This window comes from Thermodesulfovibrionales bacterium, from assembly GCA_035686305.1.
In the GTDB taxonomy this organism is placed as follows: domain Bacteria; phylum Nitrospirota; class Thermodesulfovibrionia; order Thermodesulfovibrionales; family UBA9159; genus DASRZP01.
In genome coordinates, this window is record DASRZP010000054.1 from 1 (window position 1) to 51,402 (window position 51,402).

Sequence of the window (51,402 nt, forward strand, 5' to 3'; positions counted from 1 at the left end):
GTCTCTCACCGCTTCATCCACCGGGAGGAGCATTTTCGACTTGATCTGGATGAGCGTTGCTGCCATGAGGAGAAACTCCCCGGCGATGTCGAGGTCAAGTTCCTTCATGATCTCGATATACTCGAGATACTGGTGGGTAATAAGGGCTATAGGGATGTCATAAATATCGATCTTGTTCTCCCTGATGAGATGGAGGAGGAGATCGAGGGGGCCTTCAAAGACAGGAAGTTTTATGCTGTAAACTTCTTCCATGGCACATTACTCCTGCTATGATAAACCAAGGCCTTTCCAAAAGTCATCAACAGAAAGGAGGTATGAGGTCCGCATCCCTCTCAGCGCTGCTCAATGCAAAGTTGCTCATAGTTGACCTGACGGACAATTTCTAAAGAAGTCGGTATGCAGTGCTCACCGACAAAGTGTGACTGGTACAATTTTTACACAGTAATATTTTCCGATAAAAACCCGCCTTCCATGGCCGAATCAAGGAACGAAGTGTATATCCAGAAAGTGACCCCGGAAGTCAAGAGCATTGAGGAGACGGCATACGGTGATAGGTTTTTCAACATAGTCTTGGATGGCTTGTTGTTCATTTGTTCAGCATCTGCCCTTCTTTAATCATCATTTCGCTCACTTCTCGCAGTGCAACCCCTTCCTTCATAAGCAAAACGCCCTCCTTGATCAGCAACTCGCCTTGTTGCACCAAAAAATTATTCTCCATCATCTTTAAACCCTCTCTAACCATTGCGTCTCCCTCTTTCCAGACTGTATCGGCTCTGTTTTTAATAAGCCTTCCCTCGTCTTCTAGATTCAGTTCTTCCCCCCACGATCCCCCCTTGCTAATCTTTCCCTCCATCATCTCCGTTCCAATCTTCATCAACTTGTCGCCTTCATCCATCAGAGCCTTGCCATGCTGCGTCATCCTTTTGGCTTTTTCCATCATTACCTTCGCTTGTTCCTCCATCATTCCCTTCCTTGTTAAATCTGTATCCGTTTGAGCATAGCTATAAGCAGACATAGCGTACGATAAAAGAAAAATCATAAATAATTTTAAAAGCATCGCAAACCTCCTTCCAGCCAGTTTTCTTTACTTCACGCCCATAGCATATCACAAAATTGGCGTCTTCAGAAGAGGGAGAATGCTCATAATATTTGTGAACATTTGCTTTTCAACTTGAAATAGTGTCCCTGGAAAAGAAGGAAAGAAGATTGCTTTTCACGGAGAAGTAATTCTCAAGGTGTCGGGATAAGCACTGTGTCAAAATAGTTGACCTGTCACAGGAGATTGTGGAATGCAATCCCGCGCTCCCTCACTGGTGAGTCGGAACTTCTCAGATAAGAATCTTGTCCGTCGTCAAGAGCAGCATGACGAGAAGCATGTAGACATTGATCCTCGTGAACGTCACGGCGGAGAGGGTACCTCCGCCTCTCCCCTTCAGGAGCCTTACCCCGTACCAGATGATCCATAACGATGCAGCGAAGAGCATACCTCGTATGTGCGGAATCTGAACCATACCGGGCATCGATATAAAGAGACAGCTCACTGCCGCTGCTGATATCCAGATAAAGATTATCCTCGTGAGCTGGGGCCTGCTGAAGATCCGTGTCATGGAGGGAAGCCCAGCCTTCTCATACTCTCCGCCAAAGTCCAGTATAAGCAGCCAGAAGTGCGGGACCTGCCACATAAAGAAGAAGAAACAGAGCACGAGAAGTCTTGGATCAGAGAGGCTCCCTCCTCCCGTCACCCAACCGATCGCAGGAGGCACGACCCCGATCAACGCCCCCGGCACCACAGCGAAGGCACTTCTTCTCTTGAGGTACGTATAGACGCCGTTATACCAGCAGACCGCAACCAACCCGAGGAGGGGAGCAGCAGCATTCGCGGTGAGGAGGAGCGCGGCAAAACCCGAAAAAAGAAGTACCGCCGAGAACAAGAGGGCGTGTAGGGGGATGATCCTGCCGGAGGGGATAGGCCTTCTCTCCGTCCTCGGCATGCGTGCATCGATCTCCCTCTCCTGATACTGATTGAGGGCAGAGGAGCCGCAGGCGAGGAGAAAGACCCCGAGAGAGAGGATTACGATCTCCGGCCTCAGTCCCGAAGCCGCAAGCACAAATCCCGTCGCAGCGGAAAAGGCCGAAAAAAGGGATATCCTTACCTTACAGAGTTCGAGATGGGCTCCTATCCGTTCCTTCAGTCTCGTCATCCTAAATTCGGCAGCTGGAAGAGAGAACGTATGCTCTTCCAACTGTATCTTCTCGGTTCATTTCAGATTCTTCATATACTCGATTATCACGTCAAGTTCTTCTTTCGTCACAGGGATAACAGGCATTATGGGAGGATACCCCTTGACGATATCAGCATGTGGCTCAAGGATAGACCTGCGGAGATAAGATTCGTCGACGACGATCTTCCTCTCTTTCCCGTCCGTCAGCACATCCTCTGCCCTTCCGTAAACTCCCTTGAATGTCGGGCCGATCTTCTTCGTTCCATCCGTTGTATGGCATCCGAGGCAGCCCTTGCCTTCGAGCAGTTTCAGCCCCTCGCTCACCTCTTCTCCCTCCCTTCCTCTGTACCAGTCATGAAAGTCCCTGTCCGACAGGACCACGACCTTCGAGAGCATCGCTGAATGGCCGAGACCGCAGTATTCGGTGCAGAAGATATCATAGGAGCCGGCCTCCTTCGCCGTGAACCAGAGATAGGTCTCCATACCGGGCACGCAGTCTTCCTTGATCCTGAAGGCAGGAACAGAGAAACTGTGGAGGACGTCCTGCGATTTCAGGATCAGTTTCACCGGCCTGTCAAGGGGGACCCTGAGAGTGTCACTCTGTTTCCCGTTGTCATATCTGAACTGCCACGACCACTGACGTGCCGTGACTCCGATCACAAGCGCATCTTCCGGCACCTTCCGTATCTGGACAAAACTCCTCCACCCGAGGTAAAACATGCCCAGGACAAGGAGCGTCGGGATCACGGTCCAGAGGATCTCGAGGAAAATCCCGCCCTCGACACTTTGGGGGTTCGCGTTCTTCCTCCGGTTATACTTGACCACGAAGAAGATCATGGCGAAGGTCACAAGGGCGAGGAGAATAACCTCTACACTGAGTATGTAATACAGGGTACTATCTACATTCTGTGCCGAGTTTGAGGCTTTGGGGATCAGCATTCCTTCAACCTACCGATACCACACGTCCGAGAATGTGAGCAAGAGGATAAGGGTGAAGGCGACGAGGGCGATCAAGAGCATCAGCTTCAAAATCCTGGGTTCATATCTCAGGTGCATGAAAAACGTAATGACAAGGGCAGCCTTTGCCGTGGCGATGAGGAGTGCCACGGGCACCGCATAGCCCGTCAGACGGAACTTCGAAACCGCTACGGTCGTGACCGTAAGGAGCAGCAGACCGAGCCACACAAAAATATAGGTTTTGTACTTCACGGACTGCCCTGTCTGTTCTTTCTCCGCCACCAGGACCTCCAGTCTACGTGATCAGATAAAAGAGGGGGAAAAGGTAAATCCATATGATATCCACAAAGTGCCAGTAGAGCCCGGTATTTTCAAGCTTCACAAAATTTGACGGACCGATTGTCCGCCTGAAGGTGAAAATGACCGTGGCAGAGATCAGCCCAACGCCGACGAGAACATGGAGACCATGAATCCCGGTCATCACATAGTAGAGGCTGTAAAAGATGATCTCTCCCCCGCTCATAGCCAGGACCACGGGTGAGTCCGGATAGATCCCCCGTTCGATGTGCGCACTCCACTCGATGAATTTGTTTACGAGAAAGAGGACCCCCGAAAGGATAGTGACTATCTGAAGAAGAAGGGACAGGTTCGTCTTTTCCTTTTTCATCGCTAAGAGCGAACAGACCATCGACAGGCTGCTCGTGAGAAGTATGACGGTGTTCGCTGTGCCGAGGAAAATGTCGAGTTCCGCTGCCGACCTGTGGAAATCCGCAGCGTACCTCAAGCGGTAAACGGAATAGAGGAGAAAGAGACCGCCGAAGAGGAGCAATTCCGTGAAGAGAAAGACCCACATCCCCATCTTCGCCCCGACGTAATCGACGTGATGTTCGGCTGCCGTATCAGAGATCTTTTCCATACTCAAGAAAAGTATCGTTCCTGTGTCCCTCAATCATACTTGTAGGCCCCGTGTTTGATGACCGGTATCTCTTCGAAGTTCTCCCGGGGAGGAGGCGATGGTATCTGCCACTCCAGGGTCTTGCCACCCCAGGGGTTGTCAGGCGCCTTTTCTCCTCTGAACATGGACCTGATGAGATTCCCGAACATCATAATGAGTCCAAGAGCGAGTATCCATGAACCCACGGTCGAGATCACGTGGTTCGTATGGAACTTCGGCAGATAGCTGAAGTATCTCCTCGGCATCCCCTGGAGACCGAGGATGAACATGGAGAAATAAAGGATATTAAAGCCGATGAAGAGAACAAGGAGGGAGAGCTTCGCCAGCCTCTCGTTGTACATCTTCCCGAACATCTTCGGAAACCAATAGTGAAGTCCCGCAAAGAAGCCGAACCCCGTTCCGCCGAACATGGTGTAATGGAAATGGCCGACAATGAAATAGGTACCGTGGATATAGAGATTCAAGGAGAGCGTGCCGTTTATCAGCCCTGTCAGCCCGCCGATCGAAAAGAGGAAGATGAAAGCAAGGCAGAAGAGGAGCGGGGAATCGGTCTCCACTGAGCCTTTGTACATGGTGGCGATCCAGTTGAAGACCTTGACACCGCTTGGCACCGCCACGAGGAACGTGATGAGGGAGAAGATGATCCTTGACGTGTCGCTCATTCCGCTCGTGAACATGTGGTGGCCCCAGACGAGATATCCGAAAAAAGCGATGCCGAGGCTCGAAAAGGCGATCGCCTTGTAGCCAAAGATGGTCCTCTTCGAGAAGACGGGAAAGATCTCCGACACAACGCCCATAGCAGGCAGTATCATGATATAGACTGCCGGGTGGGAGTAAATCCAGAAGAGGTGTTCAAAGAGTATCGGATCTCCACCTTTCACAGGATCAAAGAACCCTATTCCAAAAAACCGTTCGAGGACGAGGAGGAAGAGCGTGATCCCGAGAATCGGTGTAGCGAGGACCTGTGTCCATGCCGTCGCATAGAGGGACCAGACAAAAAGGGGCATGCGGAACCATTTCATGCCGGGCGCCCTGAGCCTATGGATGGTCGTGACGAAATTCAGGCCTGTAAGAATCGATGAGAACCCGAGGATGAAGACGCCGATAAGGGCAACGGAGACATTCGTCGGGGTCCGTATGCTGTAAGGCGCGTAGAACGTCCATCCCGTGTCAGGGGCCTTTCCGTCGGTAAAGATCGAGAGGACAACGAGGACCCCTCCGATCATATAGAGCCACCATGACATGAGATTGATACGGGGAAAGGCGACATCCTTCGCACCGATCAGGATCGGCAGGAAGAAGTTCCCGAGGGATGCAGGGATTCCCGGGATGATAAAGAGGAAGATCTGGATCACTCCGTGAACGGTAAAGAGCGAATTGTATATTCTCGCCGTGATGAACCTGCCGGGGTCGATGAGGTTGATCCTCATGAGGATACCGAGGGTAACGCCTATCGAAAAGAAGGTAAGGACACCGGCAAGATACATGAGACCGATCCTCTTGTGGTCCGTCGACAATATCCACGACAGAATGCCCCGGTACCTCCCAGGGGCTTCGTAAAAACTCTCTCTCTCCACAGAGCCTCCGAAGGCCATTACCTCTCCTCCCTTCTCCTTTTCCTGCCGGTCACTGCGAGGTACGCAAAAAATGAGATGAGGAGAATCAGCATCACCGTGCCGAAGACCTTGAGGAGATTGAAGACGTACCTCTTCTGTTCAGAGTCATAACTGTAGCAGAAGAGGAAGAGCCTGTTGGTGCTCAAGCCCACTTTACCCTTCGACGCCTCGGTGAGGGCCAGCGTCAGGTCGAAAGACGAGAAGGTCTTTCCATAGAGATATCTCGTGATCTTTCCGTCAGGAGAGAGAATGATCAGGGCGACGGCATGAGAGAACCCGTCCCTCTCCCGCCTGAAGGAGAAGCCTGCTGCATCGGTGACCTTCTTGATATTCTCCCGGTCTCCGGTTAGGAACCTCCACGATCCTTCGGGGAAAGGTCGACCCACGGCCCTGATAAAGTCTCTCTTCTTTTCGCGGGCGACGGCGGGCTTATCGAGCTCGTCGAAGCTGATCGTCACTACTGAGTAGTCCTTTTCCGGACTGAGTTTGAGCGTGGCGAGGGCTTCCGCGATGCCTCCCAGGAGGAGTGGGCAGGCGTGCGTACAACTCAGATAGACAAAGGAAAGGATCGTGGGTCTTCCGATGACCTCCCTAAAGGTAATCACGTTGCCCTCTTCATCATGAAACGTTGCGTCGGCAGGCATCTTCTCTCCCAGTCTCTCCTCTATGCCGATCGTCGTCTCCGACGTGTTCGCTTCGGCAGAAACAGTACCGATGAAGCTCGCGAGGAGAAAGAGGAGCGCAAAAGCATTCCGCCTCATAAAGAGTTTAGCAAAAAAATTTGAGAAATGCAGAAAATCTGAGGACCGACCCATCGCGTGCATGTCCTCACCCCCTGAGTTTCTTCAATCCCCGATAAAAGAAAAACATTCCCACAGCACTCAGGACAATGTCGAGGTAGGGATACAGCCGATAGGTGTACTGATAAAAGACCGGCACGTCGGAGAGAGGCCTCGCGCTCCCTATGGAACCCCAGTAGTATGCCGAGATGGCGGTCAGAATCGAGCCGATGATAAGTTCCTTACTGATCTTCATACGTTCCTCCCACTGGCCGTCTGCGATAACCGATCATGGACCGTATCATAAGGGGGTTTCATATTGCCGTCCCCTATGATAACCGCCGTCAACCTGCCTGACGCTACCATTATATCAGAGATTGTCGAAAGGAAAGGCAGCGTATGTCTCCCCATCGTTGCCCGGTTCTCTCTTGAAATAGTGTGACAATCCTTCTAAGATAAGAAAGCGCTGAAGATCATGAGGGAAAGGGGGTAGGTTCCGTGCCGGACAGACATTATGAGAGGATCCACGCAGATGATGAGAATCTCTGCAAGTTATGCATCAGTGAACTGGGAGGACTCTACACCGACCTTGGCCTTTCAGCAGACGAATTGGACTTGCTGGACATGCCGAGGCGGTCCTTCACCGTCCATTTCCCTGTCAGAATGGACTCAGGGAAGACAAGGATGTTCCTTGGCCACAGGATCCAGTACAACGATTCCCGGGGTCCCACGAAGGGGGGCATCAGGTTCCACCCGGACCTGACCATCGACCATGTCAGAGACCTCGCCTTCCTCATGGTGCTCAAGTGCGCAGTGGTAAACATCCCCTTCGGCGGATCAAAAGGCGGCGTTGTCGTGAACCCCAAAGAACTCAGCAGGAACGAGCTTGAGCAGGTGACGCGCGGATACATCCGTGCCATCGCCAACCACATAGGTCCTTCAAAAGACATTCCCGCCCCGGACGTCTACACCGATGAAAAGATCATGGTCTGGATCATGGACGAATATGAGCGCATCAAGGGAAAACATGTCCCGGCTGTGGTGACGGGAAAACCGGCTGAACTGGCAGGAATGAAGGCCAGGAGGTACTCAACGTCCCTGGGCGGGATCTATGTCCTTGAAGAAGCAATGGCAAAGATCGGAATGGACAGACACGAAACTCGTGTCGCTGTCCAGGGCTTTGGCAACGTGGGAGAGAACGCTGCCCGCATTCTTCATGAGGCAGGATACCGGGTGATAGCAGTCAGCGATTCACGGGGTGGCATCAGGGATGAGAGGGGCCTCGATATCCACGACGTGATGACCCACAAAGAAAAGACTGGAAGCGTCGTCGGCTTCAGGAACAGCTCATCCATGACGAATGCTGAGCTCCTCACCTGCGATTGTGATATCCTGATCCCTGCAGCCCTCTCCGACCAGCTCAACGGGAATAACGCCCATGATGTGCGGGCGAAGATTATCGTTGAACTCGCTAACGCTCCGACAACGCCTGAGGCCGACGAAATACTGTTCGCAAAGGACACGATGCTCATCCCCGATGTCCTTGCCAACGCCGGAGGCGTGGTGGTGAGTTACTTTGAGTGGATCCAGAACCTCAACAACGATTACTGGGAAGAGGAGAGGGTTCTCCAAAGACTGAAGACAACGATGATCAGCGCTTTCAACGATGTCCATACGCTCTGCTCTGAAATACACTGCAGGATGAGAAGGGCTGCGTACCAGCTTGCGGTGAAGAGGATACTCCATGCCGAAAGGCTGCGGGGGAACCTGTAGTACCTGTCAGCCTATATTATTCGTCCGTTCTCTCGCATGCGCGGACCGGCCAATAACCCCGTCTTTTGCCTTTGAATCGAAAGCCGGTCCCGAAGTTTATGAATGATCTCGTGATCTCGGTTTTTCCTTCACCGAGGGTCGGTCCGATTCCCGGAGAGCTCAAGAATCCTTCTTACGAGCACCGCCGGCAGTGCATCCCTATTATCGAGAGTCACCTCATGGATTTCGATATCTCCCCTCTTCTTTATCCCCATGATAAAATCATCACCGCCGAGGGTGATCGTGCCCATGACAATATTCGTTGAATTCAGTGCGTCGGTCGCAGCCTTCTTAAAGACTTCTGAAAAGCATTCCATCTTGCCGATCTCATCGAGAATAATGATATGCCTGTTCACGGGTGTGATTGAAGGTACGGCAACGCCCTCGATATTCTCGATACTCACCCCATATCGTCTTATATGAAATTCGGATTTTATGTCCTGATGAGCAAGGTAGCCTTTTCTACCATCGAGGGTCTTCATGAGAAAACCGACCCTCCTGCCGCCAACCCTCTCCTCCTCGGTATAGAATCCTCGGACAGGAAGAATGAGATCTCTTATCACCTTCTTGATGACCGTTGTCTTCCCCGACGATGGAGCACCTGTCAAAAAAATATTCTTCTTCATCCCGCTCCAAATTGCTCATTCATGCGAGAAAGCTTCTCATATCCAATTGCTGGTCAACGACGCTGTACTTTGTCTGAGCCTTTCTGTTCTCATTTCCCATCGCCACGATCTTATATCCGATGTCCCTGCCAAGGGGGGATGTGCAGCGCCGTACTTCACGCAACAGTCTGTCGGCATACCCCCGGTCTTTGTCTTTCGTCCATACGCGGAGTTCCACCTCACCGGCCTTCTCCTGATAGAGCTGAAACCTCTCGATATGCTCCAGCACCTCACGATCGATCGTGAGATGGGCCGAAACAACCCGTCCGTCGGCGGTGACGAGAAAATCACAGAGCCGACCATCGATGGCAGCAGCCGTATCATAGGGCCTTCCACAAGCCCCGCAGCCCTTCCGCAGACCCCTGCATATGTCGCCCGTTCGGTATCTGATGAGTGGCATGGTATAATTGATAAATCCTGTTCCGACGAGTTCATGGGATTCATTCCGTAACGGAGCGTATTCCGTGAGCCCATATTGGGGATAGAAGTGGTATGCGTCAGCATGCTCGCACCCTCCGCCGTGAATTGCCTTTTCCACCAAACCGTAATCTAAAAAGACCCTTGCCCCCGCGGCGGTCTCAATAAGCTCCTTTTGCCATGGATAGATCTGCTCGGCAACGGTGATAATACTTTTCAGGCTACCGCACATGGTCCGTTTCCTGTTCTTTACGTACGAAAAAAAAGCGGCAATTGTATGGGGAAACCCGACGGCATATTCTGGCCGGAATCTGTTGATCATTTCTATAAACCGGTCGATCCACGGCTCCACAAGGTGACTGCTCGATATGATGAGCCTGTTCCCGCTCTTCTGCCAGGGGAAGGGCTCTTTGCTGTTCTCTCTGGAAGTACTCTCAAAAAAGACCGTCCTTGCTCCGGGATGATACCCGGTCCTGCTCCAGAGATGAACGACCGTTGCCCAATGTTTCTCCTCGGTCTCCTTCGTCCCATACAGACAGAGGGGAATCCCTGTGGTGCCGCTCGTCTTTACCGTTATGAGTTTGCTCTCCGGTATGTTTTGCGCGATGAACTCGGAGCGCGCCGTCCTCACCGTCTCTTTGTCGAGATAGGGCAGGTCCTTGATATCATCGAGGTTCTGCACCCTCGCAGGCTCGAATCCATATTCTCTGAACAACTTCATATAATAGGGCACGTTCTTCGCTGTATGGACCAGGAGATCTTTCAGGTGCTCAACCTGATAGGTCTCGAGTCTTTCCCTGGACCACTGCTCTGATTCTCTAAGGAAGGCGAGCCAGTGCCTGAAGGTCTGACCATAGGAGATGCCATAGCGGAGTCCCAGGGGGAGCCTTTCCAAGGCCTCCCTCACAAGGCGCTCGATCGCGTGATTAGATTCTACGAACTTCCTGATGATCTCTATGGTCCCCATGGGCGCGGCTTCAGAAGACCATTATTTCAGAAAAAAAGTGGACGGTAGGGGATTCGAACCCCCGACTTCCACGTTGCGAACGTGGCGCTCTCCCAGCTGAGCTAACCGCCCTATCCTTGTAAAATCAGCACTTACAGCTCTTTGCCTCTTCGCCGACAGCTCTAATTGTAGTAGAATTGTAGTAGTTTTTCAACTTATGGACTGCTTCGGCAAGGGATATGGGTGGAGTCTGAAGAAGGAAAAGGAGCATCGCACCCTCAAAAAGATCTTGGCTGCAAGGCAGGGCTGGATAATATCCCTCACTTTTTTGAGAGTAAGCACGTTTGCAAATGCAATGTCTTTATCTGTGCGTTGCAGTATGGACCTTATTAGACAATCTTATGATCTGATTATATATTTAAAGTTGACTAAATCGGACCATTCCAGTACAGTTTAATCAAAAAAGGATGCAGACAAATCAAACCCTTTGTGGAAGGGCGTGGAAAACAGAGGATCTTATGATAAGGCATTAAGATGGATGAGCTGCCTGAGATGAGAGCTTCGGCGAGCTCGGCTTCTTATCTACTTATTTTTAAGGAGAAAGGCCTTGATACTTAAAAGAGATTTGGAATTTCTTCGTGACTGAAAAATGAGCAGCTTGATTGAGGCGACCATGATTCTTTTCATAGCGAAACGGCCTTCGCCGCAGGTTATGAGGTGAAGAAGGAAGTAGGCGGACACATTGTAGTAATGCATACCGACAGGAACCAACCACTTGCGGGTGACAACAATGCTTGCTAGTATAGAGGTGACTGACGCAAAAATCTCTGAGCATGTAAGGCGGATGTGGCAATTGAATATTCGGGACCCGCAATGCCAGAGGATTGAGGCATTACACTATACGGCCAAGACGGAGTTAAGAAGAGGTTAAGAAGAGGGCTGCATACGGGAAGGTTAAGCCTGTTAACGGCAGGTTCTAGGAATATCGCGGTGAAAATAACAACGGACAATAAGACGTGGACGACAAACTTCGTCGTGGATGTCGAATAACGACGCATTATTCCCTAAGCAGTCTCATCTTAATCATCGAGGCATTGCGAGCCTTCGGAAAGGAGGTATTCGTCGAGAAACACATAACAGCGCCGTTTTAGGGCAGTAATAAGAGGAAAAATTTTGCCGTAATGTCGTGGTGCATTCAATGAATAGGATGAACAGGAGGTATCGCAATGAGAGTTAAAGTTACGCTGTGTTCTTTTCTGGCATTGGTAGTCTCTCTCGTTTTGGCGGTTTCCGGTCTTGTGTATGCTGAAGAGATGAAACATATGCACGGAGGGGGGGCTGACATGGGCATGCACCATTTCCATATGCTTATGGATCATGGCCTCACGATGGTTGTTGAGGGTTCCAACATGGTGATGCTGGCGGACATGAAAATGGCTCCCGCAGTCGACAAGAAGACTCTTGAGCACGGGCAGCACATGATGAAGGAAGGAAAGGACCTCATTACCCGTGCCCTGAACGGACCTGAGATGGCGGCCATGATGAAGAAGCATGCCAAGGATCCTCTGATGGACTATACGCATCAACTCGGCGAAGCTATGCTCAAATTTACGGATATCCTTGAGAAGATGTCAACGGAAGACATGTCATCTCCCGATATGATGACAATGCATCACATGCACATGATGATCAACCATGCAGTTCAAATGGCGGCTGATGGCGCCAATCTGATTATGCTCGGCCAGATGGGCATGGCTGCAGACATTGATAAACTCACGACGGACCATGGGAAGACGATGTTGAGTGATGGCAGGTCTATGGTCAATGAGATGATGGAGAGCAAGGGAATGAAGGAGATGCATGCAAAAGGGACAACACCTGAGAAATCACCAATGATGGGCATGTCCCACAAGCAGGCTGAAGCTGCAATGAAAGTCATCGATTTGCTTTCCAAAATGCCCCCGGCGAGTTCTAAATAACATGAATGAATCAGGGTGGGGCTTCCGGGCCCTGCCCTGATGATTAATGAGGAACTCAAACATCAACAGAATAATGAACGGGAGATAATGATATCTCTTTTTTCTCTTGAATCGAGGTTGTAACCATGAGAGCTGTAACGGTCTTTTTCCTTGCGTTGCTTATCCCTTCTCCTGGACTTGCCTATCACACAGACCCGTCTGATGCCGGGTCCTATACAAAGCACTATGAGCAAAGCCTCTTTAAGGTCACAGGAAAAGGTTTGTTCTCTGTAGAAATGATAATCAAGGACAAAGAACTTAAAGTCGGGGTAAACGCTCTCGATATAATCGTGCACGACAAGAACGATAAGGATGTGCCTGATGCGATGGTGATAGTGACACCATGGATGCCCGAGATGGGTCATGGCGTTTTTGAAAAACCCGTTGTCAGAGAAAGGGGCGGAGGGCTCTATAGTATAGACAATATCATACTCATTATGGGCGGGCGCTGGGAGCTGCGAATAAATATTAGAAAGGGTGACCTGGAAGACAGCGTAGCCTTTGATTTTCCTGATGTCAAAATAATCTCCGAAACACCATCATCTGACGAACGTAAGACGATGTATTCTTTAGCTCCTGCCGATGTTGATACCTCTGCTGTCCGGATGTCGGCAAAGAAACTCTTCAAGCTCTCTTATGCGAGCGAAAATGTGCCGATTCCTATTGGCAGAATCATCACCTGGAAATTACGTCTCGAGGCAGCGGATGGGCGCCCTGTGAAAGACGCCGTAATTACTGTTAACGGCGGCATGCCCGAGCATGGCCATGGCCTTCCGACTCAACCTGAGGTTACCAAAGGGGCAGGGGACGGAGATTATATTGTGCAGGGCCTTAAATTCAGCATGCCCGGATGGTGGGTGATGACGTTTACAATCAAGGCTCAGGACACGGATGACACCGTCACGTTCAATCTTGTGGTCCAATAGCAGGAAGATTCACATGAAAAATTATCTGGATTCGATAATCTTGAGGAGTGCGGTGATCTTGTCTGCTATAGCTTTTATAGCCTTATGGCCTCATACTGGTGGGTGTGCAGTGGCCGCGGAGACTGCGAACCTCGCGTGGAGCAAAGAGGAAATAGCGGTTATCCGCTCGCTCTGGATAGGGTCTCTTCCCCCTCTGCCGAAAGACCCATCCAATGCCTTCGCCGATGATCCCAGGGCAAGAGCCCTCGGCAAAAGACTCTTCTTCGATCCTCGGTTCAGTGGAAACCTGAAAGTTTCCTGTGCCACCTGTCATAGACCCGATATGAATTTTACCGACGACCTCCCCATCGCACATGGTATGGGCTCAACAGCGAGGAGATCAATGCCTCTTATTGGCGTTGCCTACAACTCGTGGTTTTTCTGGGACGGAAGAAAGGATAGTCTCTGGTCACAAGCTCTGGGGCCTATCGAAAGCACCGTAGAGCATGGATTTACCAGAACGGCATGCGCTTTTTTGATCAGTAAGAATTATCGGAGCGAATATGAAGAAATTTTCGGTAAATTGCCGGACATTACCAATGCAGTAGCAACTCCCGCAACTGAGGACGTTGCTGTTCTGAAGACATGGGTATCAATGCCCCAGGACAAAAGGGATGAGGTGAATCGCATCTATGCAAACATGGGTAAGGCGATCGCCGCTTACGTGCGGACAATTGTGCCGGGGCCTTCACGCTTTGACAGATATGCTGAGGCCCTTCTCAAGAAAGATACCGCTGCAATGGCAATATCTCTAAGCCCTCAGGAAGTGAATGGTCTCAGGCTTTTTATCGGTAAAGCAAAATGCACCAATTGTCATAGCGGACCTCTCTTTACCAACGGCGACTTTCACAATACTGGTGTGCCCACGCCTGCAAAAATGTCTTACGATAAGGGACGCGCAGATTGCATAAGAAAGGTTCTTTCTGATGAGTTCAATTGTCTTGGCAGGTATAGTGATGCCGGCCCTCGGGATTGCGCCGAATTGCGGTTCTCGGATACCAAGACAGAAAAATATGACGGGGCCTTCAAAACGCCAACGCTAAGAAATGTTGCTGAAAGGGCCCCCTACATGCATGCGGGGCAATTCGCGACTCTGAGGGAAGTCCTGGAGTTTTATCGTCGCTCGAAAAGCCATGAACTTGATCACAGCACGCTGAGTGACGAAGAATTGAGGCAGCTTGAGGCATTTCTTCGTTCCTTGAGCGGCCCCATAGTAACGATATATTAATGAACAAGCACTTGATTTCCATTTAATCCAACGTGTCAAAGTGTATTGAATATTAGGAGCAAGCGACGGTGGCTAAGGCTTAAATGCCAAAGAGGGCTATATATGCATCTTTCTCAGCCTGGCATACCTCGTAAACAGACCATGACGGCTGACCTCTCTCACAAAACCCAGGGCCTCAAAAGCCGCGATGGTCTTTTCCATCGCTCTCCTGTCCACCTCGACCGTAGGTTCGTAGATCGATAGGAGCCCTTTCGTCTTCACCGCCCTGCTGATATTCCACGCCGCGTCATCCTTACTGCTCACCTCATGGAAACTGTAATACATGAGGCAGACATCAGCGACCTCTTCCCCCATGTCATACGTTGCCATGTCAGCGGCAATGATATCGATCTTGTCTCCAAAGCGCCGAACCCTCTCTACCAGTCTGTCCACCATGCCTTTCTGCAATTCCACCGCATAGACCTTTTTCGCACGTGCAGCAAGGACCTCGGTAAAGAAGCCGTTTCCCGACCCCACCTCAAGGACCACAGAGTCAGGGGTAACCCCGGACTCCTCGAGGATCTTCATCCGGTCTGTCAACACCTTCCTGAGAGGATTGTAGAGGATAAACGAAAGCGATGGGGGACAAACATGTGACATGCTAACCTGCGGGGATGCCGGATCTGTCTTCGCTCCAGATCGTAACAGCTTCTGACTCAGGGGCTGCCGGTCTCCCGGGACAGACCTTTTTCACTTCGGCCCTTGTGCTTCTACCTTTGCCTCGGACTGCTTCGCAACAACAACGAGCACGTAGTTTTCGGGATCGAGATATTTTCTGGCAGCCCTGAGCACGTCATCCTTCGTGACCGCCTTTATATACCGGGGATATTTCTCAACATAGTCGTCGCCGAGGCCGTAAAATTCGACGCCGGCCACAAAATCGGCAATCTTCCTGTTCGTCTCGAGCCTCCTCGGAAAGCTCCCGGTCATGTACGCCTTTGCGTCATCGAGTTCCTGATCCGAAACCGGTTCGGACCGAATCCTTCCGATCTGCTTCAACGCTTCGGAAATGACCATATTCGCCGAGGCATTCTTTGTCTGGACGCCCACTTCAAAGAGACCGGCGTATTTGTCGGGCTGGAAGAGACTGTGGATATCATAGGCAAGTCCAAGTTCGTCTCGGACAGTCTCCATCAGTCTCGATGAAAACCCTCCACCCCCGAGGATATAGTTCATGACCGAGACGGCATAGTAGTCAGGATTGTTCCTGCTTATCCCCTCATGCCCGAGGAGGATATTTGCCTGGGTCAGGTCCCTGTCAATGAGGACCGTCTTCTTTTCGTGCTTCCCTTTCTGGACCGTCACCCCCTGTGGAATTTCGGCAGGCTTCCATTCAGAGAGAAAGCGGTCGATAAGGCCCGTTAACTCGGCATCGCTGATATCCCCGACGACAGCGAGGATGGCGTTGTTCGGCCTGTAGAAAAGTCCGTAGAACTTCTCGATATCCCCTTTCCTGATGGCGTCGACGGTTTCAATGCTCCCTCGCACGAGCCTTCCGTAAGGGAGGTCGCCGAAGACCGCCTTCTTGAAGGCCCGCGACGCGAGGAAGGACGGGTCTTCTTCGCTCTGTCTCAGGGAGCCCTTCAGGACTTCCTTACTCCGTTTGATCTCTTCTTCAGGGAACGTGGGGTTGAGGAGGACGTCGGACAGGAGTTCGAACCCCTTTTCCACGTCTTTCTTCAGGACAGAGAGGGTGATGGTGGTAAAATCATCGTCCGTTGACATCCCAAGGGACGCGCCGATGAATTCTATCTCCTCGCTGATTTCATTCGACGTGCGCTTTTTCGTGCCCTCCGTAAGAAGCTCAGCCGTCAGGTTTGCGAGGCCCGCCTTGTCAGGAGTCTCGTGGAGAGGACTTGCCTTCACGAGAAGCGTGGCCATCACGATGGGCAGATTGTGCCGCTCCACATGGAGGACCAACAAGCCGTTCGGAAGCGTCGTCCTCTTCACATCGAGGCCGAAGGCATCGCTCAGAAGGAGCAGATGAGCAGTGATGAGCAGCGCCACGAAGATGAAGAGTGCGCCCTGCTTCTTTTTCACCTTTTCACTTTTCACTTTCCCCTTCCTTAAGCGGCACGAGCACCCCGACGGTCCTGTTGTCTTCAGTCAGATATTTCTGAGCTACCCTCTGCACGTCAGCAGGCTTCACCTTCCTGATCCCTTCGAGATAGGAATCAATCAGCTTCCAGCCGCCCAAGACCTCGAACATGCCCAGCTGCATGGCCTGCCGGTAGAGGGAGTCCTGCCCGAAGATAAAGGACGCCTCGATCTGGTTCTTGGCCTTCTGCACCTCTTTTTCGGAAGGAGGGTTATTCTTGATCTTCTCGATCTCAGCAGTGAGGGCCTGCTCGAGATCCGATATCTCCCTCCCCGGCGCAGCAGTCCCCCACAACAGAAAAAGGAAGGGGTCTCTGTCCATCCCGCTGTAGTCAGCACCGGCGTTCAGGGCCAGCTTCTTTTCATAGATCAGTTCTCTGTAGATCCTTGAACTCTTGCCTCCTGAAAGAATCGTACTCAAGACCTCCAGTCCCGAGCTGTCTCCGTGAGGAAAACTCGGCGTATGATACCCAAGGAGAACATAGGGCAGTTCCGCCTCTTTCTTGAGATTGATCCTTTTTTCACCCCTCTGGACCGGCTCCTGGGAGACTGTCGGTTCCTGGACACCGCTCTTCTTCATATCTCCAAAAGCTGCCTTGATCTTCCTCATGATCTCGTCGGCCCTTACATCTCCCGCTACCACGATGAAGGCATTGTCCGGGGCATAGTATTTCTTGTAATGGCTGTAAAGGTCGTCCCTTTGGAACGACCGGATGTCGGACATCCAGCCGATGACCGGTCTGCGGTAAGGATGGCTCATGAACGCAGTGGCAACGAATTCTTCATAGAGGGCGTTCTGGGGATCATCGTCATAGCGGAGCCTCCGCTCTTCCATCACAACATCCCTTTCCGCCAGGGTCTCCTTTGGGTCCAGAATGAGGTTGATCATCCTGTCCGATTCAAGGTCGATGGAGAGACCGATCCTGTCCGAGGCGAGGGTCTGGAAATACATGGTGTAATCTTTGGAGGTCATGGCGTTGTCAACACCGCCGTTTCTCTGGACGAGCTTGGAAAAGACCTTTGAACCGTACTTTGGAGTCCCCTTGAACATCATGTGTTCGAGGAAGTGGCTTAATCCTGATTTCCCCGATACTTCATCTCTCGAACCGACCCGGTACCAGATCTGGAAGGTCGCCAGCGGCACCTTATGGTCCTCGCTGACGAGTACCTTCAGGCCGTTATCGAGGTGATATTCTTCTACGCCGGCAGAGAGGACAGGAGACACCGGGAGAAGGATCGCCACCGTTAAGAGAAGAATCATCATGAATCTTTTCATGAATAACTATACCAAAAACCGGGGAGTGCTGACAAACATACGAACCCGAAAAAGGGCAGGTCCTTCACCACAGAGAGACTCGGAGATACCAACTATCTGTCGAACACGTCTCTATTACCACCTGGGTGAATCACACGCTCTGAGCTTTTCTCTTGTTTGTCAGCTCAGTGCCTCTGCGTCTCGGTGGTTAATACTCCCTTACGATCAATCATCGCCTGAGATCACCACCAATAGGGGTAATAGGGATAGCGATAAAAGGGGTCTCCGTAGTACGGGTAGTAAGGAGCGTAATAATAGTATGGCGGCCAGGGATAGGAGTACCATTGCGCCCAGAGGTAGAGGTCCTTTATTGCAAAGAAGGGGAAAAGATATGCTGCCTCATCGATTGTGCCCTCTCGCGTTCCGATGAACTCCGCTGCGAGGGTAACCTCTCTTCCCTGACTGTAGATCAGGGGATCGAGGAATCCCTGTTCCTTTGGATAGAGGGCCAGAAACCTCCCGTCTGAGGGCCCGAACCCCTTCAGATAGCCCCGTGGATCTACACGAACAGAGAGCGCCTCGATGAGCGACCCTTCAGAAGTGATCTTTGTCTGAGCGATTATTCCGCCGAAGACAAAAAGCTTCCCCTGATATGGGCCGGGATTCTTCCTCAGCTCGTTCATGGAGAAGTCCCGGATGGCGCTTTCCATAAGGTCCTTTCTCAGGACAGGGGCACAGGAGAGAAGAGACGCCGAGAGGACGAAGACAATGATGATTAACGGCTTCCTCATGATTTCAGTTTACTTCATTGAGGGAAGATGTCAAGGCAATTTCCTCTGCAGAGAAGAGATCAGAGACCCTGTCAGGTCTCCCTTGGGATTGAGGCGACGGGCTTGTCCGTGTTATAGTACATTCGCTCTAACCTGATCCGGCTGCGCAGCAAAAACGAATTTATTCGGCACCGCTAAGGAGGTTCCGGTTCTATGCTGATTGTCCAGAAATACGGCGGCACATCTGTTGCCAATGTGGAGAGGATAAAAGCCGTTGCGGAACGTGTCGTGGGGACCGCACGGGAGGGGCACAGGATTGTGGTCGTGGTCTCTGCCATGGCCGGCGAGACAGACAAATTAATCAGCCTTGCCCACCAGGTCTCCTCCAATCCCCCGGAGCGGGAGATGGATCTCCTCCTTTCATCGGGGGAAAGGATCACGAGCGCCCTCACGGCTATGGCCATTGAGGAACTCGGTCAGAAGGCCATGGCCTTCACCGGCAGACAGGTGGGGATCATAACCGATGCCGTTCATACGAAGGCAAAGATCGAGAAGATAACGGGAGAGCGGGTAAAGCAGGCCCTTGACGGAGGATATGTCATTGTTATCGCAGGCTTCCAGGGGATCACCGAGAATGAGGACGTCACGACACTCGGAAGAGGCGGCTCCGACCTCTCTGCTGTTGCCGTGGCTGCGGCCTTGGATGCGGACGCCTGCGAAATCTATACCGATGTCGACGGAGTCTATACCACAGACCCCAATATCGTCCCCGAGGCGAGGAAACTGGAGAAGATCTCCTATGAGGAGATGCTCGAACTGGCGAGTCTTGGCGCAAAGGTGCTCCAGACAAGGTCTGTGGAGTTCGCCATGAAATATGAGGTGCCTGTGGTTGTGAGGTCAAGCTTTAATAATAATCCCGGAACCCTCGTTACCAAGGAGGATGCTGATATGGAAGAGGTTGTGGTATCAGGAGTTGCATACGACAAAAACCAGGCCAAGATCACGGTGGCAGGGGTTCCCGACAAGCCCGGGATCGCAGCTCAACTCTTCAAGGGGATCGCCGATGCCGGCATCGTCGTTGATATGATCGTCCAGAATGTGGGCAGCGACGGAAAGGCGACGGACATCTCCTTTACCGTGCCGAAGACGGACAGCAAGAAGGCGGTAAAACTCAGCGAGGAGATCGGAAAGGGTTTCGGCGCAAAGGGCGTCACCCTGAGAGAAGATATCGCGAAGATATCGATCGTGGGTGTCGGCATGAGGACCCATTCCGGTGTCGCCGCAAAGATGTTCGAAACCCTCGCCAGGCACGGAGTGAACATCATGATGATAAGCACCTCTGAGGTCAAGGTGTCGTGCATCATAGAGGCGAAATATACCGAGCTTGCCGTAAGGGTCCTGCATGATGCCTTCGGCCTTTCGGCAAAGGGATAAGGAAGGCGATGCGTCGTATCGAGATCTATGATACAACCCTGAGGGACGGCTCACAGGCAGAGGAGATATCCCTCTCCCTGGAGGACAAGCTGCGGATCACCGAGAAGCTCGACGAGCTCGGAGTGCACTATATCGAAGGGGGATGGCCCGGCGCCAACCCCAAGGACCTGGAGTATTTCAAGAGGGTCGACAGGTTACGGTTGCGAAATGCGAAGATCGTCGCCTTTGGTGCAACTCATAAACCGAAAAAGAGACCCGAGAACGATGAGACGCTGAGAGGCCTCATCGACGCCAACACCTCCATAATAACCATATATGGGAAGACCTGGGACTTTCATGTCAGAGAGGCGCTGAAGATAGAACTCGAAGAGAACATCGAGATCATACACGACTCTGTAACCTACCTGAAGAGACACGCGGAAAAGGTCTTCTTTGACGCAGAACATTTCTTTGACGGGTACATAAGAAATCCCGAATACGCCGTCAAGTGTCTTGCCGCTGCCCTCCACGCTGGGGCAGATTGTCTCGTCCTTTGCGACACGAATGGAGGGATGATGACATCGAGCATCAAGAAGGTCGTAAGAACGGTAACGAAGAAATTCAGCGCGCCCATCGGGATCCACGTGCATAATGATGGTGATTGCGCTGTGGCAAACTCCGTTGTGGCTGTTGAGGAAGGCGCATCCCAGGTCCAGGGGACGATCAATGGCTTTGGAGAGCGGTGCGGCAACGCAAATCTCGTCTCAATCATACCGAACCTCCAGCTGAAGTTCGGGATGCAGTGCATCAGCCCTGAACAGTTGAAAAAGCTCAGGGACATCTCGAGATTTGTTTACGAGATCGCGAACCTGAGGCACTTCAAGCATCAGCCGTACACCGGAGACAGTGCCTTTGCCCACAAGGCAGGGATGCATGTGAGCGCCATCAGGAAGCGACCTGAGACATACGAACATATCGTACCCGAACTCGTGGGGAATACCCAGCGGGTCCTTTTATCGGACCAGGCCGGCAAGAGCAATATCCTGAGGAAGGCTGAGGAATTCGGGATAAAACTGTCGAGCGATTCTCCGCAGCTCCAGGAAATAGTCACGAAGCTGAAGGACCTGGAGAATCAGGGGTATCAGTTTGAGGGGGCAGAGGCGTCTTTCGAGCTCATCATGAAAAAGGCCCTCGGCCTTCACAGGAGGTTTTTTGACCTTATCGAGTTCAGGGTGATCGTTGAGAAGAGGACGAAGAAAGAAGAACCGATCAGCGAGGCTACGATAAAACTCAAGATCGCAAATGATATCGAACATACCGTTGCCGAGAGTAAGAAGGGCCCTGTCAATGCCATTGACAAGGCCCTGAGAAAGGCCCTCGATAAATCGTATTCCCGGCAGCTCAAGGATGTCCGGCTCCTCGATTATAAGGTCCGGGTGTTGACCGCGGGGAAAGGCACGAGCGCCAAGGTTCGCGTTCTTGTCGAGTCCGGTGACAGAGAGAACCGGTGGGGGACGGTAGGCGTTTCAGAAAATATCATTGAAGCATCGTACCAGGCACTCGTTGACAGCATTGAATATAAGCTTCTGAAAGAAGGACTGTAACCAGTTGCATTGAGAAAGGAAGGCAGGCACGCCTCAAAGTCTTTTATAATGCGGTCCCATATTATTACCTGCCTTCCCCGGAGCTCGTGTTTTAGGCAAGTTAAAGTAAAGACCGACCTGATATTATCAAAAGAAGGAGGAACGAATGATTACTGTTTACTATGACAAGGATGCCCAGCTCGACATTCTTAAGGGAAGGAAGATATGTATCATGGGATACGGAAGCCAGGGTCATGCCCATGCGAACAACCTCAGGGACAGCGGAATGGATGTCATGATCGGTCTCAGAAAGGGATCGAGCTGGGACAAGGCGGCGGCTGCTGGCTTTACGGTTATGACACCTTCGGAGGCGGCAAAGGTCGCCGACATCATCATGATCCTCCTCCCCGACGAATTCCAGGGTGACGTGTTTAAGACGGAGATAGGGCCGAACATGAAGAGAGGCGCATACCTTGCCTTTGCCCACGGGTTCAACATCCACTTCGGGCAGATCGTCCCGCCCGCCGAGACAAATGTCTTCATGGCTGCTCCGAAAGGACCGGGACACCTTGTGAGGTCCGAATATACGAAGGGCAGCGGTGTGCCCTGTTTGATTGCGATACACCAGGACCCCTCCCGGAATACCAAGGATATCGCCCTTGCCTACGCATCCGCCATAGGCGGAGGGAGAGCGGGCATCATAGAAACGACCTTCAGGGAAGAGACAGAGACCGATCTTTTCGGAGAACAGGCAGTGCTCTGCGGCGGGATCACCTCGCTCATCCAGGCCGGGTTCGAGACCCTTGTTGAAGCCGGTTATGCTCCGGAGATGGCGTATTTTGAATGCCTCCATGAGGTGAAGCTCATTGTCGACCTCATCTACGAAGGCGGCATCTCGAACATGAGATATTCCATAAGCAACACGGCCCAGTACGGCGATCTCACGAGAGGTCCCCGGATCGTCACGGAAGAGACGAAGCGGGAGATGAAGAAGATCCTCGGGGAGATACAGGATGGCGTCTTTGCCAGGGAGTGGATTCTGGAGTGCAAGGCGAACAAGCCGGTTTTCAATGCGTTGACGCGAAAGGGCGAGGCCCATCCCATTGAAGAGGTCGGAGGCAGGTTGAGGGCGATGATGCCGTGGCTCAAGAAGGGAAAGCTCGTAGACAAGTCAAAGGCATGAAACAGGAGGTTGCGTTTGAGGTAAAGGCCAATGATGGGGTTAAGACCGGACTGATTTCTTTTCAGCCTTCACCATAGCCTTTGCCCTGAGCTCTTATCGGCATATGCTTAAATTCGCTCCCGAAGGCTATCCCTTTATTCTGGGGTTCCTCGTTATTACGGTCCTCGTCGCCCTCTTTGCGCCGTGGGCTGCTGTGCTGCCCCTTCTCCTGACCTTTTTCATGGCCTATTTTTTCAGAGACCCTGAGAGGGCAATTCCTGAAAAGGAGAACGCCCTGGTATCTCCTGCAGACGGTAAGGTGATCCTGATTCAGCAGGTGCGTGAAGACCAGTTTCTCAGGGGCGAGGCAGTCGAGATCAGCATCTTTATGTCACCGTTGAATGTCCACGTCAACAGGGCGCCATGCGACGGCGTCGTCGAATCCGTGGTGCATACGAGCGGAAGATTCCTTTCTGCCTTCAAGCACGAGGCATCCCTTCAGAACGAGAATATTGCGATGGTCCTCAGGACGGCCTACGGCGGAATCCTCGTTCGTCAGGTCGCGGGATTCCTTGCCAGACGCGCGGTCTGCAGGGTAAGAGAAGGGGCCCCCCTCCGGAGGGGTGAACGTTACGGGATCATAAAGTTCAGTTCAAGGCTCGATGTCTACGTTCCGAAGGAGACACGGATCATGGTCACATTGGGAGACAGGGTGAAGGCTGGAGAGACGATCTTGGGGGAGATTCCGCAGCGGACCTTCTGAGGAGCAGGGAGACTGGAGAAACCGCCTCCTCCCCCCAGGCTTATCAACTTCAAGAATATTACCGGTCCGGACATTGAGGTGACTGTGGTACGGAGTTGTCTGTTTCTACTATAATGATGGTAAGGTACGATGGCACCTGAACAGAGAAAGGATATGACCGAGCGGCCGAAGAAGGGTATTTACCTTCTGCCCAATACCCTCACCCTCTGCGGGATGTTCTGCGGATTCTTTGCCATCATGTCTGCCATAAACGGCAACTTCCTCAATGCGGCCTGGGCAGTGCTTCTCGCAAACATCTTTGACGGCCTTGACGGATGGATCGCCCGTTTGACGAACACATCGACAAGATTCGGTATAGAACTCGACTCACTCTCCGATCTCGTAGCCTTCGGTGTGGCTCCTGCTGTCATGATGTACAAATGGGCACTGACCCCTTTCGGGAGGCTCGGCTGGGGGGCGGCCTTCCTCTTCGTTGCATGCGGCGCACTGAGACTTGCGCGGTTCAATATCCAGACAGGGGCCCCAGGACCGAAGTCTTTCAAAGGAATGCCGATACCCGCAGCCGCGACAATCCTCTCGACGATCGTCATTTTCTATTACGAGTTCAGGACTGGATTGCCTGAGACGAACATCTTCTACCCGATCATTACCATCATCCTCTCGTTGCTCATGGTGAGCACGCTCAGATATCACGGGCTGAAGGAGATCGACTTCAGGGAGAAAAAACCCTTCTGGTTCCTTATCGTCTTCGTGCTGATCCTCTTCATTATGCTCATTCATCCCTCGACGGCGATCTTCATCTTTGCAATGTCATACCTCCTTTGGGGTATAATCGAAAATAGTGTGTTGTTCATGAGGAAGAGAAGGTTGAAGAAGAAAGAACAACTCGAAGGAGCCGAGATCAATGAGACTCGTCAGGATATTTGATACCACCCTCCGTGACGGCGAACAGTCGCCGGGCGCATCCATGAATGTGGATGAAAAACTTCAGGTGGCAAAGCAGCTCGTGAAATTAGGCGTGGATATCATCGAGGCCGGCTTTCCCATAGCGTCACCCGGCGATTTTGACGCAGTGAAACGGATTGCCGCAGAGATACGGGGAGCGACCATTGCCGGACTTGCGAGGGCAAAGGAAGAAGACATCAGGACAGCCTGGGAGGCGATAAAAGATGCCCCTCAGAAGCGCATCCATACGTTTCACTCGACATCGGATATCCACCTGAAATATCAATTCAGGGTAAGCCGAGAAGAGGCCCTGAAGAGATCCGTCGAGATGGTGAAGCTTGCACGGAGTCTTGCAGAGGATGTCGAGTTTTCTCCCATGGATGCGACGAGAACGGAAATACCCTACCTCCTCGATGTTGTCGAGGCAGTAATCGAGGCCGGCGCTTCCACGGTCAATATCCCTGACACCGTCGGATATACCACTCCCGCTGAATTCGGCGACATGATCAGGAAGGTTAAGGAACGGATCGGGGACAGGGCGGTAATCTCCGTCCATTGTCATAACGACCTCGGTCTCGCTGTTGCGAATTCACTCTCGGCCATCAAGAACGGGGCAGGACAGGTTGAATGTACCATAAACGGCATAGGAGAGCGGGCCGGGAACTGTTCCATGGAAGAGGTCGTGATGAACCTCGCAACGCGAAAGGACTTTTACCAGGCCAGAACGAATATCAATACGCGAGAGATCATCCGCACGAGCAGGCTTCTCACCAGGATTACGGGGATCACGGTGCAGCCGAACAAGGCGATTGTGGGAGCAAACGCCTTTTCCCATGAATCAGGCATCCATCAGGACGGGCTTTTGAAGGAGAAGATGACTTACGAGATCATGCGGCCCGAAGATGTCGGACTGAAACAGACGGAGCTCGTGCTCGGAAAGCATTCAGGCAGGCATGCATTCAAGGAACGGCTCCATGAACTCGGATACGAACTCAGCACCGAAGAGATAGAGACGGCCTTCAAGAAGTTCAAACACCTTGCGGACCAGAAGAAGGATATCTTTGACGAGGATGTCGCAGCCCTCGTCTCTGAGGAGGTTTCGAAGATCCCTGAGATCTATGGTCTCGTTGAGCTTTCAATAACAAGCGGTACGACTATAAAGCCGACGGCCTCTCTGAGACTGAAAGTAAACGGTGAAGTCATAGACAGGATTGAACACGGAGACGGCCCTGTGGATGCGGTGTACAAGGCGATTGCCGCCATCACGAAGACAAAGAGCAGTCTCTTGAAGTTTGAGGTCAAGGGCATTACCGGCGGGACCGACGCCCTCGGCGAGGTCATGGTCTCTCTCGAGGAAGACGGTGTGAAGGTGAGGGGGCAAGGGGCTGATACCGATATCCTCGTAGCTTCTGCAAAGGCTTACATCAACGCTTTGAACAAACTGGCCGCTCGGAAGAAATAGACCGACACCTTCGTCGAATCCGGGATCTGATGCCTATTTACCCGTTATGAGGCAAAATATAAACTTCGGTACCTAACAGACGCAGAAATCTCGTAAGTAAGAGAACGCGACTTTTTCCTGTATCGCGCAACAGTTTCGATGTCCTGAATCTGTTGCTTTCCGGTCGTAGACCCTCAGAATCTGGGAATCAAATCATTCAAAATATTTTTGAAAAATTTCGAACGGCACCAACTGGGGCACAATTATTCTGTTGAGGATAGTCAGTGCAGCTTGTTAGTGTCAGACTGGCACTGGTGGGTGATGTCAGGGTGAATGTCCCAGTAAACGACTTTGCTATATTACCGTTTGCTTCACTAGTGAGTATCAAAGATAACTGAGCAGTCGTGCCATCAAACGGTCCGAAAAGGGGCCACCAATCAGCCATATACCCTCCCCATAAATCCAACATCGTAAAAAGTATAGCCCCTCCGTTCACTCTTGACATGGCAACCACCGGGCAATTTTGATCCGAACATATCCAGACTCCGTCAGCATCGGCAGCATGTACGGTGGTAACTACTGACAGCAAACCAAACAGCACTAAGACCAATAATACTTTTTTCATAACGATTGTGCCCTCCTGAGATATTTTTTCTTTTACTCCCTAGTCTGCTTGTAAAATAAGCGATAGCCATTTCTGATAAATAAGTTATTCCTACTTTCCCTCCCTTCTCTTAGCAACTATTCAGTGGTTCCGAGCTTTACACTTACAGGCGGTTTGTTCCTGTCCGAATATCTATCCTTCGGCAGTTATTTTTGGCTTTGTCGGAAACGCCTCTAATTGATCAAGTTGTACCAGAAAAACATGCCTTTGTCAACTTGAAACTATACCCATCAAAGCTATTTATGATTGTAGTTTTAGCTTAATGAAATGTAAGGAACTCTTATGATGTTCATCTCGGAAATCGGAAAGAAAGGCTCTACAATCGCAAAGTTATGAGCGCGAAACGAACAATTACATCAACAGTATTCTAAATCTATGAGGATGAGTGTTTGCGAATATAGCCTTTCTCAGGAGACTTTTTTTCCCGGAACTACTTCGACTAGATTCAGGCAAAGCTACCCGTGCCATGTGTGAGGCAGTCCTTAACGTCTTTCCCGATTCTCCGAAAGTGTTCAGTTTCGGTGGAAGGAAAGGCTCAATTATTGGAATCTTCTATAATATTCAGAAAGGAGGGTTACGGAGGCCCAACTTTTCTTGGGAAGACTTCCGCACCGTAGTACTCACACCTCTTTTAATGTGCATACCAACTGCCCCCACCGCCATGCTTTCAGACCGTCAAGGTTACCGGTAACAAGATTCCGCAGTGCGGCTACAAATGAGGCTACCCTATTATGTGTCGATGAAGAATCCAATGACACCGTTCCGTAGCAGCCAAGCAGCCATACACATAATTGACAAAGAGGAAAAAGAGGACTAGAATATCGCCAAGGGGGAGGTTACATGCGCCTTCATGATGCATTTGCCAATCGCATCTTATTATTGCTTTATCACCATCCATTCAGTGCTTACAGACGATTTCTCGTAGCTGTTCTGTTACTTTTTGCTGCTTGGTCTCTCCTCCTGTTCTGTCCTCGGTTGTTGTTAGCCGAGCCTCTTTCAGGGTCACATGATTCTTCGTCGGAAAGATTGATGATGCAGGGCATGAGGTCTTTCGAACGAGGCGCATTTGAAGAGGCTGTTCACTTTTGGAAAGAAGCTGAAGAATTATACGAAAAGAGAGAGGAGATCGGCAGACAGAGCGAAGCGCTTGTCTTTCTGTCCCAGGCATATCAGTCCCTTGGCCTGACCCGTGAGGCGCTCAGGTGCCTCGAATCTGCTGAAATCCTTGCACAGAAGTCCGGTGATGCCGTGAGGATAGCCTCTGCCCTCGCCAGCCTCGGTAACGTGTATATCGCCACAGGGCCAGAGGACAAGGCCAATGAATATTTGAATAGAAGCCTTGCTATGGCGAAGGAATTGCAGGATTTCAGACTGTCGGCTACAATCCTGAATAACCTGGGAAACCTTTTTATGACTCAGAAAAAGTATCGTGAAGCCGGCGACGCCTATCAAGAAAGCATAACCTATGCGACGAAGTTCGATAAACGTTCATTGACTGCCATAGCTGCCACCAATGCCGCAATGGCATTGGTTCAAGAAAGACGGTATTCGGAAGCAAAAACACTTCTCGATGGGACAGCAGACATTATCGGGGGGCTCGATGATTCTCATGAGAAGGTATACGCATTGATCAATGCCGGTCTTACCTATGCTGATCTTCGGTCACATCTTCCCGGTGAGAAGGACGTCCTCTTGCAACGCTCTTCTCAGATGTTTCACTTAGCGGTGAGTTCGGCAGAGGCGATTGGTGATCTCCGTGGGGAGTCGTATGCTTTGGGTTATCTTGGAAAACTTTACGAGGACGAACGCCAATATGAGGAAGCCCTTGGGCTGACCCATCGGGCAGTATTTACGGCCCAGTTGGTGAACGTACCTGAATCGCTTTATCTTTGGCAGTGGCAAGCCGGACGTCTGCTCAAGGCGATGGGGAAGATTGATGATGCAATTCCAGCGTATAGAAATGCGCTGCAGACTCTTCAGGCTATTCGCCAGGAGATGTCACAATGCTATGGAAGGACAAAACTATCATTCCGTGAGTCTGTGGGACCGCTCTATTTTGAGTTCGTTGATCTCCTCCTTCAGCGGGCGGCCGCGATGCAGGGAAAAGAGGAATATGAGCCTTATCTCCTTGAAGCCAGAGAGACGGTGGAGTCGCTCAAGATTGCAGAATTGCGGGATTATTTTCAAGATGATTGCTTCGATGTCGCAAGAACAAGAATTACAAGGCTTGACCTCGTCTCAAAGACGGCGGTCGTGGTCTATCCAATAGTCCTTCAAGACCGGACCGAGTTGTTGGTGAGCCTTCCGAGCGGCCTGAAGAGGATTTCTGTGGGTGTTGGAGAACGTGCCCTTGCCCAGGAAGTCAGGCAGTTTCGCTCGACACTTGAGAAGCGTACTACCAGGGAATATCTCCCCCATGCCCAAAGACTTTACGACTTGCTTATCCGGCCTCTCGAGCCAGACCTGCGACAGGTCACTACCGATACCCTTGTGTTTGTGCCTGATGGTCCACTCCGGACGATTCCGATGGCAGCACTTCATGACGGCAAGGAATTCCTGGTGGAGAAGTATGCGATAGCGGTCACACCCGGTCTCAATCTCACTGATCCCCGCGCCCTTAATCGTGAGCAGATTAAGATGCTGGCAGCGGGTCTTACGGATGCTGTGCAGGGATTCCCGCCCTTGCCGGATGTATCTTCGGAACTGCAGGCCCTTCGAGGCATCTACCCGGGTGACATCCTCCTCAATCAGAATTTTCTTATCGCTTCCATGGAGAAGGAACTGAAGGATAAGCAGTTCTCGATCGTGCATATCGCCTCCCATGGGCAATTTGAAAGCGAGATCAGTAAGACTTTTCTGCTCACCTTCGACGACAAACTGACTATGGACCAACTTGACCGATTTATTGGGTTTTTCCGTTTTCGTAATGAACCGTTGGAATTGTTGACGTTGAGCGCCTGTGAAACGGCCGTAGGCGATGACCGCGCGGCCCTTGGCCTCGCCGGTGTTGCAGTCAAAGCCGGTGCAAGAAGCGCCCTTGCGACACTCTGGCACATCAATGACCGGGCCGCCTCACTTCTCGTTGATGAGTTTTATCGACAACTCCAGGATCCATCGGTCTCGAGAACCTCAGCTCTCCGAAATGCGCAGAGAAAACTCCTCGGTCATGCATGGTATCAGCATCCCGGCTATTGGTCTCCGTTCCTTCTCATCAATAACTGGTTATAGTCGTGGCCATAGGAAATGAACGCACTGCGTAACGTGACCAAATCTCCACTCCTTGTGAGTCTGATAATCGGGGTAATCATTTCTCTCGGTATTATCGCTTTACGGAATAGCGGTGCCCTGGAATCTATTGAACTCATAGCGTACGACTGGACCCTGAGGTCGCTGCCGCAGATATCTTCTCAAGAATCCCCTGTTGTCCTCATCAAGGTCACTGAGGATGACATATCTGATCTCGGGCAATGGCCGCTCACCGACGCATCTGTTGCTCGGGCTCTGGAGATGCTTCTCCGGTGCCGGCCGCGCGTGATAGGGCTGGACATCTACCGGGACATGCCCATTCCACCGGGGACTTCCGAACTGGAGAGGATCCTGCTCGGGAATGAGAATATCATAACGGTAATGAAATTCGGCGATAAAGAAGAGCATGGGATATTACCCATCGCCGCGCTCAGGGAGACGGAACGGGTCGGCTTCAATGACATCCTTGTGGACCCCGGAGGCATAGTCCGCCGGGGGCTCCTTTTCCTGGACGATGGTGAGAATACCTTTTACTCCTTCGCGCTGCGCGTTGCCCTTCTCTATCTCAAGGAAGAAGGGATTCGTCCACAGCCTGACGCATCGAACCCACAGTTTCTCCGGCTCGGGAAAACAACGATTCCACCTTTCGGACATGATGAAGGCGCCTATGTGGAATCTGACGCGCGAGGTTATCAGTTTTTGCTCGATTTCCGGGGTGCTCGGTTACCTTTCCGTTCGTTTGCACTGGCTTCCCTCATCTCAGATAGAGTTCCTGCAGAGGCTCTCAAGGACAAGGTCGTTCTTATCGGAACCGCAACGGAGAGCGTTAAGGATTTCTTCTACACACCATACAGCAGGGGACTTCACTTCAGTCAGCAGATCACAGGGATAGAGTTACATGGTTATATCATAAGCCAATTGCTCAGGTTTGCACTGAAGGGGAGTCGGCCTATCTCGGCGCAGGGGAATTGGTGCGAAGGACTTTGGATCGTCATATGGGGCATCATGGGTGGAGTAATTGGCTCAAGGGTCCGCTCTCCCTGGAGCTTCTCGATTCTTGCATCGGCGGGCATATTAATTCTCGTGCTTTCAGGGTATCTGGCATTAATGAACAGCTGGTGGATCCCTTTGATACCTCCGGTCATGGCATGGTTATTCTCCTCCACAGTCGTGACCGCTTATATGTCGAACAAGGAAAAGAGGGAGCGGATTTTCTTGATGCAACTTTTTTCGAAACATGTGTCACGGGAGGTTGCTGAGACCATCTGGAATGAACGGGAACAATTTCTCGACGGCGGACGGCTCCGTTCTCAAAAGCTGATCGTAACAGTGATATTTACCGATCTGAAAGGGTTTACTGCCGTCTCTGAAAAGCTTGACCCTCAGACGCTCATCAATTGGCTCAATACCTATCTGGAGGCTATGGCCCGGTTGGTCATCGAACATGGAGGTGTCGTCGATGATTACATCGGAGACGGTCTCAAGGCCGATTTCGGCGTGCCCTTGCCCCGCACTTCTGAGGCTGAAATAGCCAAGGACGCCCTGAGCGCGGTAAATTGTGCCCTTGCTATGGAAAGAGAGATGAGTCGACTGAATTCTGTCTGGCACCGGGAGAACCTTCCGACGGCGTGCATGCGCATAGGGATATTTACCGGTCCCGTGGTTGCGGGAAGTTTAGGCAGTTCGGAACGACTGAAATTCACGACCATTGGCGACACGATTAATGTAGCATCTCGGCTTGAGAATTTCGATAAGGACCATTGCGATTCTGATCCCATAGAGAACCCTTGCCGGATTCTCATCGGAGATTCAACATTACACTATCTCGACAACCGATTCAGAACCGAAAAGGTCGGTGACGTGAGTCTTCGGGGCAAGGAACAGAGGATAGCGGTCTTCCGCTTGTTCGGTCGGCCAAACGGGTACCCAGACAGTAACGGTCAGGAGGGAAGACTATGAGAAAAGGATGTTTCGTGATCTGGACATTGATTGCGGTATTCGTCGTGCTCTTTCCCTTGACGGTATTTGCGACGAACGGTCAGGAAGAAAAAGATGACGCAGGCACTGCGTCAACGAAGAGAAAAACGGACGACAAGCATGAAAAGACATTCAGGGGAGATTCGGCTCTGCAAGACAAGAAACAGCTCGTCTCCGCAAACATGCCGGTATATAAGCCTCCTCTGCGAGGCGCACCGAAAGGGCGTGTCGGAGGAGGAACGCGCGGTATCGGTGATCAATTGGTCACTCTGTCGGTTTTGGTCCCAGACCATGTAGCACTGACGTCTCAGGAACAGCCGACCCTTTATTGGTATTTGTCAACACTTACTGCCTATCCCGTTGAGCTGACCGTTATCGAGGAGGAGGCGATATATCCGCTCGCAGAAAAACGCCTGAGCCCTCCCGTCGGGCCTGGCATCCAGCAGATTCGACTGAAGGATTACGACGTATATATTGATCCGGGGAAACAATACCGCTGGTTCGTGGCGGTGATCCCTGACGCTGACCGCCGTTCCAAAGACGTTCTCTCCGGAGGCATGATCGAGCGTGTTGAGCTTTCTGATGCAGTTCGTGTGAAATTGAGACAGGCAAAGAAGGAAGCGGTCCCTTTCATTTATGCCGAGGAAGGGATTTGGTACGATGCGCTGACAGCGCTTTCAGAACTGATTGACGACAGACCCGATGACCCTGACCTCAGGAATCAGAGGGCTTCCTTACTGGAGCAGGCGGGATTGACGGAAGTCACCGAAGATTTGATGAAACAGAGGGTCCAGCCCAAATAATGCCTTGAAGGGGAGACGACGGACTAATCCTGTTGGCTAAAACACGGCAATGACAAACCGGAAATGGATCCCGTCATCCTGGATATTGTGATCGGGGTTATGGATCTTCTTCAGGGCGAGGCCCCAATAGAATTCAAATTGGGGCTTCCACGTGAAGGGATATTTGACGGTCGATTCCCATCGAAGCCCTAAGCCGACACTGCCGATGGTGCTTGGACTGGGCGTCGGAAAGTCGGTGTTCCACACCCTGCCAAAATCGGCAAATTGGGCAAACTCAAGGGAGTTTGCCCAGGGTCTGTTTCGAATTATGGGTATGCGGGTTTCCAGGGAGGCGATGAGAGCGTTGTCCGTGACGAGTTGATTCTCTCTGTACCCTCTGACGCTGTACCTGCCTCCCACAGCGATCTCTTCAACGGGCAACAGTGACTTGTTGGCCAGTTGCCAGTCAATGCTGACTATCGATTGCATATCGAGTATCGGAAGACGTCGTGCCCATTGAAACTGGCCAAGCCATGAAAAAAACTGGGTGTCAGGCAGGTTTGAGGGGCTAGTCGTTGCCCCGAAGGCATCGATCCCGAGGCTGAACCGGGAACGAAGTGCAATGACTTGAGCCGGTGTGCGGTATATCCACTCCTGGGAAAACCTGAGAGCCGTGACCGTCGATTTTCCGTTTTGTGCCCCAAGGTTGAAGGAGAACGGCTCGCCATCTAAGTATGTCTTGTTGCGAATGTATTCACCGGTCAGAGCTAAGGCGATCTCATGATTGACCGTTCGGTACACCGGCTGCCTGAGAGTAATTCCGTAAATGTCGGATTTGCTCACGATGTCGAGAGATTTAAAGGGCTCCTGCACTTCGCTAAAATTGTTCTTCTTGTAATGCAAGGTCAGGGTCGAATCGTATTCTGTGAAGGGCAGTGTATAACTCGCCTCGATCTGTGGTTCGATCCCGCTTGATCCGCCGTACATGAAGCTCAGGATGTCGCCATGGCCGGTCAAATTCTGATGGACAACAGTCGTAAGCCACTGTTCTGCTCCGACGGTGGGGGACTGGTAGTTGTTGTATTCGGGAAAGACCTTGAAGGGAGTTTCTTCCTGAATCTCGACCTTGAGCACAGCCTCACCACGCTGAACACCCGGCTTGAGCTCTGCCTTCACATTCTTAATGCGGTCATCCTGCTGTAAGATCTGGAGTCCCTCCTGGATATCTGAAATATTGAGAGGCGCTCCGATCCCCAAGAGGAGACGGTTCCTCAGGTAATCGGAACGAAACCATCTGTTCCCTTCAATCACGACATCCGTCAATTTCCCTTCAACGATCTGCAGAGTGATTATCCCGGCAGTCACGGTTTGATCAGGAATTACCGCACCCGAATTGATATAGCCACTGTTGATATATAAGACTGTAAGGGCAAGTCTCAGCGATTCCAGGTCGGTATCGGTCAGTTCCCGATTCAGGTAGGGTGAGGTGACTTCAGCCAGTCTTTCCTGAGAAAAAACCGTGCTTCCGACTACCCTGATTTCCCGCACAAAGACCCGGGGCAGCATCGACAGCGGCTCTTTTTCTTGCCCTGGAGTGGAAAGGGGGACCTGAATCTCGGGTGGAAGGGGAGGAAGTTCTTTTGGCAACGGTAAAGGTTTTTCACTCGATCGACCAGTGCGGTCGACTCCGGGGATCCCCTCTGCGAAACTGGAAGTGGTCGCTACACAAGCGATGAGATAGATAAGACAGTGAAACAAGACAGAATGGTATCGATAGCCCTTAGCGTGAGAAATCGTCATAGACTCGTCCGGCCGTCCATTACTTCCGGTCTCACAAACCTCCTCCTTCTTGTCAGGGAACCGGCTGCACCCCCGTGGGAAGCTGGTAGAGAGTGCTCGGTAAGACGCTTCCCGGCGATATGGGCATACCGTCGCGGCCGCTCACGATAAGACTGCTCCTTCTCTCTCCGCGGATACGCTCCGCACACCGGTCACGAAGGAGCGCCTCGTCCCTCAAAAAGCCACTCTGTATAGGTACCAGCGTTCCGCTGATACTCGCAATGGCTGCTTTAATGTCGACTGTGCCGTTAATCCCCAGGGCCGAGGAAGCATCCACGAGGCTTTCAGGAGAAGCAAGGAACACATCTGCATTGATCCGGATGTTCCCTCCCTTTCCTTCAAAGGCATTGGCGATGATGCGGCTGTCGTTGAGCACGACGTGGTGTGAGTCGACTACCACATTACCACCGATGGTCTGAGGCCCTCCGCCCACACTCGATGAGATTGTACTGTTCACCAGCTCGATCATAGTACCTGCCTCGACCTTAATGTTGCCTCCGTCTGACTTTGCCGCTTCTGTCGTTACGACGCTCTCGATCACCCTCACCGAGTCGGAAGCCCTGAACGTTATGTCTCCGGCATTGGCTGTGCCAGTGCTTTCTGATGAAATCGTAGATTTTCCGGAAATGGTCACCAGTCCTCCCTGTAACGTTATATTGCCACCATTGCCGGAAGCCGCTGCTGTCGAAAGAATGCCCGAATTGGCCGAGACATTGACGGTACTGGCACTAACGTCTATATTCCCACCCTTTCCCGATCCGATCGATGAAGCGCTTATGAGTCCATGGTCCTCAAGGAGAAGACTGCCGGTTTTCAGTCGGATATCTCCACCGGCTCCTGCGTTGGTAAGAGCGGACAATCCGGTAAAATCCTTTTGGAGGGGGTCAGAGGTCTCTTTCAGACCCGTGATCTTTATGGTTGACGCCGTTATTTCGATGTTCCCGGCATTCCCTGTGCCGAGGAATCCCGCAGCAGAGATGAAGCCCCTGTTACTGATATCGATGCTGTCTGATGAGATGCGGACATCACCAGCGTTTCCCGGCGCATTATTCTGGAGGAAACTGCCGATGAATCCGCTGTCCTTTACCTCCAGATTGTGGGAAGTAATCGATACGTCTCCCCCCTTTCCTGATGCCTGCGTGCCGTCCAGTACGGTGTTAATGTTTGCCCGGTTTCCGTCCGGACTCATCCCTCCAACGACGATCGTATCAGCAGTCACATTGACCGGTAAGCCCTGGCCCGGGCCCCCCAGAACTGCAGCAGATATCTCCGCGCCATCCAAGACCTGAACTGTCTTTGCCGAGACGCTGAGCGATCCCGCGTTTCCTGCTCCCTGTGTCTGCGTCGTGAGCCCGGTAAAGCCAACCTGGGCATTCTTGCCCGAGAGAAGAACATCGTCCGCGACTACGGTTAGTTTTCCAGCGTTTCCCTTGAGTTCGTTCCCCTGGACCTGAAGCGCTGAGGCATCGATGTATCCGCTGTTGAGCACCTCTACGGTATGTGCATGCACCGTGACATCTCCACCATTTCCGGTGCTGACCGTCCGCGAGCCTATAAAGAAGCCGCTTTGAACAAGGAATTTATCCGTTGCCGTAATCTCTACGTTCGCGGCGTTGCCTGATGCAAAGGCCCGCGAACCAATGTCGCCGTAAAAATCGTTGCTCGCATAGGGACTCATGGAAGGGTCCTCATCACCGAGGAGCACATTCTTGGCAGTTATTCTGACGCTGCCCGCACGACCACCGGCAAAGCTTGAAGAGGCTATCTCTGATCCCCTCGTAAAAAGCACGTCGCCTGTCATGGATATGTCAACAGATCTGCCGGGGTGATCAACCGGACCACGAGTGGCTGCATTTATAAAAGAATCGTCAACCTGGAGCTGCTCCCCGATGATGCTCAGAACTCCTCCCGGGTTTCCCCTCAGGGCGACAGAACTGTCCTTGATGAGTATGCTGCCCCCCCTTATCAGGATGGTCCCTGCCTGATCAGTGTCAATGTTGTTCCCCTGAACGTTAAGCCCTTGTATGTTGATCATCGTTATGTTCCCGAGTTTTGAAAAAGATTCGGTATTCAGATCATTGAGGCTCACTTCTCCGGGAGACGCTACACTCACAAGGTTTATCCTTCCGCTCGGGACCCAGAGATAGCCTGGCTTGGGGTCACCCAAATAGGTAAAATCACCTCCTACAAATGACAAGGTCTTACCCGTCGGGATTTGAAGGCCGCTTTGCTGTATTTCGATCGACGCCGGCTTTGTGCTGAGAAACCCAAAGGCAGAAGGCGGCGCAGTCGTCAGGACGCTGTTATTTGAGAGGTTTGCATAATAAATCCCCCCGTCCGAAAGTCGCAAGAGGTCGGCTGTACTAACATGAAATGATCCGCCAACATCGAGGCTCGCCTTGGGACCGAACAAAATGCCGTTCGGGTTTAGCAAAAAGAGGTTTGCGTCAGGAATGGTTGACCTGATAAGTCCATCAATAGAAGAAAGGCTCCCTCCGGTGACCCGGCTGATGACATTCTTGACTGTCTGGGGACCGCTGAAGGTCGCACTCTCCCCCGTAAGCACATTGAACTGGCTGAAGCTGTGAAACAGATTATTCCCGTGGATCTGTCCAAGGTCAGAGCCAATGAGATAGTTTGGCCCGGCAAGAGGGCCCTTCGTTCCTAAGCTTCCGTCGAGGATGATCTCGGCAAAGATCGACGAGCAAAGAGCAGCCACCGACAAGGAGGCAAGAAAGCCCCTGAGAAACACTACGAACAGAGGACGCTTCGAAAAAATGATTTTCTTATGCATGACATTTCCCCCCCTTGCATGACAGAAGAATAGGAAAGACGAGTATACGAAAGCCTGGATTTCTTGTTTTGAAGATCCGCTGCCTCCACCTCCCCGCGAAGGTGTTCAACTGTCTTTTCACATAGCCTTTTATTGAATTGTTATCACATTACCGTTCATTTGTCAACTTTTTCCAGCATTCTTTCACGGTGGTATTGAAGTTCTGACCAGTCCCTAACCCGGAAGATTCATCCGTGTTTTCTCCCGGGAGCAACATCCGCTGGGCCTGTCATTGCAGCGTTTGTTTGTGGCTGAAACAAGCTCCGGCAGGCCTTGTTGAAGCTGTCCTATTCTGGTCGCACTCTTCATAGGGGCGCATTTTGACTGTACACCGCCTTTTTAAATTGATCCAGTCTGTCAATGCCGATTTCTTTCTTGATCTGCATTGCAAATAACCCTATAATCTAATAACATCTCGAAGGAGAAATACCCTGATGGAACAAAGAGGCCCTCGTCTGTTCTTCATAATATTCACTGCATCAGGCTTTGCCGGCCTCATCTATGAATCCATTTGGACCCACTATTTAAAGTTGTTTTTGGGCCATGCCGCCTATGCTCAAGCTCTTGTCCTCGCTGTCTTCATGGGAGGTATGGCAATAGGTTCTCTGCTCTGTTCAAAATATTCTGCTCGTCTGGACAATTTGTTGGTTGGCTATGCCGTTGTTGAGGTGGTTATAGGCATCTGCGCGGTTTTCTTCCATCCCCTCTATGTCCACTTTATCGATTGCGCGTATACAACGCTTATTCCGGAGATGGGCTCCCCTCTCCTGGTAGCAATTTTCAAATGGACCGCGGCAAGCATATTGATTTTACCCCAGTGCATCATGCTCGGCATGACGTTCCCGCTTATGACCGCCGGTCTTATACGGAGAATGCCGCAGCTTCCCGGTTCCATCGTTGCAATGCTTTATTTTACCAATAGCATTGGCGCAGCAGTCGGCGTTTTGGCAACAGGGTTTCTCTTCATAGCATGGGTTGGTCTGCCTGGAACGCTGGTCATAGCAGGATGTATCAACATCGTTGTGGCAGCTATCGTTTGGCTTGAGGATAGGAAGAGCCGAACCTATCGAACCGAAGCCCGTCCTGCCACAGGCATCTCTCCATCAAGCGCCATGTCCGTGGTAATGTATACTATTTTTCTTCTGATCGCTTTGTCGACGGGGCTCTCCTCGTTTCTTTATGAAATCGGATGGATCAGAATGCTCAGCCTCGTGTTGGGCTCTTCTACCCATGCCTTCGAGCTCATGCTGAGCGCATTCATCGCGGGCATTGCCTTCGGCGGTTTATGGATTAAACGACGGATAGATTTACTCGATGACCCGCGAAGCTTTCTGGCGCTTGTGCAAATTGCGATGGGCATACTGGCGCTTGCAACCCTTCCTGTCTATGGCAGCACCTTCACCGTGATGGCATGGTTGATGAGAAACCTGCCGAAGTCAGATGTGGGGTATATGCTATTCAATATCTCGAGCCACGCCATTGCGCTGGTCGTCATGCTGCCGGCTGCTTTCTGTGCAGGCATGACCCTTCCCCTTATTACCACGACACTCCTTCGCAACGGCGCAGGTGAACGAAGTATCGGCTCAGTTTATGGATTTAACACGATCGGATCCATTCTGGGCGTCTTTATTGCCATCCACCTGGCGATGCCTCTCCTTGGCCTCAAAGGCATGATTATCCTTGGAGCAGGTGTGGATATTGCACTTGGAGTTGGGCTGGCATGGTGGGTGTCTCCCTCGTGGCGTACCCCCGGAGCATATACGACCGTGGGTGTCGTTGCCCTACTGCTCCCTATGTTCCTTGTGAAGCTCGATCCCAGAAAAATGGCTTCAGGCGTGTATCAATTTGGGTTGTTGCCCGAACAGACAAAAGAGGAGACCCTCTTCCACCGTGATGGGAAAACAGCCACGGTATCAGTCACAAAGGACAACAAATACATGGCGATCAAAACCAACGGGAAAACTGATGCGGGCATCCAGGTAATCGGCAGCGGCCATTCGAGGGATGAAGAAACCATGGCAATGCTGGGTGCTGTCGGTATTATTCTTAGACCTGAAGCTAGAACAGCGGCCATTATCGGATGGGGCTCAGGACTAACAACCCACACTCTTTTGGCGGCTCCGTACATCGAAAGCGTCGATACCATTGAGATCGAACCTGAGATGATTAAGGGAGCGACTCTCTTCGGCTCGCGTGTGCGTTTTGCTTATGAGGACCCCCGCAGCCACGTGAAGATCGAAGATGCAAAGTCCTATTTCTCTTTCTATAACAAGAAATATGACCTTATTATCTCTGAGCCTTCCAATCCCTGGGTCAGCGGTATAGCAAGCCTTTTTACAAAAGAATTTTACTCTCGCGTACGGGCATACTTAAATGAAAACGGTCTGTTCATTCAGTGGCTTCACCTCTACGATATTGACATGCCCCTTGTTGCTTCTATAATGAAGGCTCTTTCGCCTTATTTTTCCGATTATGTAATCTATGCGACAAATTCTACCGATGTCCTTATTGCTGCATGTCCCTCCGGGAATATCCAAGGGCCGATGACTTCGTTCTTAGCCATGAAAGACCTCATGAATGAACTCAATAAACTCGATATAATGGGACTCCCGGATATTAACGTTCGTGTGATAGGGAATAAGGCGACGCTCTCGCCGTTTTTTGAGAGTTACAATATACCGCCCAATTCCGATTACGCGCCTATCGTCGACCTTTACGCAGTAAAGAGTCGATTTTTTGGCTCAAGAGCCTATGATCCGTTTCACAGTATTCAGTTTGATCGACTTCCGATTTTAGAAATGATCGGGAAGCAACATGTAAATCTCATTACAGCTAATGTGACGTATTCAACCTATCCAAAAGCACTCAGGATTCATTTTGCAGACATGCTTTATCAGTACCTATTGAAGGATCAGTTGCAATGGAACCATCCTGAAGCGCCGCTGCATGAGGAGAGCCGGATGGCAATTATACATGCCAAACAGGTCCTCTTAGGAGAGTGTTCGGAAGATGTCTTGAAATTAGAATGGTGGCAGGCAATGCTTCATATCATTGCCGATTTCGTCCCCTGCTGGTCACCTGGACAGCTTGCTGAGCTTTTGCATAGCATCGAAACTTCAGCATGCGCAAAGCACTTTTCTGTTTCTCAACGTGACTTCATTGACCTGATTAAAGCAGTGGGGGAAAAAGACTCCGCACGTATGGCTGGATATTCAAAAAAACTGTTGGAACAGAGGGAGAATAATCTGACAGACGCCGATCTTTTAGAATATATACTATCTGCAGGCATCTTGGGAGATTTAGCGGCAGGCAATATACAGGGAGCCGATCTTCTGTGGCAAAAATACGGCTCTCTCTTGCCCGTTAAAAATGCACAATCTATATCCGTGAGACTCTTAGTGACCCGCCTCTCTTCCCATAAATCACTTCCCTGACTACGACAGCATTGTTGTGCTCCGTGTCTCGCGCCGCGAAGAGAAGAGTCACTCTTCCCTTTCTTGCCTCGGCCCTCAGCCTGTCTATTATGTCCTGCTTCTCTCCGAGTTCTTTCGTGTACCTCCTCCTGAACTCCTGCCACCGTGAAGGATCATGGGAAAACCACGTTCGCAGCTCGTCACTGGGCGCTATCTCCTTCAGCCACTCATCGATGCGCGCACCTTCTTTTTTCACCCCTCGCGGCCAGAGCCGGTCAACAAGGATCCTTTTGCCGTCCTCCTGAGAAGGAGGATCGTATATCCGCTTTATTCCTATGAGGGGCATGGGCCGTGCATATCCTCAGCCTTCTTCAGGTTGTTCGCTCCACGTCCTTCGGTTCATGAACGATGACCGCTAATTCCCTGTCCCGTAGTTTGCGACAAGATAGTTGATGATCTCTTTTGCATCGTCCTCGCCTATCGGTGCTCCCATGACCTTTATCATCTTGTTCGTTGTGGCGGTCCATTGAGCCCTCGTGAGCTTCGGCTGCATGGTTATGTAATCAACGCTGTGGCAGATAGCACAGAGAGTCTTGACTTTTTCCCTGCCCGGGCCTGCTGTAAGCTCTGTCGGGACCACAGGCATCGTGATGGAACGAACCGTGGTTTGAGAGACACCATAAGCAAATCCTGCAACAAGACTTAAGGCCAGAATCACTGCCGTTATGATCACGACGATCCTTTTCATTGCATCCTCCTAGGCGACCACGACTCCCGTCTTTTCGATCTTATTCCACAGATAGCCCGACGGGTTCCAGAGGGTTTCAAAAGGCTGGGACTCGCCGATACTGTTCGTGGCCTTTACCATGATCGTATATTTCCCCGCCTTCTCAGGTTTCCATTCGTAAAACCACTGTATCCAGGAGTATCGGCCTTTATCCTGACCAAGCCGAGCCTCTCCCCAGCGTTTACCGCTGTCCGTGGATACGATCACATCCCTGATGCTGTACCCGCCGGAAAAGGCGATCCCCATGATCTCGAGGGGCTTCCCCAGCCTCAGCGTTGTGCCATCAGCAGGCTCAATGACGAGAGACCTCGTATTCATCCTGTTGAGGGGGACCGTCTTCTTTGGAGGGGTGCCGGCAGGTGTACAGGCACAGGGATTATCAGGGATCCTGTAGGCGGACTTCATCCAGAATTCCTCAAAGGGTCTCGGAAGTACCGTAATCTCACTCAATGACTTCACCCAGTACGTCGCGTACCACCCGGGCACAACGATTCTCGCAGGAAAACCATTGAGCATCGTGAGAGGTTCGCCGTTCATTTCATAGGCGACAATGATGTCATCCTCCAGGGCCATGTCAACGGGAAGGCTCTTCACGAAATCAGGCACGGTCTGAAGTGGAGGGGTATCAAGACCGTTGAAGGAGACGTCCACTGACCCTGCCTTCATGCCCGCATCATTGAGAATATCCCTGAGGCGGGCGCCGGACCAGACAACGTTTCCCATAGCGCCATTCTTCCACTGTCCTCCGGCCACACGGGGCTCGAAGAGGCTCCTGCCGTTCCCGGAACACTGGATCACAGCCGCATAGGTGATCTTCTCGTATTTCTTCAGATCTTCCATCGAGAGCCGGAGTTCTTTATCCGCATTACCGCCGACCTTGAGCCTCCATTGGCCCAGATCGACGGATGTCGGGACATTCGAAATATGCCACCTCACAAAGAGCGCGTTATTCGGCGTAACCAGTTCCTTGAAATATGAGAGAGGGGTTTCGAGCTGGGGCGGTCTCGAGGTGAGGAGTATGAGATCAGTCTTTTCAGGGAACCTGACCAACCTTCTTTCGTCGGCAAAAAGTGGGGCCGGGACTACTCCGACGGCTGCTACGGCAGACAGGACTCCGGTGGTCTTCAAAAAATCCCTTCGGGTATATCTCCTCTGTGTCATGCCATACCTCCCTTCATGTTACATACTTACCTAATATCACAAAGGAGAACGACATGCAACATATGCAACCAATGAATGTCGGTCACCGGGAAGACGACGGATAATTACCGCTGCTCTCTCTCAGCCTTTCTTGAAGAAGGCATAGATCGCTGAAAAATCCTGTTCACCGATTCCCCGATCAAAGGTCTTCGCATAGAGTTCCTTGACAACAGCTCCGGTAAACAGGGGACTCCTGAGTTCATACGCCAGGTCCTGAAGACAGTGAAGGTCTTTATAGATGAGGGCATTTGAGAAATGAGGCGAGAAATCTTCTTCAAGGAGTTTCGCCTTTTTTGCGTTCAGGACCATGGAGTTGCCTGCGCCTGCGGATAATATTTCCACGACATCCCTTCTGTCGATGCCGGCCTTTTCGCCAAGGGCAAGGGCCTCGGCAAGAGTAGCCATAAAGCTTCCCAGCGTAAGGTTGTTGATGAGTTTCATCTTTGTTGCGAGGGCCGGTTCTCCAAGAAAGAAGAGGTTCTTCCCGATATTTTCGAGAACCGGTTTGACCTTCTCATACCCTCCCTTACTCCCGCTGATAAGAATGGTGAGAGCTCCCTGGGAAGCAGGGACAACGCTTCCCAAAACCGGTGTCTCAAGATAGATACCGCCCCGGCTGGAACAGAGCTCATGAAAAGTCTTCACATCTCTGAAGTGGTTTGTCGAGAGATCGACGATAATCTTTCCCGTGATATCGCCGGCAAGAAGTCCGTCCTCCCGGGTAAAGACTGTATGTACGGCATTGCTGTCAAAAAGGCATAAAAAAATGATTTCCGCTGCTTCCGTCACCGCCTTGGGCGATAGAGCTCTTTCAACAGATATGTCTTCGGTCTTCCCGGAGGTACGGTTCCAGACCGTCAGAGAGTATCCACATTCCAGGAGTCTCTTCGCAATCGCTTTTCCAAGGTGACCGAGTCCGATAAAGCCTATGTTCATCTTTTCCTCCCTAGTGTAATGATTCAGAAGTCCCTTTACATAAGAAACGTCGTAAAGTTCCTTGCCCGTCATTCCCGAGGTAGTAATCGGGAATCCATTTTCTTTGGAAAACAAGGGCGCCTGGATTCCCGCCTACGCGGGAATGACACCAAATGCAGTCAAACATATGTAAAGAAGCGTTAGACTCACTACACTAGATTCTTCAGCCTGAAAAAATTGAGGTGACCCTTGACGGAAGAGTACCAGAAAAGAGTGTTCTCACGCAACCCATCGGGTTCATCCAGACTTCCTCAGAAACTTTCCCTGCTACCTCGGCGAAGAGATTTCCCCACCGTGGACCGCAACAACGCTTCTCTAAGCATTTGGTAAAATAACCATCACCCATGGGACGGCAAATGTTCATAGGAAAGGGATTTGTTGCGATCCTTCTTGTAATATTTCTATGGTGGTGCGTTCAGGACGCTTCTTCAGAGGGAACGTCAACCTCCAGGGCATCTGATTCAGGACTTGACCTCTCCATTAAGAAGAGGCTAACCGAAGGGAAGACCCCTTCAAGGACTGTTGTCGGAGGAGAGCAGATCTACTCAACGGTTCTTGTGGAAAGCTTCTATAAGAGAAGAAACTACCAGCCCGCATGGAGCGAGAACGGCCGTTTGCAACAGGTTGACACACTCTTAAAGGCGATCGGGGAAGCCTACGGCGACGGGCTGACACCTGATTACTATCACTACGGCCCGATACGATCTCTTGTGGCTTCCATAGAAAAGGCATCCTCTCCTGACCCACCGCGTCTGGCTGACCTCGACATACTCCTCACCGATGCCTTTCTCACGCTCGGTTGTCATCTTTCGGGCGGATGTGTGAACCCGGTGACACTTGAAACAGAGTGGTTTGCAAAGCGCCGGGATGTGGATGTGGCCTCTGTCCTTGAGCAGGCGTTGAAGAAGAGACAGCTCAAAGAGGCCCTGGAGAGGTTCAGGCCGGAAGAGGGATCCTACCTCGGACTCAGACAGGCCCTCGCCCACTACCGTGAGCTGTCGTCAAAGGGTGAATGGTCGCTGGTTCCAGGCGGTCCCCTCTTGAAAAAGACCTCTCGCTCCGAAAGGGTTGCAGCACTGAGAAGAAGGCTTGCCTCTTCAGGCGACCTTGAACGTAATGATCGAGGAGGAGATTTCTTTGATGAGACGCTGAGAAAATCGGTAATATCCTTTCAGAAGCGGCATGGGCTCAAGGCCGACGGCATTGTGGGCGTGGAAACACTCGATGCCCTTAACGTTCCCCTGAAGCAACGGATACGCCAAATGGAGTTGAACATGGAACGGTTGCGCTGGATCCTCAGTAACCGGGAGCAGCGGTCCGTCGTCGTCAATATCGCCAATTTCCGGCTGGACGTAATCGAAAACGGTCAATCAATCCTCTCAATGAAAGCAGTTGTAGGCAAGCCTTATTGGGACACCCCTGTCTTCACGGCAAAGATGACCCACGTCATAATAAATCCTTGTTGGAACGTTCCCGAGAGCATCGCGAGGAAAGAGATTCTGAAGAAGGCCAGGAAGAATCCCCATTATCTCTCAGAACAGAATATAAAGGTCTTGAAAGGCTGGGGTCCACGGGAAGAGGAAAGAGACCCGGAAACGATTGATTGGTCGAAGATCACTCCGAGCAAGCTCTCGTATAGGTTTCGCCAGGAGCCAGGTCCTCTCAATCCCCTTGGCCGTCTCAAGTTTATGTTTCCCAATGCCTTCGACGTCTATCTCCATGACACCCCCGCTAAAGGTCTCTTTCTGGAGAACGTGAGGACCTTCAGCCATGGTTGCATCCGCATCGAAAGACCCATCGAGTTGGCAGAATACCTCCTGCGGGATGACCCATGGTGGACGAAGGTAAGATTACTCGCTGCGATAGAGAACGGCGCCGAGCAGAAGGTCTCTATCCCTCATCCGCTCAATGTCCACTTCCATTATCTCACCGCCTGGGTCGACGAGGCCGGCACCCTTCAGTTCAGAAACGACATCTACGGAAGGGACGTACGCCTCGATGAGGCACTCCGGAAGAAAGCCTCTCTTCCCTGACTCTGAAGAATTGTGTTCCCGCTTTCATGATTTCCATCCTCCCGGCATACCATATTCTCATGTCGTTCCGATTTCTCCTTGACTCCTGAGACATCCTGTGATAAAAGAAAATTAGAGGAAACGTTCTTTCCGATAAAGGGGACGGTCGTTCGGGACGGCCGTCAGGGTGTCAAAGAAACAGGACCGGATTCAGCGCTTTTTCTCCAGCAGAATCCGGCCAAGAGAGAAAGGAGGATATCATGCCTTATTACGTAATTCTCAGTACGCTGACCGATGAAGGACGGAAGACGATCAAGCAGAACCCCGAAAGGATCCTCGAGGTTGTCAAGGAACTCGGAGGCATGGGAGTGAAAGTCCATGAACAGTATGCTGTCCTCGGTCCCTATGATTTTGTGAACATTGTGGAGGCCCCTGACAACGAGACGATCATGAAGGTCTCCATGCATGTCGGTTCGAGAGGGTCGGTCCAGCTCTTAACCCTTGCCGCGTTGCCGGTGGAGGAATTCATTAAGAAGATAAAATAGGGCTCCGGGGCTTGCTCATGGGCGATGGAAGGCGGTCACCTTCACATTCGCATAAAGAGGGAGGCGGGCGCGCTTCAAAACCTTTCCCGCCTCCCTACGAATCGAATTTTATGCAACATTAACGGCCCCGAATGAAATAGTCCATAAGCCTATGTCCCTCTTCAACGACCATGGCGTCCTTCCTCTCCATGAGGGACTCATCGTATGCGGCGCCTTCATTCTTCCTCATCCTTCTGCTGTCATATATCACAAAGGGCACGGGTTCTTCGGTATGAGTTCTCACCTCTGTCGGCGTCGCGTGGTCCGGCATAAGCAATATCCGGTATTCATCAAAGGCCTTTGCCCCGCTGAGAACCGTGCCGACGACCAGGGCATCAAAGTCTTCGACGGCCCTTACCTTGTCCCGGCAATTCCCTGAATGCCCCGCCTCATCAGGGGCCTCGACATGGATATAGACAAAATCGACTTCCTCGAGGGCCTTCAGAGAATACTCGGCCTTTCCGATATAGTTCGTATCGATATAGCCTGTTACGCCAGGGACCCTGAGGATCTCAAACCCTGCGTATACGCCGAGCCCCTTTGTCAGGTCCACTGCTGAGACGAGTGCGCCGGAAAGGGCATACTTTTCCCTGAAGGTCGGCATCTTCGGTTTTCTCCCCTGTCCCCAGAGCCAGATGCTGTTGGCGGGCCTCTTTCCTTTGCTTATGCGCTCCTTGTTTATCTGATTGCCTTCGAGGACCCCCACCGACCTTCTCATGAGATCCCGTATGACCTCTTCACCTTCTCCACAGGGAAGATAGTCCGAGATCTCTTTCCCGGTTATATCGTGAGGAGGAACACATTCAATGTCCGATGTGCCATGACGCCAGACCATGAGATGGCGATAACTGACACCGGGATAGAAAGAGATTGTCTCTGTCCCGAGTTCCCGGTCGATCTCCTTTATCATGGCCCCGGCCTCTTCCGTAGATATATGCCCTCCGCTGTAATCCTCCATCACCGCATGGTTCTTTTGCCTATCGAATTTCAGGGTGACAAGATTGCACCGGTAAGCCACATCATCTTCTTTCAACTCTATGCCCATGCTGGCTGCCTCGAGAGGCGCACGGCCGCTGTAGAAGACCTTGGGGTCATACCCGAGGATGCTGAGGTTCGCGACGTCAGATCCCGGATGGAAACCAGCAGGAATGGTTCTGACAGAGCCGATAACCCCTTCTCTCGCGAGGCGGTCCATATTCGGGGTGAAGGCAGCCTGAAGGGGTGTCTTGCCGCCCAGTTCCTTCAATGGCCTGTCGGCCATCCCGTCTCCGATTATGACAATGTATTTCATCGTTATAAGATCTCTTCAATCACCTTCGAAACAGCCCCGATCTCTGATCCGACTCTCAAAGGCTCTTTGACGGCCTTAAAGACCGTGTCAGGGTCTTTTAAACCATGCCCCGTCAAGGTGCAGACAACGGTCTCTCCCTTCCTGAAATATCCCTCGTTATATAACTTTCTAACACCGGCCACAGAGGCGGCAGACGCCGGTTCGCAGAATATACCTTCTGAGCCGGCGATAAGGCCGTAAGCCTGGAGGATCTCTTCGTCGGTGACAGCCTCTATCCTGCCGCCCGATTCGTCCCGTGCTGCCACTGCGCCTCTCCAACTGGCAGGGTTTCCGATCCTGATCGCCGTCGCAATGGTCTCAGGGTTTTTGACGGGGTGTCCGAGAACGATTGGAGCAGCCCCCTTCGCCTGGAACCCGAGCATCCTGGGGAGACTGCCGATCTTGTTGTTATCCCGGTATTCCCGGTAACCCTTCCAGTATGCCGTTATGTTGCCGGCGTTTCCCACGGGAAGGGCATGGAAGGCCGGGGCTGAACCGAGCTGGTCGCAGACCTCGAAAGCAGCCGTCTTCTGGCCTTCGATGCGATAGGGGTTAATGGAGTTCACGAGGGTTATGGGATACCGCTCAACGACTGTCTTCACGATGTTCAGAGCCTCATCGAAGTTCCCTTCGATCTGCAGGACCTGCGCTCCGTGGATCAGCGCCTGAGCGAGCTTGCCCATGGCGATCTTTCCCTCAGGGATTATGACGATTGCCTTCATTCCCGCACGTGCGGCGTATGCCGCTGCAGAAGCCGAGGTATTTCCCGTTGACGCGCAGATGACCGCCCTGGAGCCAGTTTCAGCAGCCTTTGAAATCGCCATGGTCATCCCCCTGTCCTTGAAAGAACCCGTAGGATTTGCGCCATCGAATTTCAGGTAGAGATCGAGATCTGCGCCGATCTTCTCCTGCAGGTTTGCAGCCCTGATAAGGGGTGTATTTCCCTCCTGCAGGCTCACAACAGGTGTCTTTTGCGAAACGGGCAGGAACGCCCGGTACTCTTCAATGAGGCCTCTCCACAACATGCCAATGCCTGTGCTGTATGATCCTTCTAAACCCATACCATCTCCTGCGATCTTAAATCAACGTCTGTCATAGCTCAATTTCGGGGACCGGCGAATAGCTCTTGAGGGGTGCCGTCTCTTGATCTCAGGATCGAGAATGCTATTCTATGATGTCTCCTTCAACAAGTTCTACGTCCACACCCTGGTCTTTAAGATACTGGATGCCCTTTCCGAGATTCTCATTGGTCCCTTCCAGTTCAAGGACCATCTCGCCGACGGTCTCGGTGACCCTCGCCCTCCTGATGTTGGGCATCACGTCGAATTTCTTTGCCATCGTGAAGATAACTGGCTCCTTGATGAGATGCTGTGGGAAGGTCAATCTCACACGTTCTTTCATATCGCCTCCGTTTTGAGCAGTCAGCGGTCCCCCGTTGGCTGGTAACCGCTCACAAGAGACTGCCGGCTAATTTCGTCCTCCCGCAATCGCAGGGACGATCGAGACCTCATCGCCGTCCTTGACGGACGTGCCCTCTGCCTTGAGAAACCTGATATCTTCTTCATTCACGTAGATATTCACAAATCTCCGTATCTTCCCCCCCTCGGAGATCCTTTCTCCGATCCCGGGGAATCTCTTGTCGAGGTCCTGTATGAGGTCAATGACCGTTCCCGGAACTCCTTCAACCTCTTCCTTGCCCTGTGTCAATCTCTGCAGCGGTGTCGGTATTCTTACCTTTACTGCCATCATCTACCTCCTCTTCAAAAAAGATCCCTATCTCCTCAGCAGCTGGCGACCGTAGGGAGACTAGTGACCGATAATATTCAGCACCTCTTCGAATGCAGCGAGGTTCGGTTTTATGTAATGGGGCGACAGCGTCTGTCCGGCGAGGGCCTCCTGGGTCTTGAGCCCATTGCCGGTGATACAGATGACCGTTGTTTCGTCCTTATGAATCCTGCCGGTTTCGATGAGCTTCTTCGCACAGGCGAGGGTGACGCCTCCTGCGGTTTCGGCGAATATGCCCTCCGTCCTCGCAAGGAGCTTTATACCCTCAATGACCTCGGCGTCGGAGACGTGCTCTCCGTATCCGCCGCTCTCGTTCACCACATGGAGAGCATAGTACCCGTCCGCAGGATTACCGATGGCAAGTGATTTCGCGATCGTATCGGGCTTGACAGGCCTGATCATGTCGGTCCCCTGCTTGATCGCCGTCGCTATGGGAGAGCAACCCGTCGCCTGCGCGGCGAAGGCCTTTGTCTGAAGTTCCTTTATGATCCCGATCTCTTTGAATTCCTTGAAGGACTTCCATATCTTCGTAAGCAGGGAGCCGCTCGCGCAGGGTACAACGACGTTGTCGGGCGCCCTCCAGCCCAGCTGTTCAATGATCTCGAAGCCCTGGGTCTTCGATCCTTCGGCATAGAAAGGCCTGATATTGATGTTCACAAAGGCCCACCTATACTTGTTCGCCACCTCACTGCAGAGCCTGTTGACCTCATCATAGTTGCCATCAACAGCCACGACATAGGGCTCATAGACAAGGGACGCGACGATCTTGCTCGCTTCGAGGGTTGCAGGGATGAAGACAAACCTCCGGAAACCAGCTTTTGCCCCATGGGCTGCCACGGAATGGGCAAGGTTGCCCGTAGAGGCACAGGCGACCGTGTCAAAGCCGAATTCCTTTGCCTTCGTGAGGGCAACGGCAACGACCCTGTCCTTAAAAGAGAGCGTGGGGTGGACCACCGTGTCGTCCTTTACGAACAACTCCCTGACACCGAGTTCCTTCGCAAGGTTGTCGGCCCTGATAAGAGGAGTAAAGCCTGACTGCAAGCCGACCTGGGGCTCGCCATCGATGGGCAGAAGTTCCTTGTACCGCCAGAGGTTCTCCTCTCTTTTCTCGATACTCTTTCTTGTCAAGACCTTCTTTATCTTCTTATAGTCATAGACGACCTCGAGGGGACCAAAACAGAACTCACAGACATATATGGGATCAACAGGGTACTCCCTGCCGCATTCTCTGCACTTAAGACCGTTTACATATCCCATAGGCACCTCCTGTCCTGCTTCCTGAAATCGACGGCACAAAAAGACCGAGAGGACGTTAAGTTACTATTTTACTCCAAAGAGTGCATAAAATAAACCCTAACAATGCAAACTATGGCAAGGCAGGCATGGATCGAAGCCCTGTGCATGAGATGGGATTCCGGCAATGAGGTACTTCGATGACTTCATCGTAAGTGGCCTCCCGCATTGAGCGTACAGCGGCAGTCGGCAACCATCAAAGGTATCGCGATACAAGGCTTCTCACCATACCTGCCTTCCCGAACAGGATAGTTTTGTGCAACTGGAAGGTTAACAGTCCCGAATTGCCTCATCGAAAATCGAAACGAGAGTGAATCATCCCGCTGACCTGCCGGGGGAGACTTTATTCATCAGGTCGGCCCGGCAAAGCCGGAGTGAAAGCTAAAAGTAGAAGGTGAAGGGGTTAACGAGAGCCCGAGCCGATCATCTTGCTCAGCATCGCCCGTATCTCCTGGCACTTCTTCTCTCTGTTCTCAAAGATCGTGTCCTCAATATACAGCTTTTTTCATAAGCCCCTCGATGATGGTATAGCCGCCGCAGGGCGGAACATCAAGCCCTTCCCTGAAATCACAGCCATCAACGAGGAAATCACATTTCGTGCAGACGGTCTCTCGAATCTCACGGTCACAAGAAA

General features: G+C 51.7%; 43 protein-coding genes and 1 tRNA gene. 16 read left to right on the forward strand and 28 right to left on the reverse strand.

From position 1 onward, the window contains the following. The 9 genes from VFG09_06715 to VFG09_06755 all read right to left on the reverse strand — a co-directional run. On the reverse strand, nucleotides 1-252 hold a 252-nt coding region (locus tag VFG09_06715), incomplete at its 3' end, for a segregation/condensation protein A (protein HET6514838.1). Between the two features lie 334 nt (nucleotides 253-586). Continuing rightward, nucleotides 587-1,057, reverse strand: a complete 471-nt coding sequence (locus tag VFG09_06720; protein ID HET6514839.1) for a hypothetical protein — start codon at nucleotides 1,055-1,057, stop codon at nucleotides 587-589. A 271-nt stretch (nucleotides 1,058-1,328) separates the two neighbouring features. Continuing rightward, nucleotides 1,329-2,243, reverse strand: a complete 915-nt coding sequence (locus VFG09_06725; protein ID HET6514840.1) for a protoheme IX farnesyltransferase — start codon at nucleotides 2,241-2,243, stop codon at nucleotides 1,329-1,331. 15 nt (nucleotides 2,244-2,258) lie between these two features. Beyond that, nucleotides 2,259-3,161 carry a cytochrome c oxidase subunit II gene (gene coxB / locus VFG09_06730; GenBank protein HET6514841.1) on the reverse strand — a complete coding sequence of 301 codons (903 nt, stop codon included), beginning with the start codon at nucleotides 3,159-3,161 and terminating at the stop codon, nucleotides 2,259-2,261. Nucleotides 3,162-3,170: 9 nt separating this feature from the next. After that, nucleotides 3,171-3,461: a cytochrome C oxidase subunit IV family protein gene (locus VFG09_06735; protein HET6514842.1), complete on the reverse strand. Its 291-nt coding sequence runs from the start codon at nucleotides 3,459-3,461 to the stop codon at nucleotides 3,171-3,173. Nucleotides 3,462-3,474: 13 nt separating this feature from the next. Next, nucleotides 3,475-4,095 (reverse strand): cytochrome c oxidase subunit 3, encoded by a 621-nt coding sequence (locus VFG09_06740; GenBank protein ID HET6514843.1) that lies wholly within the window; start codon nucleotides 4,093-4,095, stop codon nucleotides 3,475-3,477. 29 nt (nucleotides 4,096-4,124) lie between these two features. Next, entirely contained in the window at nucleotides 4,125-5,729 is a 1,605-nt protein-coding gene (locus VFG09_06745; protein HET6514844.1) for a cbb3-type cytochrome c oxidase subunit I, read from the reverse strand. Next, nucleotides 5,729-6,565, reverse strand: a complete 837-nt coding sequence (locus VFG09_06750) for an SCO family protein (protein ID HET6514845.1) — start codon at nucleotides 6,563-6,565, stop codon at nucleotides 5,729-5,731. The genes VFG09_06745 and VFG09_06750 overlap by 1 nt, the downstream gene beginning before the upstream one ends. 13 nt (nucleotides 6,566-6,578) lie before the next feature. Continuing rightward, a complete protein-coding gene (locus VFG09_06755) occupies nucleotides 6,579-6,785 on the reverse strand; it encodes a hypothetical protein (GenBank protein ID HET6514846.1) in 207 nt (68 codons plus the stop codon). Nucleotides 6,786-7,027: 242 nt separating this feature from the next. On the opposite strand from VFG09_06755, the gene VFG09_06760 reads away from it, so the two are divergent. Then, a complete protein-coding gene (locus tag VFG09_06760; protein ID HET6514847.1) occupies nucleotides 7,028-8,302 on the forward strand; it encodes a Glu/Leu/Phe/Val dehydrogenase in 1,275 nt (424 codons plus the stop codon). A 128-nt stretch (nucleotides 8,303-8,430) separates the two neighbouring features. Here VFG09_06760 and VFG09_06765 read toward each other — a convergent pair whose 3' ends face one another. From VFG09_06765 to VFG09_06775, 3 genes are all read right to left on the reverse strand, one after another. After that, a complete protein-coding gene (locus VFG09_06765) occupies nucleotides 8,431-8,967 on the reverse strand; it encodes a nucleoside-triphosphatase (protein ID HET6514848.1) in 537 nt (178 codons plus the stop codon). 19 nt (nucleotides 8,968-8,986) lie between these two features. Next, nucleotides 8,987-10,390 (reverse strand): hypothetical protein, encoded by a 1,404-nt coding sequence (locus VFG09_06770; protein ID HET6514849.1) that lies wholly within the window; start codon nucleotides 10,388-10,390, stop codon nucleotides 8,987-8,989. Between the two features lie 38 nt (nucleotides 10,391-10,428). Further along, nucleotides 10,429-10,501: transfer RNA gene (locus tag VFG09_06775), tRNA-Ala, on the reverse strand. Between the two features lie 1,094 nt (nucleotides 10,502-11,595). Between VFG09_06775 and VFG09_06780 the strand changes: the two genes are divergently transcribed. The 3 genes from VFG09_06780 to VFG09_06790 all read left to right on the forward strand — a co-directional run bounded on the left by VFG09_06780 (nucleotide 11,596) and on the right by VFG09_06790 (nucleotide 14,580). Beyond that, complete coding sequence (locus VFG09_06780; protein ID HET6514850.1) at nucleotides 11,596-12,348, forward strand: hypothetical protein; 753 nt, start codon at nucleotides 11,596-11,598, stop codon at nucleotides 12,346-12,348. 125 nt (nucleotides 12,349-12,473) lie between these two features. Beyond that, a complete protein-coding gene (locus VFG09_06785; GenBank protein ID HET6514851.1) occupies nucleotides 12,474-13,313 on the forward strand; it encodes a FixH family protein in 840 nt (279 codons plus the stop codon). A 13-nt stretch (nucleotides 13,314-13,326) separates the two neighbouring features. Then, nucleotides 13,327-14,580 (forward strand): cytochrome c peroxidase, encoded by a 1,254-nt coding sequence (locus tag VFG09_06790; GenBank protein HET6514852.1) that lies wholly within the window; start codon nucleotides 13,327-13,329, stop codon nucleotides 14,578-14,580. Nucleotides 14,581-14,676: 96 nt separating this feature from the next. Here the strand turns inward: VFG09_06790 and VFG09_06795 are convergent, their stop codons facing one another. The 4 genes from VFG09_06795 to VFG09_06810 form a co-directional block, all read right to left on the reverse strand. Then, nucleotides 14,677-15,147 (reverse strand): class I SAM-dependent methyltransferase, encoded by a 471-nt coding sequence (locus tag VFG09_06795; protein HET6514853.1) that lies wholly within the window; start codon nucleotides 15,145-15,147, stop codon nucleotides 14,677-14,679. A 162-nt stretch (nucleotides 15,148-15,309) separates the two neighbouring features. Then, nucleotides 15,310-16,674, reverse strand: coding sequence for a pitrilysin family protein (locus tag VFG09_06800; protein ID HET6514854.1), 1,365 nt, complete (start codon nucleotides 16,672-16,674; stop codon nucleotides 15,310-15,312). Continuing rightward, nucleotides 16,664-17,980 carry a pitrilysin family protein gene (locus tag VFG09_06805; GenBank protein HET6514855.1) on the reverse strand — a complete coding sequence of 439 codons (1,317 nt, stop codon included), beginning with the start codon at nucleotides 17,978-17,980 and terminating at the stop codon, nucleotides 16,664-16,666. Before VFG09_06805 ends, VFG09_06800 begins: the two co-directional genes overlap by 11 nt. A 233-nt stretch (nucleotides 17,981-18,213) precedes the next feature. Then, a complete protein-coding gene (locus VFG09_06810; protein HET6514856.1) occupies nucleotides 18,214-18,762 on the reverse strand; it encodes a Slp family lipoprotein in 549 nt (182 codons plus the stop codon). Between the two features lie 192 nt (nucleotides 18,763-18,954). Here VFG09_06810 and VFG09_06815 point away from each other — a divergent pair, with 192 nt between their 5' ends. The 6 genes from VFG09_06815 (at nucleotide 18,955) to VFG09_06840 (ending at nucleotide 26,069) form a co-directional block, all read left to right on the forward strand. Next, nucleotides 18,955-20,175 (forward strand): aspartate kinase, encoded by a 1,221-nt coding sequence (locus VFG09_06815; GenBank protein ID HET6514857.1) that lies wholly within the window; start codon nucleotides 18,955-18,957, stop codon nucleotides 20,173-20,175. Nucleotides 20,176-20,183: 8 nt separating this feature from the next. Continuing rightward, nucleotides 20,184-21,758 carry a citramalate synthase gene (cimA, locus tag VFG09_06820; protein ID HET6514858.1) on the forward strand — a complete coding sequence of 525 codons (1,575 nt, stop codon included), beginning with the start codon at nucleotides 20,184-20,186 and terminating at the stop codon, nucleotides 21,756-21,758. A gap of 145 nt (nucleotides 21,759-21,903) precedes the next feature. After that, nucleotides 21,904-22,920 carry a ketol-acid reductoisomerase gene (gene ilvC / locus VFG09_06825; protein HET6514859.1) on the forward strand — a complete coding sequence of 339 codons (1,017 nt, stop codon included), beginning with the start codon at nucleotides 21,904-21,906 and terminating at the stop codon, nucleotides 22,918-22,920. A gap of 103 nt (nucleotides 22,921-23,023) precedes the next feature. After that, the gene (locus tag VFG09_06830) at nucleotides 23,024-23,662 is read left to right on the forward strand and encodes a phosphatidylserine decarboxylase family protein (protein HET6514860.1); all 639 of its coding nucleotides are present in this window, start codon (nucleotides 23,024-23,026) and stop codon (nucleotides 23,660-23,662) included. Nucleotides 23,663-23,791: 129 nt separating this feature from the next. Continuing rightward, nucleotides 23,792-24,589: a CDP-diacylglycerol--serine O-phosphatidyltransferase gene (gene pssA / locus VFG09_06835; GenBank protein ID HET6514861.1), complete on the forward strand. Its 798-nt coding sequence runs from the start codon at nucleotides 23,792-23,794 to the stop codon at nucleotides 24,587-24,589. Further along, on the forward strand, nucleotides 24,567-26,069 hold the full coding sequence (locus VFG09_06840) for a 2-isopropylmalate synthase (protein ID HET6514862.1): 1,503 nt from the start codon (nucleotides 24,567-24,569) through the stop codon (nucleotides 26,067-26,069). The genes pssA and VFG09_06840 overlap by 23 nt, the downstream gene beginning before the upstream one ends. A 196-nt stretch (nucleotides 26,070-26,265) precedes the next feature. Here VFG09_06840 and VFG09_06845 read toward each other — a convergent pair whose 3' ends face one another. Next, entirely contained in the window at nucleotides 26,266-26,673 is a 408-nt protein-coding gene (locus VFG09_06845) for a hypothetical protein (protein ID HET6514863.1), read from the reverse strand. A gap of 1,080 nt (nucleotides 26,674-27,753) precedes the next feature. Between VFG09_06845 and VFG09_06850 the strand changes: the two genes are divergently transcribed. Genes VFG09_06850 through VFG09_06860 form a run of 3 tightly spaced genes read left to right on the forward strand, consistent with a single transcriptional unit; the run spans nucleotide 27,754 to nucleotide 32,738 of the window. Further along, nucleotides 27,754-29,940 carry a CHAT domain-containing protein gene (locus VFG09_06850; protein HET6514864.1) on the forward strand — a complete coding sequence of 729 codons (2,187 nt, stop codon included), beginning with the start codon at nucleotides 27,754-27,756 and terminating at the stop codon, nucleotides 29,938-29,940. Between the two features lie 15 nt (nucleotides 29,941-29,955). Further along, entirely contained in the window at nucleotides 29,956-31,917 is a 1,962-nt protein-coding gene (locus VFG09_06855) for an adenylate/guanylate cyclase domain-containing protein (protein HET6514865.1), read from the forward strand. Further along, the gene (locus tag VFG09_06860; GenBank protein ID HET6514866.1) at nucleotides 31,914-32,738 is read left to right on the forward strand and encodes a DUF928 domain-containing protein; all 825 of its coding nucleotides are present in this window, start codon (nucleotides 31,914-31,916) and stop codon (nucleotides 32,736-32,738) included. Before VFG09_06855 ends, VFG09_06860 begins: the two co-directional genes overlap by 4 nt. Before the next feature lie 36 nt (nucleotides 32,739-32,774). Here the strand turns inward: VFG09_06860 and VFG09_06865 are convergent, their stop codons facing one another. Beyond that, nucleotides 32,775-34,517 carry a ShlB/FhaC/HecB family hemolysin secretion/activation protein gene (locus tag VFG09_06865; GenBank protein HET6514867.1) on the reverse strand — a complete coding sequence of 581 codons (1,743 nt, stop codon included), beginning with the start codon at nucleotides 34,515-34,517 and terminating at the stop codon, nucleotides 32,775-32,777. Nucleotides 34,518-34,569: 52 nt separating this feature from the next. Next, nucleotides 34,570-37,350 (reverse strand): filamentous hemagglutinin N-terminal domain-containing protein, encoded by a 2,781-nt coding sequence (locus VFG09_06870; protein HET6514868.1) that lies wholly within the window; start codon nucleotides 37,348-37,350, stop codon nucleotides 34,570-34,572. Between the two features lie 473 nt (nucleotides 37,351-37,823). Here VFG09_06870 and VFG09_06875 point away from each other — a divergent pair, with 473 nt between their 5' ends. Beyond that, nucleotides 37,824-40,823: a hypothetical protein gene (locus tag VFG09_06875; GenBank protein ID HET6514869.1), complete on the forward strand. Its 3,000-nt coding sequence runs from the start codon at nucleotides 37,824-37,826 to the stop codon at nucleotides 40,821-40,823. Here the strand turns inward: VFG09_06875 and VFG09_06880 are convergent. The 4 genes from VFG09_06880 to VFG09_06895 form a co-directional block, all read right to left on the reverse strand. Continuing rightward, the gene (locus VFG09_06880) at nucleotides 40,768-41,148 is read right to left on the reverse strand and encodes a DUF488 domain-containing protein (GenBank protein ID HET6514870.1); all 381 of its coding nucleotides are present in this window, start codon (nucleotides 41,146-41,148) and stop codon (nucleotides 40,768-40,770) included. The genes VFG09_06875 and VFG09_06880 overlap by 56 nt on opposite strands. A 69-nt stretch (nucleotides 41,149-41,217) precedes the next feature. Then, nucleotides 41,218-41,550, reverse strand: a complete 333-nt coding sequence (locus tag VFG09_06885; protein HET6514871.1) for a hypothetical protein — start codon at nucleotides 41,548-41,550, stop codon at nucleotides 41,218-41,220. Nucleotides 41,551-41,559: 9 nt separating this feature from the next. Continuing rightward, complete coding sequence (locus VFG09_06890) at nucleotides 41,560-42,750, reverse strand: molybdopterin-dependent oxidoreductase (protein HET6514872.1); 1,191 nt, start codon at nucleotides 42,748-42,750, stop codon at nucleotides 41,560-41,562. Between the two features lie 120 nt (nucleotides 42,751-42,870). Next, nucleotides 42,871-43,725 (reverse strand): NAD(P)-dependent oxidoreductase, encoded by an 855-nt coding sequence (locus tag VFG09_06895; protein HET6514873.1) that lies wholly within the window; start codon nucleotides 43,723-43,725, stop codon nucleotides 42,871-42,873. 395 nt (nucleotides 43,726-44,120) lie between these two features. Between VFG09_06895 and VFG09_06900 the strand changes: the two genes are divergently transcribed. Then, nucleotides 44,121-45,797 carry a L,D-transpeptidase family protein gene (locus VFG09_06900; GenBank protein ID HET6514874.1) on the forward strand — a complete coding sequence of 559 codons (1,677 nt, stop codon included), beginning with the start codon at nucleotides 44,121-44,123 and terminating at the stop codon, nucleotides 45,795-45,797. Between the two features lie 239 nt (nucleotides 45,798-46,036). Beyond that, complete coding sequence (locus VFG09_06905) at nucleotides 46,037-46,321, forward strand: GYD domain-containing protein (protein ID HET6514875.1); 285 nt, start codon at nucleotides 46,037-46,039, stop codon at nucleotides 46,319-46,321. A gap of 118 nt (nucleotides 46,322-46,439) precedes the next feature. Here the strand turns inward: VFG09_06905 and VFG09_06910 are convergent, their stop codons facing one another. The 5 genes from VFG09_06910 to thrC (VFG09_06930) form a co-directional block, all read right to left on the reverse strand. Next, nucleotides 46,440-47,651 carry a cofactor-independent phosphoglycerate mutase gene (locus tag VFG09_06910; GenBank protein ID HET6514876.1) on the reverse strand — a complete coding sequence of 404 codons (1,212 nt, stop codon included), beginning with the start codon at nucleotides 47,649-47,651 and terminating at the stop codon, nucleotides 46,440-46,442. 2 nt (nucleotides 47,652-47,653) lie between these two features. Further along, nucleotides 47,654-48,751 carry a threonine synthase gene (gene thrC, locus VFG09_06915; GenBank protein ID HET6514877.1) on the reverse strand — a complete coding sequence of 366 codons (1,098 nt, stop codon included), beginning with the start codon at nucleotides 48,749-48,751 and terminating at the stop codon, nucleotides 47,654-47,656. A gap of 103 nt (nucleotides 48,752-48,854) precedes the next feature. Continuing rightward, entirely contained in the window at nucleotides 48,855-49,091 is a 237-nt protein-coding gene (locus VFG09_06920; protein ID HET6514878.1) for an NIL domain-containing protein, read from the reverse strand. A gap of 66 nt (nucleotides 49,092-49,157) precedes the next feature. Next, nucleotides 49,158-49,439 carry a MoaD/ThiS family protein gene (locus VFG09_06925; GenBank protein HET6514879.1) on the reverse strand — a complete coding sequence of 94 codons (282 nt, stop codon included), beginning with the start codon at nucleotides 49,437-49,439 and terminating at the stop codon, nucleotides 49,158-49,160. 57 nt (nucleotides 49,440-49,496) lie between these two features. Continuing rightward, complete coding sequence (thrC, locus tag VFG09_06930) at nucleotides 49,497-50,732, reverse strand: threonine synthase (protein HET6514880.1); 1,236 nt, start codon at nucleotides 50,730-50,732, stop codon at nucleotides 49,497-49,499. Between the last annotated feature and the right edge of the window lie 670 nt (nucleotides 50,733-51,402).

Excerpts from the sequence above, each read along its gene's own strand:
- VFG09_06795 (HET6514853.1), bottom strand. The coding sequence starts at position 15,147 with ATGAAGATCCTCGAGGAGTCCGGGGTTACCCCTGACTCTGTGGTCCTT.
- VFG09_06845 (HET6514863.1), bottom strand. The coding sequence starts at position 26,673 with ATGAAAAAAGTATTATTGGTCTTAGTGCTGTTTGGTTTGCTGTCAGTA.
- VFG09_06805 (HET6514855.1), bottom strand. The coding sequence starts at position 17,980 with ATGATGATTCTTCTCTTAACGGTGGCGATCCTTCTCCCGGTGTCTCCT.
- VFG09_06890 (HET6514872.1), bottom strand. The coding sequence starts at position 42,750 with ATGACACAGAGGAGATATACCCGAAGGGATTTTTTGAAGACCACCGGA.
- VFG09_06830 (HET6514860.1), top strand. The coding sequence starts at position 23,024 with ATGCTTAAATTCGCTCCCGAAGGCTATCCCTTTATTCTGGGGTTCCTC.
- VFG09_06870 (HET6514868.1), bottom strand. The coding sequence starts at position 37,350 with ATGCATAAGAAAATCATTTTTTCGAAGCGTCCTCTGTTCGTAGTGTTT.
- VFG09_06815 (HET6514857.1), top strand. The coding sequence starts at position 18,955 with ATGCTGATTGTCCAGAAATACGGCGGCACATCTGTTGCCAATGTGGAG.
- VFG09_06770 (HET6514849.1), bottom strand. The coding sequence starts at position 10,390 with ATGGGGACCATAGAGATCATCAGGAAGTTCGTAGAATCTAATCACGCG.
- VFG09_06885 (HET6514871.1), bottom strand. The coding sequence starts at position 41,550 with ATGAAAAGGATCGTCGTGATCATAACGGCAGTGATTCTGGCCTTAAGT.
- VFG09_06755 (HET6514846.1), bottom strand. The coding sequence starts at position 6,785 with ATGAAGATCAGTAAGGAACTTATCATCGGCTCGATTCTGACCGCCATC.
- VFG09_06720 (HET6514839.1), bottom strand. The coding sequence starts at position 1,057 with ATGCTTTTAAAATTATTTATGATTTTTCTTTTATCGTACGCTATGTCT.
- VFG09_06765 (HET6514848.1), bottom strand. The coding sequence starts at position 8,967 with ATGAAGAAGAATATTTTTTTGACAGGTGCTCCATCGTCGGGGAAGACA.
- coxB (HET6514841.1), bottom strand. The coding sequence starts at position 3,161 with ATGCTGATCCCCAAAGCCTCAAACTCGGCACAGAATGTAGATAGTACC.
- VFG09_06810 (HET6514856.1), bottom strand. The coding sequence starts at position 18,762 with ATGAGGAAGCCGTTAATCATCATTGTCTTCGTCCTCTCGGCGTCTCTT.
- VFG09_06790 (HET6514852.1), top strand. The coding sequence starts at position 13,327 with ATGAAAAATTATCTGGATTCGATAATCTTGAGGAGTGCGGTGATCTTG.
- VFG09_06840 (HET6514862.1), top strand. The coding sequence starts at position 24,567 with ATGAGACTCGTCAGGATATTTGATACCACCCTCCGTGACGGCGAACAG.
- thrC (HET6514877.1), bottom strand. The coding sequence starts at position 48,751 with ATGGGTTTAGAAGGATCATACAGCACAGGCATTGGCATGTTGTGGAGA.
- ilvC (HET6514859.1), top strand. The coding sequence starts at position 21,904 with ATGATTACTGTTTACTATGACAAGGATGCCCAGCTCGACATTCTTAAG.
- VFG09_06860 (HET6514866.1), top strand. The coding sequence starts at position 31,914 with ATGAGAAAAGGATGTTTCGTGATCTGGACATTGATTGCGGTATTCGTC.
- VFG09_06920 (HET6514878.1), bottom strand. The coding sequence starts at position 49,091 with ATGAAAGAACGTGTGAGATTGACCTTCCCACAGCATCTCATCAAGGAG.
- VFG09_06745 (HET6514844.1), bottom strand. The coding sequence starts at position 5,729 with ATGGCCTTCGGAGGCTCTGTGGAGAGAGAGAGTTTTTACGAAGCCCCT.
- VFG09_06740 (HET6514843.1), bottom strand. The coding sequence starts at position 4,095 with ATGGAAAAGATCTCTGATACGGCAGCCGAACATCACGTCGATTACGTC.
- thrC (HET6514880.1), bottom strand. The coding sequence starts at position 50,732 with ATGGGATATGTAAACGGTCTTAAGTGCAGAGAATGCGGCAGGGAGTAC.
- VFG09_06850 (HET6514864.1), top strand. The coding sequence starts at position 27,754 with ATGAGGTCTTTCGAACGAGGCGCATTTGAAGAGGCTGTTCACTTTTGG.
- VFG09_06895 (HET6514873.1), bottom strand. The coding sequence starts at position 43,725 with ATGAACATAGGCTTTATCGGACTCGGTCACCTTGGAAAAGCGATTGCG.
- VFG09_06880 (HET6514870.1), bottom strand. The coding sequence starts at position 41,148 with ATGCCCCTCATAGGAATAAAGCGGATATACGATCCTCCTTCTCAGGAG.
- VFG09_06875 (HET6514869.1), top strand. The coding sequence starts at position 37,824 with ATGGAACAAAGAGGCCCTCGTCTGTTCTTCATAATATTCACTGCATCA.
- VFG09_06925 (HET6514879.1), bottom strand. The coding sequence starts at position 49,439 with ATGATGGCAGTAAAGGTAAGAATACCGACACCGCTGCAGAGATTGACA.
- VFG09_06905 (HET6514875.1), top strand. The coding sequence starts at position 46,037 with ATGCCTTATTACGTAATTCTCAGTACGCTGACCGATGAAGGACGGAAG.
- VFG09_06750 (HET6514845.1), bottom strand. The coding sequence starts at position 6,565 with ATGGGTCGGTCCTCAGATTTTCTGCATTTCTCAAATTTTTTTGCTAAA.
- VFG09_06910 (HET6514876.1), bottom strand. The coding sequence starts at position 47,651 with ATGAAATACATTGTCATAATCGGAGACGGGATGGCCGACAGGCCATTG.
- VFG09_06785 (HET6514851.1), top strand. The coding sequence starts at position 12,474 with ATGAGAGCTGTAACGGTCTTTTTCCTTGCGTTGCTTATCCCTTCTCCT.
- pssA (HET6514861.1), top strand. The coding sequence starts at position 23,792 with ATGGCACCTGAACAGAGAAAGGATATGACCGAGCGGCCGAAGAAGGGT.
- VFG09_06900 (HET6514874.1), top strand. The coding sequence starts at position 44,121 with ATGTTCATAGGAAAGGGATTTGTTGCGATCCTTCTTGTAATATTTCTA.
- VFG09_06865 (HET6514867.1), bottom strand. The coding sequence starts at position 34,517 with ATGACGATTTCTCACGCTAAGGGCTATCGATACCATTCTGTCTTGTTT.
- VFG09_06855 (HET6514865.1), top strand. The coding sequence starts at position 29,956 with ATGAACGCACTGCGTAACGTGACCAAATCTCCACTCCTTGTGAGTCTG.
- VFG09_06780 (HET6514850.1), top strand. The coding sequence starts at position 11,596 with ATGAGAGTTAAAGTTACGCTGTGTTCTTTTCTGGCATTGGTAGTCTCT.
- cimA (HET6514858.1), top strand. The coding sequence starts at position 20,184 with ATGCGTCGTATCGAGATCTATGATACAACCCTGAGGGACGGCTCACAG.